Here is a 57671-nt window from a genome sequence, read left to right on the forward strand (position 1 = left end):
GTTCACCAACAACACCTTCTTGAACAACTTTAGTTTGCCCTTTAGCTAAGGTTGCATCTTCTTGTTCTATCGTTTGGAAAACAACCTCCTCTGTAGTGATTAGCAATTCTGGTTTCTCTACTGTGGCATTTAACACACCTTCCTCAGGACTTGTTTTATAATCACTATTATCTTCTGCTTTCGGTTGTTCTACTTTGGGATTTCCTGCAACTTCTTCCTTAGGCCCTATAGGCACAATTTCATCAGGAGCTTCAACAATTTTCTCAACTGCGTAGGATGGTTGAGGAGATTGCACAAGGTCTTCAGTCGAGCTAAAATGAGATGCAGTCTGTGGTACAATCTTCTTAGATTGAGGTTCTGAACTTTCCTCCTTTTGAGATAATGCTGGCGACTCTACCTTATCAACAGAAAGTTCCTTACTAGCACTATCTCTTACCAAATAATATCCCGTAAATTCGTATCCTTGGACTCTTTCAGGACTTGGTAGAAACTGACCTTCTACTCTCTTAACAAGGGCTGGTTGCAATTCTACCAAATTTTCTAAAGCAGAGATGGATGCTACCCAGCCACCAACAGCAAAGACGGTCACAAGGAAGTAAGACGCTCCCTTTTTTCTCTTGATTAAAGTGAAGGAAAGCAATAATAATCCTGCTCCCAAGATAAACATCCCATCATTAGAAAAAAGACCTGTTTCTGGTAATCTTGTAGCCAATTTTCGATAGACAAAATAGTATTCTTTTCCCTCTTTTACCTCAATTTTATTTTCTTCAAACCATTGCAACTCAGATTTCAGCTTTTCAGGTAAATCCTGCTCATCCAAATAATGACTTGAAATTAGTTTTGAAGTCGTTTCGGTAGCCTGTACAGGTTGAGCACCCATACCAGCAAAAAATAAACTCGTTCCTAGCAAGACCGAGCAAGCTCCTATTGCATATTTCCTCAAAGAAAAACGCTGCTTTCTCTCAAATTGAAATTCTTCCATCCCATCTCCCATCATTCATTATTACTGTATATTTAGTATATCAGAAATAGTCTATATTCACAAATCTTTCTAGTTATTCCCTTATCATTCCAAGTTAAGGGCAACAACATACAATAATTTTTATTTAATACTCTTCGAAAATCTCTTCAAACCACGTCAGCGTCGCCTTGCCGTAGGTATGGTTACTGACTTCGTCAGTTCTATCCACAACCTCAAAACTGTGTTTTGAGCTGACTTCGTCAGTTCTATCTGCAACCTCAAAGCAGTGCTTTGAGCAACCTGCGGCTAGCTTCCTAGTTTGCTCTTTGATTTTCATTGAGTATAAATGTATATCAATATTTTTTGTTTTTCTTAATAAACGCAATGCAAAAAGAGCCTGTTGCCAAGCTCTTTAGTCTATTATTTCTTCTCAGCGCGAAGAGCTGACAAGATTTGTGTACGGATATCATCCACACCATTTGGAGTATTTGGTAAAAAGATGGTTTGATTTCCTTTAGAGGCAAAGGTGTTCAAGGTATCCAAATACTGGTTGGTCAAAAGGATGGACATGATTTGTTCTTCTGTCATGCCAACATTGGCTTCCTTGAGTTCGGTGATAGATTCTGCCAATCCATCCACAATCGCCTTACGTTGTTGGGCAATCCCCACACCATGAAGGCGGTCTTTTTCTGCTTCGGCTTCAGCTGCAGTGACAATTTTAATCTTATCGGCTTCTGCCAATTCTTGCGCTGCGACCCGTTTGCGTTGCGCCGCATTGATTTCATTCATGGATTGCTTAACTTCTGCATCTGGCTCCACCTTAGTAATCAAGGTTTTCACGATAATGTAGCCGTAAGTGGTCATTTCTTCTGCTACTTGGTGTTGAACTTCAAGGGCAATCTCATCTTTTTTCTCAAACAATTCGTCCAAGGTTAATTTGGGAACAGAAGAGCGAAGAGCATCTTCGATATAAGATTTAATCTGAGATTCTGGACGCATGAGTTTATAGTAGGCATCTGTCACGCTCTGCTCATTGACACGGTACTGAGTCGCTACATTCATCATCACGAACACATTGTCCTTGGTCTTGGTCTCAACCACAATATCACTTTGCAGCAAGCGCAACTGAATGCGTGCTGCAATCGAGTCAATCCCAAAAGGCAAGCGAATATGAATACCGCTGTTGGAAACCTTTTGGTATTTCCCAAAGCGTTCAATAATCGCCACCGACTGCTGACGAACCACATAAACTGTACTCAGTGTGACTATCACCAATAGGAGCACACAAACAATCAGAAAAATCATGAAAAATATTGCCATAATGGAACCTCCACAAGTATTTTTCTAGTATTATATCACATTTAAAGAAGGCTGTGCCGTTTTTACTGCGATTTTTCCTGAAATGTCAATAATTAGAGGTGAAACTGCATTTCAAGTTAGTAATCTCTTTTTTTCACTGCATTAACTTCTATAGAATCTTCATCCATAGTCAGAGAATGACTTGCCTTAACTTTTCTCTCGTGCTATACTATTTATGAAATTAATGAATAGGAGATATTTCATGAAATCAGCAAAAACTACTGTTACAATCCTTTCTGCACTTGCATCTGTCGTCTTATTATCTAGTTGTGCAACAAAGTCTACAGAAACACAGACAAGCAATAAGAGCTCATCTGATAATCAGATTACAATGACATATGACCAACTACGGTCAAGAGAAAATACTATGTCAACCCTTTGGTATCAAAAATCAGCTGAAACCAAAGCCTTGTATCTACAAGGTTATAATGTTGCCACAGATCGTCTAAAGGAATTACTGAAAACAGAATCAGACAAGCCTTATTCAATCATTTTGGACTTAGATGAAACAGTCTTAGATAATAGTCCTTATCAAGTTCAAAATATCAAAGACGGAACAGCATTCACACCTGAAAATTGGGATATTTGGGTTCAAAAAGCTGCAGCAAAAGCCGTCCCAGGAGCCAAGACGTTTCTTCAATTTGCCAATCAAAACGGCATCCAAATTTACTATATTTCTGACCGCTCAGTTAATCAAATAGATGCTACGATTAAAAATCTAGAAAACGAAGGAATCCCTGTACAAGGGCGTGATCACCTCATGCTCTTAGAAAGTGGTGTAAAATCCAAAGAAGGGCGTCGCCAAGCAGTTCAAGAGAAAACTAATCTAGTATTACTATTTGGTGATAACCTCGTAGACTTTGCAGATTTTTCGAAGATTTCTGAATCTGACCGTGATAAACAACTTGAAGAATTGCAAAAAGAATTCGGTGAAAAATTCATCATCTTCCCAAATCCAATGTACGGATCATGGGAAACAGCTGTCTACGCTGGCAATAAATTGGATGCTAAAGGTCAAGTGGAAGAACGCCAAAAGGCTTTGCAAGGTTTTAATAAATAAAACAAATAAGCTGATTCTATATAAACTAAGGTTAACTTACAATCTTCAAAAAGTGGATAGGAAGGAATTCTGATAATCAGAAAACTTTCCTATCCACTTTTTTAATTGATATAACATCAAGCTTTTATACATCTGATACTATACGTTTTTCTGATTTTAAAGACTTTGTCGCCTAGACCCTATATTTCAAGCATTAAGTGACCTTGATGATATAAATTTATTGTGGTATACTATTTTTGTCATCGGTTACCGATTACGTTCCTATGGGTTCGTGAGAGGAGGTGAAACTAATGAGCCTTATCATAGAGCTCGCTCTTACTATTATAGCGGATGTTATAGCTGGAATTATCTTGTATTTCGTCTGCAGATGGCTAGATAGTAAGGAGTAGACCGAGTGACTAGCCTATAAACACCCGTTAAATCGCTAAGATACGTCAAAAAAGCCCTTAACTACGGCAATAGTTAGGGGCTTTGGTGTTCTAATGAACCTTATCAATTAACTATATTCTAGCATATAATCTACAATAGTTCAAGCATTAAGTGACCTTGATGATCTAAATTTAGTGTGGTATAATACTTTTGTCATCGGTTACCGATTACGTTCCTATGGGTTCGTGAGAGGAGGTGAAACTAATGAGCCTTATCCCAGAGCTCGCTCTTACTATTATAGCAGACGTCATAGCTGGAATCATCTTGTATTTCGTTTGCAAATGGCTAGATGGTAAGAAGTAGACCGACTGACTAGCCTATCAACACCCGTTAAATCGCTAAGATACGTCAAAAAAGCCCTTAACTATGGCACTAGTTAGGGGATTTGGTGTTCTAATGAACCTTATCCATTAACTACATTCTAGCATATAAGCCCAGATATTTCAAGAGTTTTATTTATTATTTAAAGTTCCTTAGTTCTGAAAGGTATTTGATTTTTCATCAATTCATTTAAAAATACTATACAAATTTCTTTACATTTTCCATAAGTGTGATATAATGAACTCAATAAGATAACTTGTGAAGGATAAACGCTGGGTCCCAGAATGGGGTAGACTGAAAGGTTGAGCATTCCTATGTGCCTGGGGTTATCTTTTTATTTTGATTTTTTAAGGCTCTCTACAAAGTTTAGAGGGTCTTTTTCTATTTCTGTAATGATAAAGTCAACAAATTGCTGTGAATAGGTATAGTGCTCAGACTTACCTATTTTATGGCAATATGCAAATTTCTCGTCAGTTTTTATTGAATAGAAATCAATGATTAAGGTTAGAACATATTGATTGAAACCAGATTTATAATTTAATTTGATATTCTTCTTGTTTAATCGATCATTTACAACTGAGATGATATTCCCGTATGAATATTTGTGAGTCTCTGATGGATCTTTTAAATCTTTTACTATTGCTACTTGAGAGGGAGATTGATTTGCAATTGAGACAACGAAGTCAGCTTCAGACTTTTTCTTTGTGATGTATAGGTTTTGTTTTACACCGATTGCAAATTTATCTGAATTATACTCAGAAACAAGAACATCTATAGCATTTGCTTGCTGAATAAACTTTTCTGCAATTTCCGCTGGGTATTTTAGTCTGATTTGTTCATTTGTCAGAGGCTCATAACTTGCTGATATAGTTAGGAAATTTTGTGCAATGGTCTCAGTGATGTCTCTACCATGAAATCTCTGAAGTTCATTGACATAGTTAAGTACACACGCTTGAAATAGTGGAGCGTACTTTAGTTCGTAATCCTCTGTAATATAATGTGTGCTGATATTTCTAAGCTCAATAATACGCTCCAGATTTAGTCGAATTCGTGTACTATCATCGGAATAAATTTTCTTGATAACATTTTCAAGGCTGAGAGTTCTATCTGGATTATCCTTAAAATAGATTGATAGATTTCTATTTAGCATTTCAGACTTCAACATCAACTCCCAAGCATTACATATGAAAAAACTGAATCCTTCAATACGATATTTGATTGTAGGCTTGTTGTAAATTTCCAGCCCCATAATAAAGGCCTCAACACTTTTATCAACAAGTCGTTGACTTAAATTTTTCATATTTTTCTTCCCTCCAATCTAACTATTAAGCAATCTTTTTAATAAAAACAGTTGCTTTTTATTTTTTTCTTATTCATTTGTCAAATTTGCCGTTTTTTACAGTTTAGTTTATAAAGTCGGATTTCCCTTCCTCCATAATTTTCTTTTATAAAACATCAAGCCCTTAACTGACATCTGATTACTAAACAGGTAACTTACGAAAAATACGCAGACATATCAGAATTACAAGAGAATTTCTAATATCACTATATCGCTTCTTTTATTAAAGACTAACTTTTTTGTTAAAATGTTTATACTCAACAAAAATCAAAGAGCAAATTAGAAAACTAGGATTATATATTCCTGTAGAATATACCAAAACACCCCTTAACTATCGCACTAGTTAAGGGATTTGGTGTTCTAATGAACCTTGCCTATCGATTTTATTCTAACATACAGGTCCAGATATTTCAAGAGTTTTATTTATTATTTAAAGTTCCTTAGTTCTGAAAGGTATTTGATTTTTCATCAATTCATTTAAAAATACTATACAAATTTCTTACATTTTCCATAAGTGTGATATAATGGACTCAATAAGATAACTTGTGAAGGATAAACGCTGGGTCCCAGAATGGGGTAGACTGAAAGGTTGAGCATTCCTATGTGCTGGGGGGTATCTTTTTATTTTGATTTTTTAAGGCTCTCTACAAAGTTTAGAGGGTCTTTTTCTATTCCTGTAGAATATACCAAAACACCCCTTAACTATGGCAGTAGTTAGGGGCTTTGGTGTTCTAATGAACCTTATCCGATAAAATTATTCTAACATACAGATCCAGATATTTCAAGAGTTTTATTTATTTTTTAAAGTTCTGGAAAGGTCTATAATGAAGTTAGCCATCTAGTATCAAAAAACCAACTAGCTCCTATGAACTAGTCGGTTTCTAATCAATGTGCCAACATTTCTTGGGCGATTTCTTGTCCAGATAGGTTATCTGGGTAGTAGGTTGGCCAGTTATCCATTTCTTCAAAGAGGGCTTCTTGGCTGGTGCCTCCAAAGAAGATATGGAAATGTTCTGCCTTAACTGGGGCGATATTGTGGTCACTAAACTGAACATACTTGAACTGTCCAGCGTCCGCATCTGTCGCTTCAAAGAGGAAGCGCACACCACGATTACCTTTCTTGTAAGTTAAGATTTTCTTTCCAACATACTTATAAGTATATTTCTTACTTTGTCCACCTTGAACAAATTCCATAGTGTTATCAGTAATATTAATCTTAGTCACATCTGTCTGATAGCCTTTTGTATAGTAGGCCTTGTACTCAGCCTGAGTCATCTTACCAGTCAACTTAGCCTTGTAGTCAAAGACTTGATCAAAAGTTCCATCTTCAAGGAAAGGATAAACTGATTGCCAGTTACCTGCATAGTCACTCAAGGTGCGGTCCTTGACGTCTGCATCCTCAAAGTAACCATTTTGAACTGTCTTGGTATCCTCTGCCTTTTCAGGCTCGATTGCTGGACCTTCTTGGTCCGTTGTTTGTTTCAAAGCCTTGAGGTTTTTCTCCATGATAGAGATGTAATTTTCTCCCGCCTTGGTGTCCTCTTCTGTCAGACTTTCTAAAGGATTAAGGACATCTGTTTTGACACCTGCCTCTTTTGAAAGTGTGTTAGCAAGGGCTTGTGAGGCATTTTCTTCAAAGTAGATATAGGCGATTTTATTTTTCTTGACGTACTCTGTCAATTCTGCCAGACGTGCAGCTGATGGCTCTGCATCTGGTGAGAGACCTGAGATTGATACTTGCTTGAGACCGTAGTCCAAGGCAAGGTAGTTAAAAGCTGCGTGCTGAGTCACAAAGCTCTTTTGTTTGGCTTGAGACAAGCCTTCTGCATAAGCCTTATCCAATGTTTGCAATTTTTCGATATAGGCAGATGCGTTCTTTTCAAAGGTCTCTTTTTTATCAGGATAATCTGCCGATAAGCTGTCACGGATGTGCTCTACTAGTTTAATGGCACGAACTGGTGATAACCAAACATGGGGGTCAAACTCATGGTGATGGCCTTCTTCTCCATGGTCATGGTCTCCCTCTTCTTCCTCACCACCTGGCAAGAGCAACATATCGCCTGTCGCCTTGATGGTTTTCACTTTTTTCTTATCCAAAGTATCTAGCAATTTAGGAACCCAAGTTTCCATGTTTTCATTTTCATAAACGAAGGTATCTGCATCTTGGATTTTGGCAACTGCCTTGGCAGACGGTTCGTATTCATGGGGTTCTGTACCAGCACCGATGAGGAGTTCTACATTAGCAGTATCTCCTGCGACTTGCTTGGTAAATTCATAGACAGGGTAAAAGGTTGTCACGATATTGAGTTTGCCATCTGCCTGTTTTTGATTGGAACAAGCCACTAAAAACAAGGCACATAAACTGGCTAGCAATAAGCTAATTTTTTTCATCTTAGTCTCCTATTTGATAAAACGTCTTACTAAACTAATTAGTAAGAAAACAGTTACAAAAATAATGGTAATACTTGCACTTGCAGGTGTTTCTGCATAGTAGGAAATGTAAAGTCCTGCTACCATTCCCAAAAATCCAATAGCACTGGCTAACAGCATAACCGATTTAAAGTTTTTCCCCAGACGCAGGGCAATACTAGCTGGCAAGACCATAATGGTCGATACCAGAAGAGCTCCTGCTGCAGGAATCATAAGAGCAATGGCCACCCCTGTCACCATGTTAAAAAGAATAGACATGGTACGAACTGGCAAGCCATCCACAAAGGCCGTATCCTCATCAAAGGTCAGGATATACATAGGACGAAGGAAGAGGAAGGTCAAAATCAAAACAACCGCCGCAATGACAAAGAGGGAAACGACCTGCTCTTCGCTGATAGTCACAATCGAACCAAAAAGATACTGGTCCAAACTCATAGAACTCGAGCTTTTCCCCTTGCTCATGACAATCAGAGAAACAGCCAGACCCGTTGACATGAGGATTGCTGTCCCGATTTCCATAAAACTCTTGTAAACCGTACGGAGATACTCCAGAAAGACCGCCGCAATCAAGACAATAGCAATAGTTGAAATAGTCGGAGAAATCCCTAGGACCAGACCAAAAGCTACACCCGAAAGCGAGACGTGGCTGAGGGTATCACTCATCAAACTCTGACGGCGCAAGATAAGAAAGGTTCCTAATACTGGCGAGAAGAGACTCATGGCAATAACCGCCAGAAAGGCACGCTGCATAAAGTCATAAGATAATAAACTAAGCATGACCCACCTCCTGATCATTCTCATGAACGTTGAAACAACGCCATGGCGAGTCTTGGTTACGGACTAGATGAATATTGCGGTCCGCATAGTCCTTAACTTCTTCAGGATCATGGGTAATCATCAAAACAGCCTTGCCATGATGATGGGCGCTGTGGTGCATGAGTTCGTAAAATTCATTTTTACTTCCTGCATCCATCCCCGTTGTCGGCTCATCTAGGATAAACACATCTGGGTCAGAAGCAAACATACGCGCAATCACCGCTCGCTGCTTTTGTCCTCCAGATAGAGACCCCAAGCGTTTGTCTCGGTGTTCCCACATACCAACTGAGTCCAAACTAGCCTTGATATGCTCCTCATCATGAGCATTCAAACGACGGAACCAACCCTTTCGTGGATAGCGACCCGACTTGACAAACTCATAAACTGTACTTGGAAAACCAGCATTAAAACTGGCAATCTGTTGAGGAAGGTAAGCTATTCTCAATTTCTTACCCTGCGTATTTGTCTTTGAAATAGTTACCTTACCAATGCGTGGTTGGAGAATTCCAAGACTGGCCTTGATGAGTGTCGTCTTAGCCGCTCCATTCTCCCCCGTCAAGGTAACAAATTCCCCACTATCAACACTATAATTGATATGTTCAAGAACAGGCTCCTTATCATAATAGAAGGATAAATCCTCTACCGTAATATATCTCATTATTTGATTTCTCCTACTAAAGCAGTCAAAAACCGCTGGATCACTTTTTGTTCATTTGGAGTAAACTGAGTCGCCACTTGTTCATAGGTTAAAAGTGTATGCTCATGGTGATGGTGGTGCTCCTCAGCAATTGGACGAGCCAAATCAGTCAACTGATAAAAAATCACACGCGCATCCTTAGGATCTTTAGATGTTTCCAACATCCCTTCCTTGACCAAAGACTTAATGGCCTTGGTAACTGCCGCCTGACTGACATTGAGGCGACGGGCCAATTCTGAATTTGTTAAAGATTCCTCTGACAAAAGCATGAGAATATGCTCCTGGGTATTGGTCAGGGCCACCTCGCTAGTACAATGACCTATTAGGATTTCATGCTGATTTTCAGACTTCAAGATAACCTCATTTAAAAAAGTGTCGATATCCTTCGCTAGCTGTCTCATATTTGACTCCTTTCCTTTTAGACTTCTCTTTTTTAAGAGAAAAATACTATTCTTTGACATTTTATTTACCAGTTAATTATATCACAAGCAAAAAAAGAGTCAAGAAAAAACGTGAAAATAGGCTTCATTCTTGAACTCTTCTATATTATGAACTATTGAAATTCTTTGACATCTCCATCATAAGTCGCCCAATCTTTGCTGAAAAAGCGCTCATTCAGATGGTAAGTCGGAGCTGGTGTGGGATTGGATAGGAAAGGATCAACTGCCTTGTCAAAAGCCAACCAACCCAACCAACCCAGATGAATGGTGTCCTTCATAAAGAAAGGCTCCCCGCCATCCTTAGAAAAATCTGCTATATTGGTAAAACCTTGACTCTCTAACTGGTAGCGAATCTTCTGCACCGTTTGTTGGTACATATCCTCTCGTAGACCAGCGTAGTCCATCCATTTTTTATTAACAGGTGGAATGATAAAAATCGGGTTTACCTTGGATTTAGAAAACTGGGTTAAAACTAACTGCAGGTCATTATACTCTGGCGACTTGAGATAGGTGAAGTTTTTCTGAGAATCCTTTAATTTCTTCAAATCCTTCTTAATCTGCTTATTATAGAAATCATTCTCCATTCCCAGATCATTATTGGAAGTATTCTTTTCTGCATCTGATTTGACAACATCTTCTATTGCTTGATAAGAAAACTGGTCTGGCAAGGTCTTTAAATACTTAACTACATGCTTACCATAATTAACATAGCCTCTAACTGAAAACTGTCCAAAAAAGGAAGCCTGGCGTTCATTAAACCGAGCCAATAATTCGATCATTTCATTGTCTGCCGTCGACAATTCTTCTTTACTTGCCAACTTCTGAACCAAATCCTTCATAGCTACGTTAGGAAACTGCTGTAGTAAGCGCGTCGCCGCATATTGGCTAGCCTGATCTCCAGATTGATGTTCCAGAAAACTGGTCAACTGGTCTCCATTAAAATACTGCTGGAAGGCTGCTGGCTCATAGCCATTTTTACTGAACCACTGAGGTGAGATAACATACACAACTTGTTTATTCTCCAGTTGTGGCAGCATCTGTTGCATTCCAAAATACTGGTTAAGCGATGCAGCTCCCCTCTGTCCTAAAAGATAAGGACGGTAGGAGCGATTGTATTTCTCAGCTAATACCGCAGGATGAGCACCGTCAAAACGAAGCCATTCACTAGAGCCAAAGAAGGGAACAAAACGTGTATTTGGATCAGATAGTGCTCTGACTTTTTGACTTCGCTCCTTAAAACTATCGATAGTAGTAGCCACTGCTGAACGCTTTTCAGCTCCTAGATTATGACGCATCTCAGTAGGATAAAAGAAAATGAGCAGAAAAACCAACAAACCAGCTATCAAGACCGGTCCGAAGATCATCCATAAGCGTTTAAGCATTTTGTAGCTCCACAATGCCAGCTATAATTTTATTAGCTGTATTCCAGTCATCACGACCAAACTCTGTTACAGGAACACGAATGTCAAAACGGTTTTCAATCTCCACAATCAACTCAACCGTTCCCATACTATCCAAGACACCTGCGTCAAAAAGATCTTCATCCATCATGTCAGAAACATCTTCCATAAACAACTCATCAATAATTTCGATAACTTCTGATTTGATATCCATATTTTATTTCCTTTTATTTTTTAAACCATAAATCATTCAAAAATCCAGAAAAGATTAAGAATGACAGCATGACGACATGGAAGGTGATAACCATGCCAAGCAACTGAATCCAGCGATTCTCAGGTAGAGCAGGCTTCCCTGCTTTTTTCCGCTCCTTATTGAGTGTTTTTTTCTTACGAACCCAAGCGTCATTGATGACCAAGCCTAATCCATGAAAGAGTCCATAGGCGATATAGTACCAAGTCACTCCATGCCAAAATCCCATAATCAGCATATTGACAATGTAGGCCACGCTTGAGGTTACATTGCGATTTTTAAAGACCTTCTTTCTGGTCAATACCATGACCATTCGCATAAAGACAAAGTCACGGAACCAGAAAGAGAGACTCATATGCCAGCGATTCCAAAATTCCTTTAAATCCCTTGATAAAAAAGGTTTGTTAAAGTTGATAGGGCTACGAATTCCCATCAAATTTGAAATGGCTAAGGCAAACATAGAATAACCTGCAAAGTCAAAGAAAAGTTCCAGACCAAAGGTATACATAACTGCCACGGCATAGAGGTTAAAGAAGCCACCTGACTGCAAGGCTAAATTCTTCAGAGGAGGGAGTAAGGTCTCTCCTAAAACATGAGCCAGGATAAACTTATACAAAAAGCCCCACATGATATAGCGAACAGATTCATCCAGCATATCCATCAACTCATCCCGCTCAGGAATGGCCTGATAATTTTCATTAAATCGCTTAAAGCGATCGATTGGGCCACTTGAAAAAGTCGGCATGAAGAGAAGGAAACGGAGGAATTCCCAGAGGGTAAAATCCTTAATCACTCCATCTCTCAGCTCGATGATAATCCCAACCGAACGAAAGGTCAGGTAAGAAATTCCCAAAAATCCAAGCAAAGACTGCGTTCCATTGATAGCTGGTTGCACCTTGACAAAGATAATCGGAAGGAGGGACAGAAAACTAACTAGGTAGAAGACCCACTTGCCATCCTTGCTTTTTCGATAGTGCTTGTAGAAGAGCAGGAGCAATATCTCCCAGCAAAGGTAAATACCTAAGGCAACCAATTGATTGGTCTTCCCACCTACCAACATGGTGACGATAAAGAAGAGACTAACCAGTACTTCATACCAGGCAAAGCGTTTCTTGAAAAAAAGACCGATAAAGATGGGCAAGGTTGCAGCAATCACATAAACAAAATACTGAGGATTGCCATATGGCTCTAAATGAGGAAGCTGTTGAAAAAACTCCATCATCTCTTATTCACCTCGTTAATCAATCCTTTGATGTCAATCTTTCCATTTGGAGTCAGTGGCAAACTGTCTCGATAAAGGAATTTAGACGGCATCATGTAGGACATCATGATGTCTGTCAAATCTTCCTTGATGGCCTTAGTAATATCGATATCACGCTCAAACTGCTCACGAACACCGTCTTTTAAGATGACATAGGCCAGTAGATTTTGTACCTTGTGGTCCTTGTTATAACGCGGTACTGCGACAGCAGACTCGATATAGCGAGACTTATTAAGATTTTGAGAGACATCTTCTAACTCAATGCGGTAACCGTTGAACTTAATCTGGAAGTCCATGCGTCCACCGTAAAGAAGTAAGCCCTCATCTGTCATGGTTCCCACATCGCCTGTGTGGTAGGCTGGCAGACCTTCAAACTCAAAGAAGGCTTCCGCTGTTTTTTCAGGATTGTTCATATAGCCTTTTGAAACAGCTGGCCCAGAAACAATGATTTCTCCCTGTTCACCATTTGGCAGTTTATTTCCTTCCTCGTCAATGATAAAGGTTGGAGAATCAGCCTTGGTATAGCCGATTGGTAGACGTTTGAGAGTCGCTAACATCTCGTCTGTCACGGCAACAGCTGACAAGGCTACTGTCGCTTCTGTTGGACCGTAGGCATTGATAATACGGGCATTTGGGAAACGCTCACGCAGTTTTTGAGCTGTTTTAACCGTCAATTCTTCGCCATCAAAGTAGAAATGCGTGATTCCAGGCATTTTCTCACTGTTGAAGTCTTCTGACAACATGGCCATATCTGCAAAAGAAGGGGTTGATGTCCAGATAGCGATTGGCAACGAAAAGATGGTCGCAAAGAGTTGCTTAAAGTCCTGAGTAATAGCTGAAGGAAGAGCGAAGAGCGTACCACCTAGTGCCAAGGTCGGAGCCCAGTACATGACAGACAGATCAAAAGAATAAGGTGGCTGAGCCAGCATTTGCGGACGACTTGGCGTCGCAAATTCCTTGTCCGTAATCATCCAATTGGTAAAGCTGAGGAGGTTATCATGGGAAATCTGCACTCCTTTAGGCTTACCAGTCGTACCAGAAGTAAAGATAATGTAGTAGTTATCATCGCCCTTGACTGGATGCGTGATCTCATAGCTAGTCCCTTGAGCAAAGGCTTCTTGAACCTGAGCTAGATTCATCATCGGTGTAGAAACCTGCTCCAATGGAAAGTCTGAAATGGCAATAATCAAGCTTGGCTCTGCCACTTCTAAAATAGCCGAAACTCGCTCCAAGGCTGAATGGCTATCAATTGGAATGTAGGCATGTCCTGACTTAGTCAGCGCTACAAAAGTTGCCAACATTTCATACTCTTGACCACCAAAAACGACCACAGGAGACTTCTCAGACAAGCCTAGTTGGTCAATGGCTGTAGCCAAACTATCCGAATCAGCCTTTAAATCGCCATAAGTATGTTCCTGCCCCAAAACATTGTAAACAGGATAGTTAGGCTGTGTCTGAGCAAAATGCTCAATGGTTTCAATCATATCTGCTATTGGTTTATTTGACACAATAGGGATTCTCCTTCAAGTTAAAATTCATTATAGATAAAGCTTCCTTGACCCTGACCAAGATAGCTAAAGAAGTAAAGCAGCCCTAGAAAGATAAGAAAATACAAGGCTGTCCGACCAAGAAAGAGGTACAATTCTTTTCTCTGTTTCATCAAGAAAAACCATTCATTTCTGCAATTTTTGCTAAATAAGATAGACTCTTACTATAGTATTTTTCTACTATTGTACCACTTTATAGACTAGTTTTTCAATTGTTTACCGTATGTTTTCAATAGATTTCAGCTTATTTTAAGAATTATGCGGTTTTTCTATGTATATTTTAAAAGAAAAAAGCCTGAGATTTCCATCTCAGGCTCTATCAAAATAATTGTTTTCTAATACTCAATGAAAATCAAAGAGCAAACTAGGAAGCTAGCCGCAAGCTGTACTTGAGTACGGTAAGGCGACGCTGACGTGGTTTGAAGAGATTTTCGAAGAGTATAAACTAGAAAAGGGAAAATACAAGAACAGCCAAGGCTGCTCCGATAACAGGGCCTACAACAGGAATCCAAGCGTAAGACCAATCTCCGTCTCCCTTGTTTGAAATTGGCAAGATGCTATGCATGATACGAGGTCCAAGGTCACGTGCAGGGTTCAAGGCATAACCTGTTGTCCCACCTAGTGATAGACCGATACCAACAATCAAAGTTCCCACTGCGAAGGTTCCGATTCCTGCTTGAAGGTCATAAAGACCCAAAGCAAAGATTGTCAAGACCAAAACAAAGGTTCCTAGGATTTCACTGATCAAGTTAGAAACTGTATCCTTGATGGCTGGCCCAGTACTGAAGGTTGCCAGGATATTTCCTGCATTTTCTTCTGCCTCATAATGCGGTTTGAATTGCAACCAAACCAAAATCTGACCGAGCATGGCCCCTGCGAACTGAGCTAGGATGTATGGGAAAACGGAAGCCCAAGGCAGGCCACCTTTCAAGGCCACACCTATAGTCACAGCTGGGTTTAAATGAGCTGGACTAAGTTTTCCAGATACAAATACTGCAACCGCAACTGCAATCCCCCAACCCATAGTAATCACAATCCAACCTGAGCTGTTGCTCTTGGTTTTCGGAAGAACCACACCTGCAACAACACCATTTCCTAGAAGAATCAGGATTAAAGTTCCCAAAAATTCTCCAAATAATTCATTCATCATCTTTCTGTCTCCATCAAAAAGAAGGGGCGGGCGACAAGGATTGCTACCCTCCACCTCTTTTATTTTTTCTTAATTTTTTAATTCTGCTAAATCATTATTAGCAAGAGCTGCTTTTACATCAGCACGGTAAGTTGCTTTTTCTTCTTCTGTCCAGTCATAGAATCGTCCCATTTCATCCAAAACTGGCTCAACGATGCTGTCCAAACTATCACGCATAAAGAGCATATGGTTGGTACGACGAAGAAGGAAGTCAACCGGGCTAAGAGTCAACTCGTTGCGCATTGCATAGTGAAGGGACAAGGTGTCTGCCAGGCTAAGACCTGGCGCTTGTTCCAAGCTGTGAGCAAGGGCAAAGACTTTCGGTGCATTTGAACCGTAAAGATTTGCTAGATAGTGAGCTTCCTTGCTATCCAAGCCACGTGAAACTCCAAGTTGCGCAAAGGCTTCGATTTCTGAGTCCACATTTGCTGGATTCAATTCTCCACCTGAAACAGGGTAAGTCTTCGAGTTGATGAGTTTAAAGCTACGGTCAAATTCTGCTTTGAGGATATCAACCACGCGCTCCATAGCTCCTTCAGCCATCTTACGGTAGTCTGTGATTTTACCACCAGCAAGAGTCAAGAGACCATTATCATCACGGTCCAAGCTAGACCCACGAGAAACTGCAGATGGATCCAAATGTTTCTCAGATGTGCTACTTTCAAGCTTGCTGACAGCAGACTCAACATCTTCACGTGTTTTTTCTTTGGAGAGATAAGATTCAACAGTCGCAATCAAGTTGTCAAAGCTTTCATCACTGATGGTACCGTTATTTCCACCATTATAGTCAGAGGCACTGTTCCCTGCAATCAATGGACGAAGACCTGCCCAGCTACTTTCAATGTCAGCAACTGTAATATTCGCTTCTGGGAAGCGGTTGTTGACAATACCAAGTAGGTAATCTACATCTTCTTGAGTTACTTTTGGATGCTCCAAATCACCTGTATAGTCTGTATCAGTTGTACCAAAGTAGGTCTTGTTTTCACGTGGGAGAACAAAGACCATACGACCGTCACCCAAACCTGTGTCAAAGTAAACTGGCTGTGAAACCTTGATTTTGCTTGAATCCACTACCAAGTGAACTCCCTTAGTTGGGCGCATTTGTGAGAATTGCGTTCCCTTATTAGACAAATTACGTACTTTATCACTCCAAGGACCTGTTGTATTAATAACCAGACGGGCCTTGATTTCAAATACTTGGTCTGTCAAGAGATCACGAGCTACAACACCTGTAATCTTGCCACTTTCGTCAAAGAGGAAGCCTTCTGCCTTCACGTGGTTGGCAATGAGGGCACCGTCTTGGTTGGCACGTTTGATGTTTTCAATCACGAGACGCGCATCGTTGTTACGGAAGTCAAGATACACTCCACCTCCTACCAAGCCTTCTTTCTTCAAGTTTGGCTGGCGTTCCAAGACTTGATTCTTACTCAAAACCTTGTTAGCAGCTGGTGTATTGTTGACACCTGCCAAGAGATCGTACAAGTCCATGGCTACTTTAAGACGGAAGAGGCTAAAGGTCGCTCCATCTTCATCGTAAACTGGTAAGAGCATTGGGTCTGGTTTTGGAATGTGTGGAGCAATTTGTTGTACTACTGCACGTTCTGAAACCGTATCTGATACTACTTCTACGTCGAATTGTTTGAGGTAGCGAAGACCGCCGTGAACCAATTTTGTTGAACGGCTGGATGTTCCTTCTGCGAAGTCCTGCATTTCAATCAAACCGGTCTCAAGACCGCTAGCTGCCGCCTGCAAGGCTACACCAGCCCCTGTGATTCCTCCACCGATAATCAAGAGATCCAGGGTGCGTTCCTGCATTTTTTTAATTGACCATTCACGTGTTTTCTTTGAAAATTCCATATTTACACACCTTCTAAATAAATCGCTTTATTCTGCCAGTATTAGTCGTCTACTTCCGCAAAGACTTGCGTTGCTTTCACAGCCTTCTTCCAGCCCTTGTAGAGTTGTTCCTTGCGCGATTCGTTCATCGATGGTTCAAAGAGTTCTCCTGTCTCGTTCAAAAGTTTCAACTCATCCAAGTTTTTCCAGTAACCTACTGACAAACCTGCTAGGAAGGCTGCTCCTAGAGCTGTTGTTTCCAAGTTTTTAGCGCGTGCAATGTCAATGCCTAAAATATCAGCTTGGAACTGCATGAGGAAGTTATTCATGGCTGCACCTCCATCCACTTTCAATACTTGAATAGCTGTTTGAGCATCCACCTGCATTGTGTCAATAATATCACGTACTTGATAAGCAATTGATTGAAGAGTTGCCTTGATAAAGTCTTCTTTGCTTGTTCCACGAGTCAAACCAAAGACAGAACCGCGAGCATTTTGGTTCCAGTATGGTGCTCCTAGTCCTGTAAAGGCTGGAACGACATAAACTTCATCATCATTGTGAGAATCACGAGCATATTTTTCAGATTCTGGTGAATTTTCAACCATGCGAAGACCATCACGAAGCCACTGAATAGCACTTCCTGCGATGAAGATAGAACCTTCCAAGGCATAATAAACCTTACCGTTGATTCCGTAACCAATGGTTGTCAAGAGGTTGTTTTCAGACAACTGCATTTCTTCACCAGTATTCATGATGATGAAAGATCCTGTTCCATAAGTATTCTTGACCATACCAGGTTCAAAGGCCAACTGTCCAAAGAGGGCTGCTTGTTGGTCCCCAGCCATACCAGAAATTGGCACTTGTCCACCGTAGAAATGGAATGGCGCTGTCTTACCGTAGATTTCAGAGTTAGAACGAACTTCTGGCAGCATAGCCTTCGGAATGTTGAGAATTTCCAAAATCTCATCATCCCATTTGAGTTCCTTAATGTTATAAAGCATGGTACGAGCTGCATTTGAGTAGTCAGTCACGTGAGTCGCACCGTCAGTCAATTTCCAAACCAACCAAGTATCGATAGTACCAAAGAGCAATTCCCCTTTTTCTGCTCGCTCTTGAGCGCCCTCTACATGATCCAAAATCCAACGAACCTTAGTAGCAGAGAAGTAAGCATCGATGATCAAACCAGTCTTTTCATGGAATTTTTCCACATAACCTTGGCTTTTCAGCTGTTCAGCCAGAGGAGCTGTCTGACGTGATTGCCAAACGATAGCATTGTAGATAGGAAGTCCTGTTTTCTTATCCCAAACGACCGTTGTTTCACGTTGGTTGGTAATCCCGATTGCCTCAATCTGACTTGGTTTCACACCACTTTCGATGAAAGCTCCAGCAATAACAGACTGGACGGAATTCCAAATTTCATTGGCATTGTGCTCTACCCAACCTGCCTGAGGGAAAATCTGCGTAAATTCCTTTTGACTCGAGCTAACCTTTTCCCCTTTTTTGTTGAAAATGATGGCACGAGAACTTGTAGTTCCCTGGTCAATGGCCATGATGTATTTTTCTTGTGACATGTGCTGTCCTCCTGATAAAGATCTTGAGGTGTTTCCTCTTTACACTTACTAGTATACAAAATAAAGCGCTTTCTTGTTCATCAACTTTTTTTAATTTTTTAAAAAATGTGAGTAGATTGTGTGAATTTCACAAAAAAGACCTGGAACAACCAAGCCTTTTAAGTGAATAATAACTGGCGAATCGCTACCAAATCTTCCATATCCAAGTCGTTTTTTAAATAATAGACTGGCGTCTGTTCCTTCTTATGAATCGGGTTATTGGTAACCAGCAAATCATAATGCCGAGTACAATCATAGGCTTCAATGGTAATAAAACGATTGTATTCCAAATACCGTTTCAAAATGGCTGCCATCCTTGAAAAGACAAGAAAACCAGATGTCAAATCCAGACCAATCCGCATATGCTGGCCACCGTTTTCAGCCATATATTCGATTAACTGCAGCCATTCCCAGAGAATCTTCTTATCTAAATCTGTCCCCTGATGAAAGGCAGGTAGAGCATGAAAAATCTCCTCTGCTGTCTCTTTAAAATCATGTTCCATCAGTAAATAGGGATGACGATTCTCTAACTGGTACTTGTAGCGATCCTGTAAAATATAGCCCTTATAGAGGTAGACTTGAGCACAAAGCTGACTGAGTTCATAGGTGACATGGTCCTCTGTATAATCCCCCAGTAACTCCTCTTTCTTCATTTCTTGAATCAATTGCGTCAGTAAACCTGCCAACTGTCCTCCAAAACCAAGGATATACTCCATAGTATGAAGAGGAAGAATGCGATGAGATAGGAGGAAAGAGAAGAATATCATCATCTCCCCATCCTCAGTTCCGAGAGGGAGGTGTTGCCCAGCAAAAAAGGACGGAGCCTTTCGATGCAAACGAAGGTAGAAAATATTGTCAAAATACCCTCGCATTTTTTCTTCTATGACTTGAAACTGACAAGCATTGACCCGAAGACGTTGTTGACTGATATGAGCCCAGAGAACCAAGTCCAATTTCTGACCCGAAGACAAACTTGCACCGCAGATTTCTTCTAGTGTAGCAATTTCCTGCTTTCTCGCTGGTTTCTGCATGTGACCTTCCCACTCCTGACTAGACCAGACCTTGCGGAAAAGACAGAAATAGAAATAGCGAATCTGATGCTCTGGACCTCGCCAACGTCCATTTTGGATGGATAAATCAAATTCTGACAAAATCTGATTTAAACCAGCCAAGTGACGCCCAAGCGTAGCCTCGCTAATCATCAATTCTTGAGCCAGCTGATGGGCTAAAAATTGTTGGTGGTAGAGAAGATAGACCACAATCTGGTATTTAACAGCATTCTCCAAAAACAAGCTCCGAATATCTCTCCCCTTGGTAGCTGCACCGATCGACAGGCGCAGATTTTCATTTTCTAAGTGAATAGTCAGCTCTAAACCACTATCCAAAGCCTTGTCATTGAGCAGGGTGACATATTTGGTTAGGGTTGCTTTTGAAAATCCTGTTTCTTCCATTACAGCCTTGACGGTCGTCTGAGACTCTTGTAATAGAAAGGAAAGGATTGAAAATTGACCACACTCGGCCTTCTCCATCAAATCTCCTAAATACATTTGTTACCCCTTTCATTTTCTACCTTAAGCATAGCATAAATCTTACAAATGCTGAAATAATCTGTTTCTCTTTTTATTTACCTGCTGATTTCCTAGTCCATTATCCTGAAAATCAGCAAACACACGGCTCCCCCTTTGGGCATTTTTATGCTAAAATAGTAGCTATGGATAAAATTATTAAAACTATATCAGAAAGCGGAGCCTTTCGTGCTTTTGTCCTTGATAGCACAGAAACCGTCCGCACTGCTCAAGAAAAACACCAAACCCAAGCTAGCTCAACTGTAGCGCTTGGTCGAACTCTTATCGCTAGCCAGATTCTCGCAGCCAATGAAAAAGGAAATACCAAACTAACAGTGAAGGTACTGGGCTCTAGCTCTCTAGGTGCTATCATCACCGTCGCTGATACCAAGGGGAATGTCAAAGGTTACGTTCAAAATCCTGGTGTTGACATCAAAAAGACTGCAACTGGTGAAGTTCTAGTCGGACCTTTTGTTGGAAATGGTCAATTTCTCGTTATCACAGACTACGGCATTGGAACTCCTTATACTTCCTTGACCCCACTTATCTCTGGAGAGATTGGGGAAGACCTTGCTTTCTACCTAACAGAAAGCCAACAAACCCCTTCTGCAGTCGGTCTCAATGTCCTTTTGGACGAGGAAGACAAGGTCAAGGTTGCTGGTGGTTTCCTAGTTCAAGTCTTACCAGGAGCCAAGGAAGAAGAGATTGCTCGCTTTGAAAAACGCATCCAAGAAATGCCAGCTATCTCGACCCTTCTGGAAAGTGAAGACCATATCGAAGCCCTCCTCAAAGCAATCTACGGTGACGAGGCCTACAAGCGTCTTTCTGAAGAAGAAATCCGTTTCCAATGTGACTGTAGCCATGAGCGCTTTATGAACGCTCTTGCTAGCCTTCCAAGCTCAGACTTACAAGAAATGAAAGAGGAAGACCACGGGGCAGAAATCACTTGTCAATTCTGCCAAACGACTTACAACTTTGATGAAAAGGACCTGGAGGAACTCATTCGTGACAAATCTTAATACACCTTTTATGATTGGCAATGTTGAGATTCCCAATCGTACCGTTTTAGCACCTATGGCTGGTGTCACCAACTCAGCCTTTCGTACCATCGCAAAAGAGCTCGGAGCTGGACTCGTTGTCATGGAGATGGTCTCTGACAAGGGAATCCAATACAACAACGAAAAAACCCTGCACATGCTTCATATCGATGAAGGCGAAAATCCTGTTTCTATCCAACTTTTTGGTAGTGATGAAGACAGCCTAGCACGCGCAGCAGAATTCATCCAAGAAAACACCAAAACCAATATCGTCGATATCAACATGGGCTGCCCTGTCAACAAAATCGTGAAGAACGAAGCTGGTGCTATGTGGCTCAAGGATCCTGACAAGATCTACTCTATCATCAACAAGGTCCAATCTGTCCTTGATATTCCACTTACTGTCAAAATGCGTACCGGCTGGGCTGACCCATCTTTGGCAGTAGAAAATGCCCTGGCTGCTGAAGCTGCAGGTGTTTCTGCCCTCGCCATGCATGGCCGTACCCGTGAACAAATGTATACAGGTCACGCAGACCTTGAGACCCTTCACAAGGTTGCCCAAGCTCTGACCAAGATTCCCTTCATCGCCAACGGTGACATCCGTACGGTCCAAGAAGCCAAACAACGCATCGAAGAAGTCGGTGCTGACGCAGTTATGATTGGCCGCGCTGCCATGGGAAATCCCTACCTCTTCAACCAAATCAGCCATTACTTTGAAACAGGAGAAATCCTACCTGATTTGACCTTTGAAGATAAGATGAAAATCGCCTACGAACACTTGAAACGATTGATTAACCTCAAAGGAGAAAACGTCGCAGTTCGTGAATTCCGTGGCCTCGCTCCTCACTATCTCCGTGGAACATCTGGCGCTGCCAAACTCCGTGGAGCCATTTCGCAAGCTAGCACCCTAGCAGAGATTGAAGCCCTCTTGCAATTGGATAAGGCTTAATAGACCAAAACCCGTAACTCTCTTAAAGGTTACGGGTTTTTGACTGTAAAAATTCAAATACTAAGGGTTATTATTGACTCAAAGCAACACTGGAAACCTTGCCATCCGCTCCTGTTATAATTTGGATGATTTTTCCTCCACCAATTTTGGCATTATACTTGCCATCATCAAGAGTATAAGAGTAGCCTCTGATAGAGTAGTTTTCTTTCTTTCCATCAGCAGATTCTACTGTGAATTGACCTCCTGATGAAACTGTGATGGTTTCGCCATTTGCTCCCTTCCAATTGCCCGCTGCAGCTGAGAAATCACCATCTACCATGGTTAAAACACCCTTGTAGCGTTTATTTTGCTCTGCTTGTTTGTCTTGAAGTTTGCGGTCAGTTGTAGGATCATAGCTTGATTGGTTAGACTGGGATTGAGGAGCCTGTTGAGTTGAAGGAGCCTGAGCAGGAGTTTGTTGACTAGCTGCCTGTTGATTAGACACTTCTTGACCTTGTCTTTGCTCTGGTGCAGGTGCCACTTGTGATGGCCTTGCAGTTGCTGAAGATTGATCAGTAGATGCCTTAGCCTTTTCAGATGAAGCTGAAGTTGAGGACTTCTGAGTCTTGCTTTCTTTGCTAGAAGAGGCTGCTTTAGAGCTTGATGACTGGCTTATCTTAGCAGAACTGCTTGCTTGAGTTGTTTCCTTTTTATTTCCACAAGCTCCCAGTAGCAAGATAGAAGCCAATACAGTTGCTACCATCAATTTGATATAGGTTTTCTTTTTCATTTTTCTACTCCTTTGTAATATTTTAGAAATATAAAGAAATCTTTTTGCAATGGAATTGTAACATTTAGATTTAAATATGTCAATAATTTATTTAAACTATTTTAAAAATCTCACATAATTTAAACACCTTTACTCCTCCTACTCTTCTATTCGTAATCTAATAGAAAAAACAGAGAAAAATTCCTATTTTGTTTAAAATTTTTTAAATCGCTCTTATTTAATCGCTTACATATTTAGCTGCAAAGGAATATAATAACAGTGAAATAGAATATAGGAAGTGCACTCTTATACTAAATAAGTATTTCAAGTATCTTCCTTGGTTGATTTTGGGAGCAATTGGTTCCTATAAATCCGCAACTCACTATGGCAAAACTTCGTTTGATATCTTCTATCTGACCACAGTCTTTATGATTTTCTATATAGCTTTGTTATTCCTACACGAAAAATATCTCAAGTATCGATACAAAGACTTTTTACTCACATGTTGAGCAATTCTAAGAAAGATAACTATCCCTAAAAACAGTCGCAACAGCAAAGCAAACTAATAAAGGCAAACAAAGAGGTCAGGAACTTTATCCCGACCTCGTTTTTTATTTCAATCGATAGGTTTTTCTTGGTTTCTTTTTAGACACTCGTTTGAGTCCAACTTCTTCTACATATTCTCCGTATTTTACGAGAAAGTTATTGCTGACGATTGGACGACCGGGGTTGATGAGATTGACCAGTTCAGTCCCTTCGTAGACAGTGAACTCCTCCTCCAGCAGATAAAGGAAGGTCGGATTCCAGTCGAGACGGCCTTGGATTCGTTTGATAGACTCTTGAATAATGGCATAATGGTCAAAAGCGAAGGCTTGTTCCTCCAACTCCACTCCCTCTAGGTAGCATTTGCCTGTCTGAAAATCGACATCTACAAAAAACACATCCTTGGCATCGTCTCCTGCTTGAACAAGTTCTAATGCACGACTAGGCAAATAAACCAAGTGGGCAATGGTCACTGTCCAGCCCCGTGGATCACGGCCGGGAGTCGATACGGTCATCAATTGCTCAATTTTTTCCAAAGGAAGATCGAGATTGACTTCTTCTCTCACCTCACGCTGACAGGCATGCGCAGCATCTTCGCCCTTGTTCATAAATCCTCCAACCAGAGCCAAACAATTTTGATATGGATGAGCCTTGCGACGAATTAATAAGAGCTTGATTTTTCCTTCGACAAAGCAGTAGGCTACCATATCCACCGTTACACTTGGTTTTTCGTATTGAGGGAGTTCCTGCTTGTGGTACCAGTCTAAAAATTCTTCCTGACTAGCATGAATTTCAAAATATTCTTTTTCCATCCCTGCTGGAATCATCGTGTCCGTCATTTTATGCCTCCTTACGAACTGCCTTGGTCCATTGGTACCAACCTACTAGACTATTGAGAGTGTAAACCCAGTACATCCCTTGGATGTGGATATTTTCACCCCACCAGAGATAAATACTAAAGAGATTGGTTGCAATCCAGAAAATCCATTGCTCACGATAGAGACGGGTCATCAAGAGCTGACCGACACCATTGGTCGCATCGGTAACACTATCACGGAAAGGGCGAGCACTATGGATACTTTGATAAGCCAAGCCCATACCAATCCAAATGATAGCAGTCAAGGCCAAGTACTTGAGCCAATCAAAAATAGATAATTTCTTAGCTTCAAAATGAGATTCTTCTGCTTTTCCTTGGTCATTAATACGGTTGGACAGCCAAGCATAGAGGCCAATCGGCTGCATGACAAAGAAGTAAACGGTCGTCAAGACTTCGCCATAAAAAGTCGCATCCATGGCCAAAATCAAATAGATAGCAGAGTTAATAGCCCCAAAGAGATAATTGCTTGCACGACCTTCTGCTACCAAGATAACACAGACAATCCCAGTCCAAGATGCAAACAAGCTTAACCAATCATGACTATCTATATTTTGAGTGAATTCCAAGATAAAGGGAACACTTGACAAGGCGATGAGATACAACCACTGGAAGAGGCTACGACCGACAAAGAGATCTTTCCAGAGCAAGTGCATGATTCCTGCAAAACCGATTTTGCGAGCTTCTGCATGAACATTTTTAAAGTTTTCGATAAATTGTGTGATTTTTTCAGTTAGTTTTTTCATATGTTTCTCCTAATCTGCTTGGTAAATGGCATCAATAGTCACTTTTGCTGCTTCATAATTTCCTAGATAATCCTCAGCTAGATAAACTAGTGGAATGTTTGCTAAATATCGCTCTCTCGTCTGGTCCAAATGCTGGGAAAAACTATGACGAATATGGTCTTCTGCCATAGTCATATCTCTAAATCCGTCATTGACATAGGAGCCAATAGGTTGCACAAAGAAAATCAAGTCCCATTTTTCCTTAGCCAAGATCGAGGCAAAGAGATTATCAAAAGTCTCTCCCGATAAGTCCCCTTGATCCTCTGACTCCATGTAATAATCATAGTAGCCCTTGGTTACTAAGGAGTTGGTGTCTGCTATCACCAGTCCCCTATTGGCATTACTGTCAATTAACTTAGAGGTCTGGTCATACTGCCACAACAGGAGATAATAGTAATCCTTTGGAGTCAATTCATCGTCGCGGACATTGTTTTTGATCTGGTACTCACGTGCATATTCCAAGCTGACTGGTGCATCGTAATACCTAGCCAAATCCTTTGCCAGAGTGGTCTTCCCATTGCTAGCACTTCCCATAATCAACACTTTCTTTGTAAACTGACGTCGGAAGGGTTGAGCAATATATTTCCAATATTTGCTTGGGTTTTCTCGAATCATAGTCTCTGAGATACCAAACTTTCCTTCTTGCAAGACAGTCTCAAAGCCACGATTTGATAATTCTTGCTGATAGTCTGCTTCTCCCACAAAGAAGATCAGTTCTTGTTGGGTTTCATCATAAGAAATCTCCGCTAACATTTTGTCCAACCACTCCTGCCAACCCATAGGGTAACGGGGAAGATTGGTCTCATCTAACTTACAAACCGAGGTCAACTCGTCATCACCAAAGGACTCTCGGATATATCGAAATCTTTTTTGAAGCGTTAAACCTACCTGCTCCCCTCTATCTCCCCCATAGCCTGAAACGACAACCCAGACCTGGTCACACTGCCGCTTGGCTCGCTGGATCAGATCGATATGACCCTGATGAAGCGGAGCAAATGTCCCAAATATCACTGCTGTTTTCTTTTTCATAAACGCATTGTCTTTTTATAGTTTTTGATATTTTCATTATCTATGTTTTTATTATAAACTATATTTTTGTTTTGTCAATAGTTTTTATCATTTTTATAAAAACATTGCGAAAAAGAGAACCAAGTGAAAGTTCTATAATGAAGTTAGCCATCCAACCCTCCTAAAAATTAGATGGTTCAACTAGCTGATAGCTAGTACATGACTAACTTGAACTTGAAATTTGGCAAAAGAGAATCAAGATTACTCCTGATTCTCCATTTTTATGCAATATCAAATTTTAACTGGCCTGCTTTGACACCAATCTTAAGTGTGCTGCCTGCCACCAAATCTCCCTTAAGAAGAAGTTCTGCCAACTTGTCTTCCACTTCTGTTTGCAGGGTTCTGCGAAGTGGACGAGCTCCCATCTCTGGGTCATATCCTTGATTTGCCAACAATTTCAGTGCGGAAGCTTGTAATTTCAAGTCAATGCCTTTTTCAGCCAAACTTGCCACTAAAGGTTTGACCATAATCTTCACCACTTCCTGCATATGGTCACTAGACAGGCTATGGAAGACCACCTTTTCATCAATACGGTTGATAAACTCAGGTCTATAAGCCTTTTTCAGCTCTTCAAACATGCGTTTTTCCATATTTTCCTGGTCAAAACGAATATCCTTAGCTCCAAAACCGACGGTCTTGTCATCCCGAAGGGCTGTCGCACCAAGGTTTGACGTCATGATGATAATGGTATTTGAAAAGTCAACCTTGCGGCCCTTGCTATCGGTCAAGACACCATCATCCAAGACCTGCAAGAGCACATTAAAGATATCTGGGTGGGCCTTCTCTACCTCGTCAAAAAGGAGAACGGAATAGGGTTTGTTGCGAACCTTCTCGGTCAACTCCCCACCTTCTTCATAACCCACATAACCCGGAGGAGCTCCATTGAGACGGCTGGCTGCAAATTTCTCCATATACTCACTCATATCAAAGCGGATAAGGGCTGATTCGTCATCAAAGAGAACTTCTGCCAAAGCCTTGGCCAATTCGGTCTTCCCGACACCTGTGGGTCCTAGGAACATAAAAGAACCAATCGGACGCTTGTGACTGCGAATCCCTGACTGATTGCGGCGAATAGCACGGCTAACGCTTGAAACTGCTTGATCTTGACCGATGACACGCTTGTGTAGTTCAGCTTCCAAGTTCAGGTATTTCTTAGCGTCAGTCTGAGTCAGTTTTTGGACTGGGATACCTGACAATCGACTCAAGGTAGTCAAAATATCAGACTCTGTTACCAAGTCTTTATAGACAGGCACTTGCTCTTCTTTTGCGATTAGCTGAGCTGCCTGTTTCCACTTGCCATCCATCAAGGCCTTGTCAGCTGGACTCAAGCCTGAATCGTCTACTTTTACATGCTTAGCCTTATTTTGCACTGTTGCTGCTGCTTCATCTAAGAGGTCTATAGCAGAGTCTGGCAAATGGCGACTAGTCAAGTAACGATGGGCCATCTTAACGGCTGTTTCGACCGCTTCATCTGTGATTTGCACACGGTGATGTTTCTCATAAGTCGCCTTCAAGCCTTGCAAAATGGCCATGCTGTCTGCCACACTTGGCTCTTCAATCGTCACTTTAGCGAATCGACGAGAAAGGGCCGCATCTTTTTCGATGTGTTTTTGGTATTCTTCCTGAGTGGTGGCACCAACCGTTCTCAAAGTTCCACGCGCCAAGGCTGGCTTCAAAATATTGGCCGCATCCAGAGTCGAGTCAATCCCGCTACCAGAACCCATGATAGTGTGGAGTTCATCGATAAAGAGAATTACTTGGCCATCTTCCTCAATATCCTTGATGATATTATTCATACGCTCTTCAAAGTCACCACGGAAACGTGTACCTGCAACGACATTCATCAAATCAAGCTCCAACACGCGCATCTTAGCCATTTCCGCAGGTACATCACCACTAGCAATACGCTGGGCAAGACCAAGCGCCAGAGCTGTTTTCCCGACACCAGCATCCCCGACCAAGACAGGGTTGTTCTTAGTCTTACGGCTCAAGATTTGAATCATACGCGAGATTTCCTTATCCCGACCGATGACTGGTTCTAACTTGCCAGAACGCGCTTGCTCTGTCAAATCATGCGTATAGTCCTCGAGACCACCACTCGGAGTCTGCGGCATGCCCATCATATTGGCCATAGAATTTTGTTTGTCAGCCACAGTACGATGGCGTTGACGTAAAGCCTTGAGGTCTTCACGAGTCCAACCTGCCCGTTCTTCTAAATTTCGACGAAGAGCAGCAATCTTGACCTGATCTTTCTTGTCTTCATAAGAAAAACCAGCCCTCTCCAAAATACGAGTCGCCAAGGCATTGCCATCATGCAAAATCGCATAGAGGACGTGCTCTGTCCCTAGCACCTTAGCATGGACCACTGAAGCTACATACTCTGCTTCGTCAAAAAGAATCTGCAAACGACGGGAGAACGGCAATTCCGTAAAAGTTTCATCCTGGCTATAGTCCGTTTCAGTCAGTTCCAAAGCCACCTCTTCTAAACGGTCCATCTCATACGGATAATCATTTAAAGTTGCCCCTGCTACACTATAACTGTGATTAGACATGGCAATCAACAAGTGCCAAGACTCTAGATAACGAGCTCCAAAATGTCCAGCAACCATGTAGGCACTTTCGATACATTCATTCAATGCTTTTGAATAGTTCATCTTACTTCCCTTTTCTATCTACCTCTTGTATGATCTGACGTAGCATGTTTGCTCGAACAACTGGAGCTTCTTCTCCTAAAACGCGATCCAAAGCTACTGATTCTAGCAAATTCATCTCCTGCTTGGTCATCAATTCCTGCTCAACCAAAAGCTGGAGAATATCCTCATAAATTTCTTGACTGACTCGCTCACCAATCGAGTAAAGCAGCTCCCGGAGCATTTCATGATGACTAGAAAACTCAATCCGTCCTATACGAATGTAGCCTCCACCACCACGCTTACTTTCAACCAAGTAGCCTCTACTTTCCGTAAAGCGTGTCTTGATCACGTAGTTAATCTGACTAGGAACAACCTGAAAGGTATCTGCCAACTGACTCCGTTGCAACTCCACAATACCAGATTGATCTAAAATCGCCTTGATGTAGGCCTCAATATGATCCGATGTATTTTTAAATCTCATTACAAACCCACCTCTCTCTTTAAACCTTGACCTTGTTTGACTATTATACCGAAATTTTCTCATTTTTAAAAGAAAAAGGGCGCTGGTAAAGGATAATCTTCACCAACTCCCTATTTTTCTACTTATCTAAGCCTAATTCTGCCAAGATTTGACGTTTGTAGGCAATCTTTTGGACTTCCTTGTCCTCATCTTCAGACCAATCTAGTTTAATTTCTGAAACAATCTGCCCAGGGCGATTTTTCAAGATATAGATGCGGTCGCTGAGATTGAGGGCCTCCTCAATACTATGCGTGATGATCAGGGTTGTTAGCTGCAACTGTTTGTGAATCTCAAGGTACCAAGCGTGTAGTTCCATCTTGGTCATCTCATCCAAGGCGCTAAAGGCCTCATCTAAGAGAAAGAGCTTGTGCCCAAAAAGGTAGGTCCGGAGTAAGGCTACACGCTGGCGCATCCCACCGCTAAGTTCATGAGGGTATTTATCTCTTACAGCTGTCAGCTGGAAGGTTGCAAGAATTTTATCCGCTCGGGAAATAGCTTCTGCCTTATCCACCTTTTGAATCAAGAGGGGCAGAATGATATTTCCAAGCACCGTCTTGTGCTCCAAGAGCAGATCCTTTTGCAACATATAACTCACGCGCCCCTGGGGATTTTCTTCACCATCAAGGACAATTCTCCCTGACTGAACTTCTAAAATCCCAGCGATTAGATTAAAGAGAGTGGTCTTTCCAACACCACTTGGGCCTAGGATGGAAACCACTTCGCCTGAAGTCACCTGTAGGTTGATATCCTCTAAAATCCTCTCCTGACCATAGGCATAACTGACGTGCTCTAGTCTAATTTCTGTCATTATTTCACAAATTCGTTGGTGAAGCCTTTGTCTGTCAAGTCTTCTTTAAGGATACCATTTTCTTTATCCCATTTGTAGAAAGCATTCCAGCGAGCTGCGTCAAATTGACCCCATTTTTCCTTGTCGCTTGCGTATTCTTTTGACAAGTATTTTTGAGATTCGATGACAAAGTCACGTTTTTCCTTGAGTTCAGGTGCATTCTTGATGAGAATATCTGCAGCTTCTTCTGGATGTTCCATGGCATATTGGTAACCTTTTTTGATGGCTTGGATGACTTTACGAGCTTCTTCTTTGTTATCTTTCAGATAGTCGTTGTTTGCGATGATAACTGGTGAATAGTAGTCAAACTCCTTGACATAGTCTTTCAAATACATGAAGTTAGCATCTACACCTTGAGATTTAGCAAGTATACCATCCCAACCGTAGTAAATCCAAGCAGTGTCAAAGACACCATTGGCAATAGGTGTGATAGAGTTTGAGTCGTTATTTGGTACTTTTTCTACCTTCTCAAAGTCCCCACCTTGTGATTCTACCAATGTTTTCAACATAGTAAGTTCAGTTGGGTCATTCCAAGTCCCGTATTTCTTACCAACTAAGTCTTTTGGACTGCTTACATTGTCAGATTTACGTGAGATGATTCCTGATGTATTGTGTTCAACAATAGCTGCAACGGCAGTGATTCCTGCTCCTTTTTCCAATTTTTTAGCCATGTAGTCTTGGAAATACACTGCAAATGGTGCCTTACCATTGATAACCAAGTCAGATGAGCTTTCTTCTGGTGGCAATTTCAAATCAACATCCACTCCAGCTTCTTTGAAATAACCTTTTTCCTTGGCAACATATAGCCCTGTGTGGTTAGTATTTGGTGTCCAGTCTAGGATAAAGTCGATCTTCTTGAGTTCTGCCTCTTTGTTATCCTTAGAAGCAGTTCCTTGACCACAAGCTACAAGCACGACAGCTACAAGAGCTGTTAAAACAGTTAAAAACACTTTCCATGTTTTCTTCATTTTGATTTCCTCTTTTCTTTTTTGAAACATTCTTATTCTACGAACGTTTCCATTTAATAACATATTTTTCACTGACATCAACCAGCTTCATACCGAGAAGACTGATAATCGATACCAGAATAATAATAGCAAACATGGTATCATACTGAAACAGTTTCTTGGACTGAATCATGTAGACACCTAGTCCTTCAAAGCCTCCCAACCACTCAGATACCACTGTTGTGATAAAGGCGTAGGAGACACTGACCCTCAGACCTGCATAAAAGTAAGGCAGGCTGACTGGAATTTTAAAATGCCACAGGATTTGCCAAGGCTTGGCCCGCATCAGACTAAACAAGGTCAGCATATCCTTATCGCAATGCCTAAAACCGTCCAAAATGCTGACGATGATGGGAAAGGTTGTCGTTAAGATAATCAAGACAATCTTGGGCAGAATCCCATAACCTAGCCACAAGACCAGAATAGGGGCTATGGCAATGGTCGGGATAGTCTGAACAACCACCATCATAGGGTAAATCAGGTCATTGAGCCAAGTCAAACTATCCATGAGCACAGCCATGAGACAGGCAATCAAGACTCCCAAAATCAGCCCCAGTAAAGCCACTCTCAAAGTCGCCCAGCTATGGTGCCAGAGAAATTCTCTATCACGCACAAAAGACTGGAGGATTTCAAGAGGTGTCGGCAGGATAAACTTGGGGAGAAGTTTAAGAAAACCTGCTAACTGCCAGATTGACAAGACTCCCAGAAAACCCAATAGACTAATGTGTCGTCTCAGCATACTTTTCAAGCTTCTCATCAATACTTAAAATCTCTCCTACATTTATTTTGACATTGGCAAAGACATTATCTGCCTCCTGCCCTGCCACTTCCAGCGCTTCTTTTAGAATGCGCATAAGCTCATCAAACTCCCCTTCCAAGACCGTTTCAAATGGTGTCACCACCATGGTCACTTCTTGAGCTTGCAGATAAGCAATGACCTGATCAATAACAGCTATCCGATCAATCCCCTGTGCTAGGGGTAAAACTTGCAAGGCGATGCTTGCTTTCATAAAAACCTCCTCTTCTCGTTTTCCTTTGACAAAAAGAAAAACCTTTACCATATATGGAAAAGGTGCAAAATCAGACTAAGTATCGTTCCCTCCGCTGGCATTACCCAGATCAGGTGCGGTCGAAGTTTAACACTTCCTCTCAGACTGTACACAGACTCCCATATATTATATGTATATATGATAGCGCAAAATAAGAAAAATGTCAAGGAAATTGCTTTATCTTATATTGGTGAACCTTCATCTAGTCAATACGTGACAGAGTCCAGTTCTATCAGACCGTTCGTTTTACAGACACAAGTAAAGTAGGATTACTTCGATCTGTCGTTTTCTCTTTCTAGCGACAGAGCTCACGGGATAAGTCCTACATCTTTCCTCGTTTAGACTAGACATGAGGACGTTAAAAGGTTAGAGTGAAAATAGGAAATCTGACGCAGAGTCTTTAGACTCTAGAAAGATTTATCTTTTTCACACAAACCTTAGTCCGAATTCAATTACTCTCGTGATTTACGCATATGGGTTACGACTACCTTTTTGGACTTTAGAGTTTCTGGCCCCCTTATCCGCTATATACGCCTTACTATCACCTTCCTGTTCGTAGAGCCACGATTTCGCTATCCCTTCCTCTGACGATTCTTATTTCCAGTGTCAGACTTAAAACGGTCTATCCCCAGACCGTTTTAATCCGCTACCTCACGATAGTCAGGCTTGGGAATCGCTATTGGGTTCACCGGTAGCAGGTGCCCACCGAGGACTTACACCTCAGATGCACGACATGCCCGTCGTACCAGAAAAGAGCAGGAAAAATTTCCTACTCCAATTTTCTACACTCGTTCTCCATCACTGTTTACTCTGTAGCCATCCACCGTCGTATTAACAGCTAGGGCACCTGAAGAGTAAGAATAATACCACTTACCAGAAACTTGATACCAGCCTGTTTTCATTGCCCCTGAACTATCCAGATAATACCACGAGCCATTTTCCTTTAACCATCCTGTCTGCATTTCACCAGATAATTTCAAATAATACCAGCTAGAACCGTCTTTCAGCCAGCCTGTTGATTTAGAACCATTTGATTTGAAATGATACCAACTACCATTTATTTTCTTCCAACCGACAGTTGGACTACTATTGGATCTATAGCTAGAGCTATTTCCTGATTGATTCTGATAATTTTGTGAAGAAGTCACTCCCTCTAGCTGTATATAGCGACGACTTCCGTTATAAGCCGTATAACTCAACCACTTGTAGCCATCTTTTTCGAGAATTTGATCATAATGAACCTTCTCCCCAGGATAATAGTAATCAATCACAGTTGCGCTAGCTAGAGGTTGATTTTTGATAGCTGACTTAGTCTTAAAATAATGTGTGCCCCCTGTTGAAGCTAAGGATTGACTAGTCCCAACACTGCCACCAGCCAAATCTTTAAAATGAATAAATCCTGTCATCGTATTTGCTTTTATACTTCGTTTATTATAGGCTTCTGTATAACCATAGTTATATTCCTCGATCTCAATCTGATCTCCCATTACATTTGACACCCAGGCAACATGCCCATAAGTTCCTGCAGTAGACCAAGCAATGGAGCCAATCGTCGGTGTATTATCTACACGATAGCCTTCACGACGAGCACGATGCCCCCATTCATTCGCATTTCCATAAGCCCTTGGAATCTCAAAACCATTGACATTACTCAAACGAAAGGCTGCGAAAGAAGTACACTGACGAGAATACATGCGCCACTGATCAATCTCCTGGCTCCCATTTTTATAATAAGCAGGATAATCATCTCCACGCGCAATCGATCCATTCCCTCCAGAGTAGGCATAGACACTATCACCCGCTGCTAGCATCAATCCTACTACTAAAAAAGAAACAAGCTTTTTAACTGACATCTTCAAGTAATAACTTGTCCCTCTTGCTATAAACGGTAAAATTTTCATTCTTCCTCCTTGAAAAATAATATAAATCGAAGATTGCCTTCACTTAAACTATTCGGAGAAAAAAGAAAAAGTGAGAAAATTTCTCACTTTAGTCCAGATAATGAATCAAATTCTTTTCTGTAAGGATATCTGAGTAGGTAAAGGATTCAACGTAAACATTAGCTTGTTTATCTCCTTCAACGTTCCCAAATTCCACAATAAATAGGGATGGATAAACTTCAATTAACTTACCCAATCTATTTTTTTGGCGCTTGCGCCCATTTTCCAAAGTCATTTCAATTACATGACCCTCATGCGCCTTGATTTCCTCTTTGATTTTTTTCATCTTGGCTACATCTGTAAATGCATCTGACATCTTATGCCTCCCTCTTTGAGATACTTGAAAATTTATTGTATTCTTTTTGGAAAATCAATTCCACAGTTCCACGAGCTCCACTACGGTTTTTCTCGATAATAACTTCCACCTTATTATTTGGTATGCCTTCCTCTTCTTCACCACCACGCTCATAGTAATCGTCGCGATAAAGAAAGGCTACGATATCAGCGTCCTGCTCGATAGACCCAGATTCACGAATATCAGACAAGACTGGTCTTTTATCCTGACGTTGTTCTACACCACGAGACAACTGACTCAGAGCGATTACTGGAACCTTCAGTTCCTTGGCTAGGATTTTCAACTGACGTGAAATTTCTGAAACTTCTTGTTGGCGGTTTTCTCGCCCAGTTCCCGTGATAAGCTGCAAGTAATCTATCAAAATCAAACCTAGATTGCCCGTTTCTTGAGCCAGTTTACGAGAACGAGAACGAATCTCTGTAATTCGAATCCCTGGCGTATCATCGATATAGATACTTGCGTTTGCTAGGTTCCCTTGAGCAATGGTATATTTTTGCCACTCCTCATCGGTCAATTGACCTGTACGGATAGAATGCGACTCAACCAACCCTTCTGCCGCTAACATACGATCGACTAGACTTTCCGCACCCATTTCCAGCGAAAAGATAGCAACCGTTTTGTCCAACTTAGTCCCAATATTCTGAGCGATATTCAAGGCAAAAGCTGTCTTACCAACCGCCGGACGAGCTGCTAAGATAATCAACTCCTCTTCATGCAGACCAGTCGTCATATGATCTAAATCACGATAGCCTGTCGCAATACCTGTAATATCGGTCGTTTGTTGCGAGCGAGCTTCCAGATTTCCAAAGTTGACATTCAACACATCTCGAATGTTCTTAAACCCGCTTCGATTAGCATTTTCACTGACATCAATCAGGCCTTTTTCTGCCTGAGCAATGATTTCATCAGCTGGTTGCGACGCTTCGTAAGCTTGATTGACAGACTCTGTCAACTTGGCGATTAATCGCCGTAACATAGCCTTTTCTGCAACGATTTTAGCATAATACTCCGCATTAGCAGAAGTTGGCACAGAATTGACAATCTCAACCAAGTAAGACAAGCCACCAATATTCTGCAAATCGCCTTGATTATCAAGAATGGTACGAACCGTTGTTGCATCTATGGCATCGCCACGATCGGATAAATCGACCATAGCTTGGAAAATCAAACGATGGGCATACTTAAAAAAGTCCCGAGACTCAATATATTCTCGCACAAAAACAAGCTTACTCTCATCAATAAAGATAGCCCCCAAAACGGATTGTTCAGCTAAGATATCTTGAGGTTGTACTCGTAACTCTTCTACTTCTGCCATCAGATTTCCCTTCCTTTTACAATCTTGTCAAGAAGGTGTAAACTTATCCTTCTTTCACACGAAGATTGATTACACTTGTGATATCTTGATAGATTTTCACTGGCACATCAATCAAACCAACTGCTCGAATCGGAGCTTGTACTTGAATATGACGTTTATCAATCTTAATTCCAAATTGCTTTTGCAATTCTTCTGCAATCTTCTTATTGGTAATAGAACCAAAGGTACGACCATCTGGACCAACTTTTTCAACAAATTCTACAACCGTTTCTTCTGCTTCAAGTTGGGCTTTAATTGCTTTTGCTTCTGCAATCATCTCAGCGTGAGCTTTCTCTTCAGATTTTTGTTTACCACGAAGTTCACCTACAGCTTGAGCAGTCGCTTCTTTTGCTAGGTTCTTTTTGATAAGAAAGTTTTGCGCATACCCTGTTGGTACTTCCTTAATTTCGCCTTTTTTACCTTTTCCTTTAACATCTGCTAAAAAAATTACTTTCATTCTTCTTTCTCCTTTTCCTTTATTTCATTTAATACAATTTCTGTCAGTTTTTCACCTGCTTCTGACAAGGTTAAATCTTTAATTTGAGCTGCTGCCAAATTAAAGTGACCTCCACCGCCTAACTCTTCCATAATCCGTTGCACATTCAGTTTACTACGACTCCGAGCTGAGATGGATATAAAGCCTTGTGTATTTTTCGCAAGAACAAAACTCGCTTCAATACCTGACATAGCTAACATGGCATCTGCTGCCTTACTAATAACAACTGTATCATAGCATTTCGTGTCCTTAGCCTCTGCTATTAGTACATCTGAACCTAATTTACGCCCCTGTAAAATCAGTTCATTGACCTCACGATATTCTTCAAAATCTGTCGCAGCGATTTCTTGGATAGCAATACTATCACTTCCGCGCGTTCTGAGATAGCTAGCAACATCAAATGTCCGACTAGTCACTCGTGAGGTGAAATTTTTAGTATCCAGCATCATACCAGCCATCAAGACACTTGCTTGCATACGACTCAAACGATTTTTCTTAGAATTTTGGAACTGAATCAACTCCGTTACCAACTCACTGGCACTGCTTGCACCACTTTCGATATAAGTGATAACTGCATTGTCTGGGAAATCCTGATCCCTTCTATGGTGGTCAATAACAATGGTTTGGGTAAATAAATCATAAAAATCTTTTGATAATGTTAAGGCTGTCTTTGAATGGTCTACAAGAATCAACAAAGAACGATTGGTCACCATCCCCATTGCATCCTTAACAGACAACAACTTCGTAACTCCTTCTTTTTCTAAGAATGAAACAGCTCGTTCAATATCTGGAGACATTTGTTCTTCGTCATAAAGAGCATAGCTATTTTCAATCACATTGCTGGCGAACAACTGCATACCTACAGCAGAGCCCAAAGCATCCATATCTAAATTTCTATGCCCAACTACAAACACTTGATCCACACTACGAATCTTATCAGATATGGCTGTCATCATTGATCGAGTACGGGTACGAGTGCGCTTGATGGACGCAGCCGACCCACCGCCAAAGTAGACTGGATTTTTCGTTTCATCATTCTCCTTGACAACCACCTGGTCGCCACCACGTACTTCAGCCAAGTTCAAGTTGAGCAAAGCAACTTTCCCTATTTCATCATGATTTCCATCGCCATAAGAAAATCCCATACTTAAGGTCAAGGGCAACTGCCTCTGTTTCGACTCTTCTCTGAAAGCATCAATAACAGAAAATTTATCATTCATCAAGCCCTCAAGCACCGTATAGTCAGTAAATAGATAAAATCGATCCATACTTACCCGACGAGAAAACATCATGTATTTTTCTGAAAACTCTGATATAAAATTAGCTACAAAACTATTGATTTGACTAATATCTGACTCAGAAGTTGCATCCTCCAAATCATCATAATTATCCACAGACACAACTCCAATCACTGGTCGACTCGTTACTAATTCATCTGTTATGGCTTGCTCCCTGGATACATCTACAAAATACAAAACACCGGAAGAAGAATCCATATGAACAGCATAACGCTTCTCACCCAGCTTAGCATAAGTAGACGGATTTCCTACTGAAGCCTTGATAATCGTTTGAACAGCTTCTAAATCAAAATCGCCATCTTCCTTGGTCAAAATCAATTCAGCATAGGGATTAAACCACTCAACCTCTCCAGAAGATAAATTCAATTTCATAACACCTACAGGCATCTGTTCCAATAGAGCTGTCAAACTTTCTTCCGCTTGGTGGTTTACATACTGTATCTGTTCTACATCACTCCTTGTATAATGCACTCTCAGTTTCTTAAATAAAAAAACATAGCCTCCTACAAAAAGAAACAAAATTAAAACCGTCAACAGATTATTATTAACAAAAATAATGAAAGTGGATAAGACTCCAAACGCAATCAATCCTACTAGAATAGGAAAAATTGGACTTACATAAAATTTTTTCATTCAAAACCTCTTGGCACCCATTATACCATAATACCCTTCAAAAAGCGACTTTTTAAAAGTGTAATCAGTAATTCTATCAATTATAAGAAAAAGGTAGTTTACAATTCAGTAAACCTACCTTTACACATATTGAAATTAAGATTCTTTAACCTCTAACAAACCAATTTCACCATCCTCACGACGATAAATCACATTGGTTGTCTGATCTTCAACATCCACATAGATAAAGAAATCATGCCCCAATAAATCCATTTGTAGAATTGCTTCTTCCAAATCCATTGGTTTTAAATCAATTTGTTTTGAACGAACAACTTTAGACTGGACAACATTTGAATCTTCCACCAAAGCATCTGTAAATAATTGACCAGTTGCTACCTTATTTTTATTTTTACGCTCGATTTTTGTTTTATTTTTACGAATCTGACGTTCAATTTTATCAGTTACAAGGTCAATTGAACCATACATATCTTGAGATACATCTTCTGCACGAAGAGTAATAGAGCCAAGCGGAATCGTTACCTCCACTTTAGCAGTTTTTTCACGATACACCTTCAAGTTAACTCGAGCATCCAACTCTTGTTCAGCTTGAAAATACTTTTCGATCTTTTCGAGTTTAGAAACTACATAATCACGAATTGCTTCTGTTACTTCTAGGTTTTCACCACGTATACTATATTTAATCATATGAGTACCTTCTTTCTAAACATTTTTGTTTTTATGATTTTATTATAACGCTTTCATTCTATTTTTGCAAATTTTTTCCTCATCTTACAAGGGAAAATGTTTTTACATCCTTAGCACCAGCTTCTTCCAACAGTTTCTTGACACGATTTATAGTTGCTCCTGTAGTATAGATATCATCTATAAGTAGGATTTTTTTAGGAATAGTGACTCCACTTTTTATAAAGAAAGGAAGTTCTGTCCCCAAGCGTTCTGAACGATTTTTAGAAGAACTGGCTCTCTCTTCTCTTTTCCCTAGTAAATCCAGATACGAAAAACCTGCTGCCTCTACCAAGCCCTCAACCTGATTAAATCCTCTGTTAACATATCTATCAGGACTTAGGGGAATGACTACAAATTGATACTCTTTGTACTTTTTTAACTCCTCACTTAAAACTGAAGCAAACACTTTTCTTAAAAGGAAGTCTCCATCAAACTTATACCGACTGAAAAAATCCTTCATAGCTTGATTGTAAGTAAAAATCGCTCTATGACTGACTTCAACTCCTTCTTTACACCAAAATTGACAATCTTGACACTTTGTTGACAATCCTATTTTCATACAGTTTGGACAGTGCTCTTCTCCAATCCTCTCAAAAGTAGAATCACAATCTAAACAAAGACAGGAGGCATCATTCTTCAGAAGTAAGAGACTACTAAAAGTTAAAACAGTCTTCATAGTCTGCTCACATAACAAGCACTTCATAGACCAGCCTCCTTATTCATCATCTGAATTTCCTTAATCGCCTTCTTAATTGAAGTATTTAACCCATCATGGAAGAAAAGCAAATCTCCTGTCGGTCTATCCATACTTCGTCCAACTCGTCCACCAATTTGAATCAAACTAGACTTGGTAAACAAACGATGATTGGCCTCTACTACGAAAACATCCACACAAGGGAATGTAACTCCACGCTCCAAGATTGTCGTACTGATAAGTATTGTCAGCTCCCCATCTCGAAAAGCTTGTACTTGCTCTAATCGATCCTCTGTTACAGAAGATACAAAGCCAATTTTCTCATTTGGAAATTGCTCCTGTAAGATTTCTTTTAACTGCTCCCCTTTCTTAATTTCTGAAGCAAAAATAAGTAACGGATAACCTGTCTTTCTCTGCTTATCAATATAGGACTTTAACTTTGGCGACAAACACTTCTTATCTAAGTAGCGATTAAAATCCGATAACCAAATTGGTTTTGGAATAATCAACGGATTTCCATGAAACCGTCTCGGTAAACTCAGTCTTTTTAGTTCTCCTAAACGGACCTTTTTATCTAACTCATTGGTCGAAGTCGCTGTTAAAAAGATTCTCAATCCATTCTCCTTTACACTATTCTTGACAGCGTGGTAAAGCGTGGGATTATCAACATAAGGAAAAGCATCTACTTCATCCACTATCAGCAAATCAAAAGCTTGATAAAACTTCAATAACTGATGGGTCGTCGCAACAACTAGTGGTGTTCGAAAATAAGGTTCCGATTCTCCATGTAGCAAAGCTATTCCGCAAGAAAAATCCTGTTGCAGGCGCTTATACAGCTCCAAACAAACATCTATGCGAGGACTAGCCAAACACACTGCACCACCTCCATTAATCACTTTAGCCACTACTTGATAAATCATTTCTGTCTTTCCAGCTCCTGTTACCGCATGAACTAAGGTTGGCTTTTGCTTGTCTACTGCTTGAAGTAGTCCCTCTGACACCTTCTCTTGAAAAGGAGTTAATTGGCCGCGCCATTTGAGAACATCTTGCTTCGGAAAATCCTCCTGCGGGAAATAGTATAAAGCTTGATCACTCCTGACTCGCTTCATAATTAAGCACTCCCGACAATAGTAAGCACCAATGGGCAAATACCATTCCTCCAGAATAGCACTATTACAACGTTGACAGACAAGTTTCCCCTTATCCTTTCTCATTGCTGGAAGTTTCTCCGCCAACTGACGCTCCTCTTCTGTTAATTCATTCTCAGTAAATAAACGACCGAGATAATCTAAATTTACTTTCATACTTCTTTATTCGTAAAAACTAGCACTTTAGATGATTTTTTAGTACAATTAAATCATGGAATTTAGAACAATTAAAGAGGACGGTCAAGTCCAAGAAGAAATCAAAAAATCCCGCTTTATCTGTCATGCCAAGCGTGTTTATAGCGAAGAAGAGGCTCGTGACTTCATTACTGCTATCAAAAAAGAACACTACAAAGCTACGCATAACTGCTCTGCCTTTATTATTGGAGAACGTAGTGAAATTAAACGTACAAGTGATGATGGTGAGCCTAGTGGTACTGCTGGTGTTCCCATGCTTGGGGTACTAGAAAATCACAATCTCACTAATGTCTGTGTGGTTGTGACACGCTACTTTGGTGGTATTAAACTAGGCGCTGGAGGACTAATTCGTGCTTACGCCGGCAGTGTCGCCTTAGCTGTCAAAGAAATTGGCATCATTGAAATAAAGGAACAGGCGGGCATTGCTATTCAAATGTCTTATGCTCAGTACCAAGAGTACAGTAACTTTCTTAAAGAACATAATCTCATGGAGCTGGATACAAACTTTACAGATCAAGTCGATACGATGATTTATGTTGATAAAGAAGAAAAAGAAACTATTAAAGCTGCACTGGTAGAATTTTTTAATGGAAAAGTCACTTTAACTGATCAAGGTTTACGCGAAGTTGAGGTTCCTGTAAACCTAGTGTAAACAATAGATAATACAGTGTTTCACTGATATTTCCACCGCTACTTTAATTAGCAAAATAAAAAGATGCGTACCAAAATATACTAGAAAATGAAGCAATTCAAACGAAACCTGATATCGTTTTCCTTTACACCTATTTACTAGAATTAGCTGAACACAATCGCTTAAAAATTAATGGCTTAGACCTGTGATATAAAAAAATCCTATCACTTCGATAGGATTTCTATATTTTACAAATGGTATAGATAGCGTTATACTAGAAATATCTTATACAAAGAGGTATTCATATGTCTATTTATAACAACATTACTGAACTAGTCGGTCAAACACCGATTGTTAGACTCAACAACATTGTGCCAGAAGGTGCTGCAGATGTCTATGTAAAACTTGAAGCATTTAATCCTGGTTCATCTGTAAAAGACCGTATTGCCCTTAGCATGATTGAAAAAGCTGAACAAGATGGTATTCTGAAACCTGGTTCTACTATTGTTGAAGCAACAAGTGGAAACACTGGTATTGGACTTTCATGGGTAGGGGCTGCTAAAGGGTATAAAGTTGTCATCGTTATGCCTGAAACTATGAGTGTAGAACGCCGTAAGATTATCCAAGCCTATGGTGCTGAACTCGTCCTTACGCCTGGTAGCGAAGGAATGAAGGGTGCTATTGCTAAGGCTCAAGAAATCGCTGCTGAACGTGATGGCTTCCTTCCTCTTCAATTTGACAATCCAGCTAATCCAGAAGTACACGAAAGAACAACAGGAGCTGAAATACTAGCTGCTTTCGGTAAAGATGGACTAGATGCCTTTGTTGCTGGAGTGGGTACCGGTGGAACGATTTCTGGTGTTTCTCATGCACTCAAATCAGCAAATTCAAACATTCAAGTTTATGCAGTGGAAGCTGATGAATCTGCTATTCTATCTGGTGAAAAACCTGGTCCTCACAAAATTCAAGGTATCTCAGCTGGATTTATTCCTGATACACTTGATACAAACGCCTATGATGGTATTGTTCGTGTAACATCAGATGATGCTCTTGCACTCGGACGTGAAATTGGTGGAAAAGAAGGCTTCCTTGTAGGGATTTCTTCAGCTGCAGCTATCTACGGAGCCATCGAGGTTGCCAAAAAATTAGGTACAGGTAAAAAGGTCCTTGCTCTAGCACCAGATAACGGTGAACGTTATCTCTCTACAGCACTCTATGAATTTGAAGTTTAGTCTCCTAAATACAATTGGCCCTTATTATAGGGCTTTTTATTTTTACCTTAAAAATAGGAAGCTCTCCCTATAGGGATCGACTGCATAGAAAAAAGGAAGCAAATTTACTTCCTTTCTATAATCAGTTATTCAAGGCTGCTGCCATTGTAGCTGCAACTTCAGCTTCGAAGTCGTTTGCAGCTTTTTCGATACCTTCACCAACTTCAAAGCGAGCGAACTCAACTACTGAAGCGTTAACTGATTCAAGGTATGCTTCAACTGTCTTGCTATCATCCATGATGTAAACTTGTGCAAGAAGTGTGTAAGCTTGGTCAACTTTAGTGTTGTCAAGCATGAAGCGATCCATTTTACCTGGGATAATTTTATCCCAGATTTTTTCTGGTTTGCCTTCTGCAGCCAACTCAGCTTTGATGTCAGCTTCAGCTTGAGCAATAACATCATCAGTCAATTGAGCTTTTGATCCATATTTCAAGTGTGGAAGAGCTGGTTTGTTAACCATTGCACGGCTTTCGTTATCTTGGTCGATAACGTGGTTCAATTGTGCCAACTCATCTTTAACAAATTGCTCATCCAATTCTTTGTATGAAAGAACTGTTGGTTTCATCGCTGCGATGTGCATTGAAATTTGTTTAGCAAGTGCTTCGTCTCCACCTTCGATTACAGAGATAACACCGATACGTCCACCGTTGTGTTGGTATGCTCCGAAGTGTTGTGCATCTGTTTTTTCAATCAAAGCAAAGCGACGGAATGAGATTTTTTCTCCGATAGTCGCTGTTGCAGATACGTATGCAGCTTCAAGAGTTTCACCTGAAGGCATTGTCAAAGCAAGAGCTTCTTCGTTGTTAGCTGGTTTTCCTTCAACGATTGCTTTAGCTGTTGCGTTTACCAACTCAACAAATTGAGCGTTTTTCGCAACGAAGTCAGTTTCAGCATTTACTTCAACAACTGCTGCAATGTTACCGTCAACATAAACACCAGTCAAACCTTCTGCAGCAACACGGTCAGCTTTCTTAGCTGCTTTTGCCATACCTTTTTCGCGAAGCAATTCAATCGCTTTTTCGATATCGCCTTCCACTTCAACCAATGCTTTTTTAGCGTCCATAACACCAGCACCAGATTTTTCACGCAACTCTTTAACAAGTTTAGCTGTAATTTCTGCCATTTTGATTCTCCTATATTTTTTAAAAATAGGAGAGCCGGGCTAAGCCCCGCCCTCCTAGGTAATTACTATTTATTATGAATTAAGCGTTGTCGCCTTCTACAACTTCAACGATTTCTTCAATTGAATCTGCTTGAGTTTCTGAAGCTGCAAATTCTGCTTCAACTGCTGCTGCATCTTCACCTTGACGTCCTTCGATGATAGCGTCAGCCAATTTAGCTGTGATCAATTTAACAGCGCGGATAGCATCATCGTTAGCTGGGATGATTACATCGATATCATCTGGATCAGTGTTTGTGTCAACCATCGCTACAACTGGGATTCCCAATTTCTTAGCTTCTTTAACAGCGATTTGCTCTTTATGTGGGTCAACTACGTACATCACATCTGGGATACGAGGCATATCTTCGATACCACCCAAGAATTTTTCAAGACGTGCACGTTGTTTGTTAAGAAGTGCAACTTCTTTCTTAGGAAGAACTTCGAAAGTTCCATCTTCTTCCATACGTTTGATTTCTTTCAAACGAGCGATACGTTTTTGGATTGTTCCCCAGTTTGTAAGAGTTCCACCCAACCAACGGTGGTTGATGAAGTATTGACCTGAACGTACTGCTTCTTCAGCAACTGCATCAGCTGCTTGTTTCTTAGTACCAACGAACAATACAACTGCATCGTTAGCTGCTGCATCACGCATGAAGTCGTATGCTTGGTCAGCATATTTTACAGTTTGTTGCAAGTCGATAACGTGGATTCCGTTACGTTCAGTAAAGATGTACTTAGCCATCTTAGGGTTCCAGCGACGAGTTTGGTGACCAAAGTGTACACCAGCCTCAAGAAGTTGTTTCATTGAAATTACTGCCATGAGTATTTCTCCTTTTTGTTTTTTCCTCTTCTTGACTTCAACTCGCAAAACGACCCAAGGGCAACTGCTTCACAATTCATCAAGAATGAGTATTATCGTTCATACGACAATTTTTATTCTACCATACTTTTTCGATATTTTCAAGCTATTTTGATGGGATTTTTAATAGTTATTGTCTCTGGTAAAATCTGAAAAGAGGGCTCTATTCGAGTCCCTCTATAATTAGTCTGCATAAATATATGTTACAAAACCTTCAGAAGTCGTTGTTGGATTGAACCATCCACGGTGATTTCCAATTGTACGATTCCCAGCATAATTTGATTCTGATACTTGGATACGTGTTGTTGATTCAACAGCTGTAACAACCGCTACGTGACCATATCCACCATCGTTCCAACATGCAATTGCTCCAACTTGAGGTGTTGAACCTGTACGGAAACCTGCTGCTGCTGCACTTGTGGCCCACTGTGCTCCATTACCCCAATAGTCTCCAGCCCAAGGTGCTAATGTTTTAACTCCCCATGTACATTCACCAATTGGATAAGTTGAGGCATTTGTGTTATATGTTGGACGTACTTTAGCCTGAACAGGTGCTACTGCAGATTCAGATACTGCTTGTACCTGTGCTGTTAGGTTTGTATTACCTGAAGCAAGTACTGACTGTTGTTGGCTAGCTTGTTTTTCTTTATAAGCTGCTTCTGCTGCCGCAGCTGCACGAGCCTCTGCCTCAGCTGCTGCTTTTTGCTCTAATAGACTTGCTTTTTCCCCTTCAGCTGTCGCTTTCTCAGCAGCAAGACTCAATTCAGCAGCCTTTAGTTCTGCCTGTTTCGTAGTCAATGCTTGAGCATCATCAGCTAATTTTTGTTGATTAGCAATTACAGTATTGATAGCATCATTATTTGCTACTTGTTTTTCAGAAATAGCTTTTTTATCTGCCTTTTGTTGTTCTAACATTTTGTTGTTCGCAGATACGATTTCACTCATTGCAGTAACACGTGAAATAGCTTCTGTAATTGATTTTGAGTTTACAATGGTATTGATATAGCTAGTTGCAGCTCCATTTGTTTGAGCACTACGAGCTTGTTTTTCCAAAGATTGGTTACGAGAAACAATGTTTTTGGAAAGTTCTGTAATCTCACCCTCGAGTTTCTTAGATTCTGCTTGTAATCTATCATTTTCAGATTGCAAGTTAGATTGCTCTGCTTGAATCGCAGATACTTGCTCCTGAATTTGATCAACTTGTTTTTGTGCTTCTTCTTGTTGTGCTGTTAAATTACTAATTTTATTATCTTGAGCAGCAATTTTGTCATCAGTCGTTTCTGCATGGGCAGTCGTCAATACTGCTGCCTGGGAAACCATTACTGTACTTAATAAAAGCGAGGCTAAGATTTTTTTCTTCATGGCTAATAAATACTCCTTCTGTTTAAGACAATACTAGTATACCAAAAAAAATTCCAATAAACATTACGCCTTTGTTACATTTATATGTCGTTCTTATAGATAATATTTTTCAAAAATAAATTGAAAAACAGTAATCCATAAAAAATTTAAAATCATCGTCGGTACCAAGCTATAGACTATAAAAATCGACATGCTATCTACTGTCAACCCTACCATAAAAGCCAAAAGATAACTACCCATTTCAAACAGGAATGTCAGCACAATCATAGCTAGCATTCTTGTCCAACGATTCAACAAAATAACACTATTCAATTTATGAAGGAAGGCTCCCAATAAGATAAATAAGAGAGTTGCAATCCCTATTAGATGGAAAAAGTAAACATCATAAACCAAGCCTATAACAAAACAATAGACTAGATAGAGATACTCTGATACTTCTATCGTCTCAAATAATAGAAATAGAAAAAGAAAATGACTAGCTAAATGTACATGGGGGAAAAATGAGCCCAGAAGCTGGCTAATATGGGCGTCAATTAGAACAAAGAAAGGGAGCAATAAAAACACTCCAACCCGCTTCAACTGTCTCATTATGAATTCCCCACTAATTCTATCACATCCACATTATGAGTATCTGCACTCAATTTAACAGTTACTTCTCGTGTCAAATAGTCTGTACTATGCGTTGTGGCAACCACTTCACCAACAGGAATATCCGTAACGTTAAAGTTTCCTAATCCACCCGTTGTCACCTTATCGCCTGTACTAATATCGCTATTACTATTTAATTGACTAATTTTAAGAACTTCATTTTCCTTGTCGTAGCCAACAATAATTCCATAAATTGTGGTAGTGCCGTGTTGAATTTTAACAGAAATCTTATCAGCATTTTCCGTATTTGTCAGAAGGTTGACCATAGTAGAGTTGTCCTCCACTTTTGAAACACTCCCAATCAAACCACCGTTTGCAATTACTAACATATTCTCAGAAGCACCTTTTGATCTACCTGCATCCAAGGTCAACTCCTGCTTCCAAGATACCGGAGAACGCATAATAACATCTGCTGCCAAAGTCTTTGTGGCTTGCAATTTAGACTTCATATCAAGCAATTGACGCAGTTGTTCATTTTCCGTCTTTAAACTTTCCGCCTCATTTGATTTGACTTCTAACTGGTAAAGCTGTTTCTTCAAACTTTCATTTTCATTATATGCTCGTGTCAAATGAGCCAAATCTGATTTGACAGAATCAAACCACCGAAAAGGTTTTTGCACAACCCTATCAACCAATGAGATTCCATCTCCTAATTTTGTCACAATTGTACTTGAATAAGTCGTCGCTAAGAGAGCTGAGACAAGCAGAACAGTGACAAAAACAATAATGACATATTTTGATTTTTTAAAACGGTTCATATCCCTACCTTTATATCAAGAACTGTTACAGTAACTTTTTTATCAATTCCTGAAAGCTACTAAGATTTTAAGAAAAATAAGCAACAACCAAGTACGATAATAACAAGAATGGTCAGCGTATCCTTTAGAGTCCATTTCAATTGTCGGTATTGACTTCTGCCTTTTCCACCCTGATAACCACGCACTTCCATAGCGATAGCCAAGGAATCCGCACGTTTTAAACTTGTTGCAAAAAGAGGAATCAAAATGGGAATCATCGCCTTTACTTTTTGAACAATGCTTCCTTCACCAAAATCCACTCCACGCGCTTTCTGTGCATTCATAATCCGCGTCGTATCATCCATCAAGGTTGGGACAAAACGTAGACTCATGGACAGCATCAATCCAATTTCATGAACTGGAACTTTCACACGCTTTAAAGGTGCTAATAAAGCTTCGACAGCTGAGGCCAAACTTAAGGGCATGGTCGTTAAGGTTAACAAAGTTGAAAAGAAAATAATCAATACAAAGCGACAAAAAATAATTCCAGCTTGTTGCAAAGCATAATCCGTGATTCTCACAAACGAAAACTCAAATAAAACATTCCCATTAGAAATGAAAAATAGTTGAAAAATAGTTGTGAAGGCAATCAAGAAAAACATAGACTTCAAGCCCTGAATAAAAAATGAAAGAGATACTCCTGACAAGGCAATAAATATCCCTGTCGCTATAAAAAGAATTAAATTCGTCAAGGGAGTATTAGCCCAGAAAACGATTAAAATCAGTAACATCATAGCAAGCAATTTGCTACGTGGATCCAATCGGTGAACAATCGAATCCCCTGGGATATAACGCCCCAAAATCATACTATCCATTTAGCGACTCCTTGAACTCCTCTATCTTAATCGGTAATCGTTTAAATGACACGCCTCTATCAGCCAATCGTTTACAAAAGGCCGTAATTTTAGGTACTCCCAACTGCACTTCTTCCATAAAGACAACATCTTGAAAGACATCACTTGGCTTACCACCCTTAACTAGACGTCCCTTTTCCATCACATAGACTTGATTCGCATATTCAGCAACATCATCCATCAAATGCGTTACCAAGACAATGGTCATCCCTGACTGGTGGAGTTTTTTGAACAAATTCATCAACTCTTTTCTACCCAGAGGATCCAGGCCTGCTGTGGGTTCATCTAAGACTAATACAGCTGGCTCCATGGCAAGTATGCCTGCAATGGCCACACGTCTCATTTGTCCCCCTGACAGCTCAAACGGGCTACGATTTAAAAGTGATTCATCAATTCCAACCAGAGCCAGTTTCTCACGCGCAATCTGCTCCGCATCTTCCTCAGAAACTCCAAAATTTTGCGGTCCAAAAGCAACGTCTTTCAAAACCGTTTCTTCAAAAATCTGATTTTCAGCAAACTGAAATACCAAGCCAACCTGTTTTCTAATTTGACGAATATCTTTATTTTTAGAAGTCGAGGTGATTAAGGTATCAAAAACCCTCACACTCCCTTGACTTGGCACCAATAAACCATTTAAGAGTTGTAAAATAGTTGATTTACCACTACCTGTGTGCCCAATTAAAGCCGTATAAGAACCATCTTCAATCGTCAAAGAAACATCCGACAAAGCTGTTGAAGATAAGGGAGTCCCTTCTTGATATGTAAAACTCACATTTTCTAGAGCAATTCCCATAATTTATCCTCTAGCTCACTTTCTGTCAAATAATTTTCAGGTAAATCATAGCCATTCTGGCTCAAAGAATATTTTACTTGATTGGCAAAAGGATCGTCTAATCCAATTTGATCTAAATCATTTCGAGAGAAAAGTTCTCTTGGGCTACTAGTTGATTCAATTTCCCCTTTTTTCATGACCAATACGCGGTCACTCATGGCAACTTCTTCCAAATCATGGGTAATAGAAATGACCGTCATATCATAGTCTTTCCGAATTCCCTGTACTGTCTCAATCAGTTCTCTACGCCCCTCAGGGTCCAACATACTCGTTGCTTCATCTAAGATTAAAATAGCTGGTCTTAGGGCTACAACACCTGCAATGGCCACACGTTGTTTTTGGCCACCTGATAGACGCGCCGCCTCTCTCTTTTTAAAGTCCAACATGCCAACCAAATCTAGAGCTTCCTCCACTCTCTTTTTCATTTCTTGACGAGAAAGACCCTGATTTTCCAAACCAAAGGCTACATCATCTTCAACAGTCGCTCCAACAAATTGATTGTCTGGATTTTGAAAAACCATACCGATTTGACGACGTATTTTCCAAACATTTTCCTCAGTCAACCGTTGACCATCTATTACAATCTCTCCAGATTCTGCTTCCAGTAAGCCATCAATTAATCGAACCGTCGTTGATTTACCACTACCATTATGCCCTACAATCGAAAGCCATTCTCCACGTTTCACGTGAAACGTAATATCCTTCACATCATAGTATTCTTGACTTTCCTTATAACGAAAAGAAAGATTTTTTACATCAATTATTGATTTCATTTCGAACCAAATGTCCCTTTAAATACATAGGCACTACCCTTGAAATAATCATAGCCAGAGTAGATAGTGAAAAACAAGGCCACATAAAGTAGAACTTGACCAAGCAAAGTCCAATGTAATAGCAAGAAAATAATGGCAAACATCTGACTAAAAGTTTTAATTTTTCCAGGCATTGCTGCTGCTAAAACTGTTCCACCAGTTTCAACCAATAAAAGCCTTAAACCTGTCACAGCCAACTCACGACAGATGATCACTGCAACAATCCAAGCTGGAGCCATACCTAACTCAATCAGCATAATAAAAGCCGACATAACTAGTAACTTATCCGCCATAGGATCTGCAAATTTACCAAAATTACTGACCACATTCCATTTACGAGCTAAATATCCATCTAAATAATCTGTAATACTAGCAATAGCAAAGATAATAGCTGCCACTATATGACTCTCTATCGAATTTCCTATCGTTAAAATAAAGATAAAAATAGGTATAAAGAGAATTCGACCTATTGTTAAAAGATTGGGAATTTGTTCTTTTTTCATTCGTTTTTCCTTAATTTTTAGTAAAGGTTACAGTGATTTGTCCAGTCTGAGCTGTTAATTTCGATAAATCAACAGTCTGATTATCTACTGTCAAAGCAACACCTTTTACAACACCTAAGGTAATTGTTACAGGACTTTTAGTTGCAACTGTTGCTTCTGCACTTTTCTTCTCTGGCGATAAGGTTACACCGCCCTCAAGTTCGCTTTCTGAAACGCTGACCCAACTTGTAACATCTGAAACTGCCAATTGCAATTTAACTGTTTCCTTACTTGTCTTATAAGCGATTTCTACATGATTTCCTTCACCTGATACACTTATAGCTGATTCTATACTAGAAGAACTGCTAGATGAACTACTACTTGAGGAGTGGGGAACAGAGCTAGTTGAACTTATTGAACTTGTTGATTGAACCACACTGTAATTAGAAAGAGAAGGCCCCTCTGGTTGAGTTTGAATATAGTTCCAAACATAATAGGCCACAAAAATTAAAATAGATAAGGCAAAAAGGATAAAATAAAATAAAGGTAAAAAGGATGGTTTTTTCTTATTTTTCTTACTTGAACGTCTGCGCCCTGTCAACTCGTCTTCATCAACATCTACTTCCTCATAAGTAATCATACTCCCAGAATCATAAGCATCCAAGACAATTTGGTCATCTAACTCAACAGCCCATGCATATTTTCTCAAGAAAGAACGCGTGTAAAAAGGACTTGGAAGTTGATCGAAATCGTCTGCTTCCATTGCTTCCAACATATCTAACTGGATTTCTGTCTTTTTCTGCAATTCATCTAAACTCAATCCCTGATTGATTCTAGCTAATCGTAAAACCTCACCAATTGTTTTTTTTCTCATACTTGTCATCCCTTCTTTCTAGTGTCTATTATGATAGGTTACTACGATGGGAATATTGTGAAATCAACTATATCCCCTTCATCTATTAAGTGATGCCCTGCTTCAAGGACATCCTCTAAAGTAATTTCCTGTAAAATTTTCGGCAAATCAAAAATTGTCTCACCATGTTCAAAAGCATCATATTGCGTTGCAAGCAATTCAAGAGAGTTCATGCTACTGAAAAATTCTCCAAACATCTCTCTTTTGATAATATCTAAATGATCCTCTGTAATATCTAAATCCTTTGTAAAATTACGAATGGCCTTCCTAAATTGATGGGATAAAGCAACTGGCTCTTTCGTATCCATTGTCAACATAACAAAATGAAAACGACTTGTTACTTCAATTTCAAGAGATAAGGAAGCATCTATTTTACCTGATTCATAACATTTTTGAAAACGATCCGAAGTCCAACCAAACATCATTGCAAACAATAATTTTAATAAAATATGATGTCGATAGCAATCCGCCTCAGCAACTTCTCGCTTACCTCTAACTCCAATCGCTAGTTTGGGAGAAGATACTTCCATTCTCATACTGTCTGTTTGCTTTACAGCCTGTAAAAGAAACTTTTCTCTTGCTAGTTCCTGAACATCTAAATCTTTCAGTTTTTTTCTTTCAAAATAGTCCTGTACTTTCTCTACATCAAAATCACCAACTAAAAACAGAGACATGTTTACAGGTTTGTAAAATCTTGCAAAATTTTCTTGCAAATTAGTTAGATTTATTTGGGAAATGGACTCCTCACTTCCAACTATATCCGTCGCTAAAGGTGTACCTGGATACAAATTCGCTAAGGTTGAAAAGAATAAACACGAATCTGGATCATCTTGATACATTTCTCGTTCTTGCTGAATAATATCCTGCTCTCTTAAAATGGAATCTTCAGTAAAATGTGCTGATGTTACCAATTCATCAAGTAAATCTAAATTTTCTAAAAAATGATCCGTTGCTGAAAAAAGATAGCTTGTTTTTGTAAAACTTGTAAAGGCATTACTATCTGCACCTAGACTCGTAAAAGCAGACATCAAATCGCTAGAATCTTCTCTCTCAAATAATTTATGTTCAAGAAAATGAGCAATTCCCGCAGGATATTCTTTTACATCTCCGTCAACTTCTGTGACAAGCGTATCTACCGAACCAAACTGTACAGTGACACTCCCGTAAACCTCTTTAAATTCCTTTTTAGGCAAAAGAACAACTGTTAATCCATTTGACAAACGAGTTCGATAAATCATTTCTTTTACAGCTGGATAGTATTTTTCTTCAAAAACAACCTTTGTCATTCTATTCCTTCCATAAAGTAAATCGCCTGTAGTTTCACATTATTAGCTGCTCTACAAATAGCATCTTTGTCAACTTGCTCGAGTTTTGCAATCCAACCTTTAAAGTCTGCTGAAGATTTTCCAAGTAAGGCATTTTGATAAGCACGTTCAATCAATGAACCTTGATTATCTTGAGAAAGCAACAAAGACCGACGAATCATTTCCTTGGTCTGCTCTAGCTCAAGCTCTGTAAAATAACCTTTTTTTAAATCAAGTAATTGATTATTCATCATTTTTCGAGCCTGATTCCTATTTTCTCGATTGATACCAGCATACATTCTCAAGAATCCACTAAATAAATCAAGCTGACTTGAAATGGTATAAGCTAATCCAGCATTTTCACGGACATTTGTAAAGAGCTTAGAATGAGCAAATCCACCAAGTAAACCATTCATTACAATCATGGGTAAATGTTGCTCATCGCCATATTCAGCAGAGCAATAATATCCCAACTCTAAAATAGACTGTCCCACATTTTTCCGAACCATACCTTCCTGAAGGATATTGGAATAAGGTTGACAATACTGAACCTTCATATCTCCTTTTCGAGCTTTAAAGCCAAATGATTCTAATACATTTTGAATTTCAACCTCATTAAAATCACCTAGGAAAAAGAAATCTATTCGATCATTGGCCAAAAATTCTTGGAAACAAGAATAAGAACTTTGTGGAGTTTCAGCTAAAATACGATTTCGTAAATCACTATATTCCAATTGAAGACGTTCATCATGAAAAAACAATTTATCCAATTCTTTATGTGCAAAATAAAAAGAATCATCCATATCAGCTGCTAAACTTGCTAGCAATTGTTTTTTCTCAATTTCAAATAAGGCCGGATCAAACCCATTATCAACTACTACGGGTGAAAAAAGAGTTTCTTTTACAAGTTCCAAAATCTGAGAAGTTAGCACGTTTTTCCTACTTAAAAACTCATCACGAACATAGGTAAATGTCAATTCTATAATGTGGCTTTGCCCTCTTCTGAAACAATTGGTTGACATATCTGTACCGTATAGACTGGCCAAGTGTCTCCTCAAATCTTGAGAAGTGGGGTACATCTGATTAGCAGTCTCTAGCATACTTGCACTCAACATGTGACCTGCAATCGTATCAAGGGATAATGGAGCGGTAAAACGCACGGTAATTTTGTTTGTTTTAAACTTTTTTGATTGGATAAAATGTGTTGAAATTCCATGCACTAACTCCATGATTTACCTCCTTATATACAGACTTCTATTATATCACGAAAACCTGAAATTTTCTTGTTCCCTGTAACACTTTTGAAATAAAAATCGCTTACATTTCTAGCTGTCTCTCTCACTATTTTTAGGAAAATATGGTATAATACCAAAGATTGAGGTGAATTATGGAATACAAATTATTTGAAGAATTTATTACCCTCCAAGCACTACTCAAAGAACTTGGAATTACACATAGCGGAGGAGCTATTAAATCATTTCTCTCTGAACATTCTGTTTACTTTAATAGGGAATTAGAGAGTCGTCGTGGAAAAAAACTTCGTATTGGCGATAAAGTTGACATCCCTGACATGAACATTGACATCTTGTTGACACAACCTACTTCTGAAGAACAAGATGAATACCAAGCTGATAAAGTTGAAAAAGAACGGATCGCTAAACTTGTCAAAAAGATGAATAAGGGAGTTAAAAAAGACAAATCGAAACCTGCTTCATCACCAAAAAGCAAACAAGCTCCACGATTCCCTGGTAGATAATCATGTGGCTACAACACCTATCTCTCAAAACTTTTCGTAACTACAAAGAGACGAAAATAGACTTTAATCCTAAATTAAATGTCTTTTTAGGACGTAATGCACAAGGTAAAACAAATATGTTAGAGGCTATCTATTTTTTAGCCTTAACACGTAGCCATCGAACTCGAACAGATAAAAATCTCATTCATTTTGATGAGGAACAACTTCATCTTTCAGGTCTCGTTCAGAAAAAAACGGGATCTATTCCTCTCGAAATTGAACTAACACAAAAAGGACGTGTTACAAAAGTTAATCACTTAAAACAGGCACGACTTTCAGACTATGTCGGACACATGAATGTTGTCTTATTTGCTCCTGAAGATCTACAACTAATTAAAGGAGCACCTTCGGTTCGACGAAAATTCATTGATATGGAGCTTGGGCAAATTAAGCCAATCTATTTATCAGATTTAACCAATTATAATCACATCCTAAAACAAAGAAATACTTATCTAAAATCAGTTCAAAAAATAGATGAAACCTTCCTTTCTGTGTTGGATGATCAGCTAATTGATTATGGATGTCGTGTAATGAATCACCGCTTAGATTTCATAAAAAAACTAGAATCATTTGGGCGTAAGAAACATTTTGAACTCTCTAATCAGATTGAAGAGTTGTCAATATCCTATCAATCTTCTGTCAAGATAACTGACAAACAAAACTTATCCGAATCTTTCAAAATTGCTTTAGAAAAAAGTAGATCTAGAGATTTATTTAAAAAGAATACTGGTGTCGGTCCTCATCGAGATGACATTTCTTTCTATATAAATGGAATGGATGCTAGTTTCGGAAGCCAAGGTCAACATCGTAGTCTCGTCCTATCGATAAAATTAGCAGAAATCGAATTAATGGAAAGTATTACTACAGAATCTCCAATATTACTGCTTGACGATGTTATGAGCGAACTTGACAACACTAGACAACTAAAATTATTAGAAACGATTTCACATTCAATTCAAACCTTTATCACAACAACAAGCTTAGATCATCTTCAAAATCTGCCAGAAAATCTAAGTATCTTTACTATTCAGGATGGTAAAGTTGCTGTAACTGAAAATTGACAACATTGTAAAAGAACTCCTGTTTTCACGGGAGTTCTTTTCATTGTTTTTTACATAGAATAATTTGGTGCCTCATTCGTAATTTGTACATCGTGAGGGTGGCTTTCTTTCAAACCAGCACCAGACATTTCAATAAATTGAGCATTATCGTGTAGTTCTTTAAGGTTAGCTGCACCACAGTAACCCATACCAGAGCGAATACCTCCAATCATTTGGAAGACAATATCAGCTGCCGCTCCTTTATAAGCAACACGACCCTCAATTCCTTCTGGAACAAGTTTGTTTGCTTCATTGACAGAGCCTTGGAAGTAACGGTCGCTTGAACCTTTCTTCATTGCAGCGATTGAACCCATACCACGGTATGTCTTAAATTTACGTCCTTGGAAGATTTCAGTTTCTCCTGGAGCTTCATCAGTTCCAGCAAACATAGATCCAAGCATAACAGCATTTCCACCTGCAGCAAGGGCTTTTACAATATCTCCAGAATACTTGATTCCACCGTCAGCAATGATCGTTTTACCATATTCACGCGCAACAGCTGCAGCATCGTAGATAGCTGTTACTTGCGGAACACCAACACCAGCAATCACACGAGTAGTACAGATAGAACCTGGGCCAATACCAACCTTGACAACATCTACACCTGCATCATAAAGGGCACGGGCTCCTTCAGCAGTAGCAATATTTCCAGCAATCAATGTACGGTCTGGGAAATGAGCACGAATCTCAGCAATTTTACGCAGGACACCCGCAGAATGACCATGTGCAGTATCAATAACAATCGCATCCGCTCCTGCCTCAAAAAGAGCCTCTGCACGTTCAAATGTATCTGAAGTGACACCTACTGCACCTGCAACTAGTAGACGACCAAACTCATCTTTAGCAGCATTTGGAAACTCAATAACTTTTTCAATATCTTTGATAGTAATCAAACCAGAAAGACGACCTTCTTCATCTACTAAAGGAAGCTTTTCAATACGGTGTTCTTGAAGAATACTCTCAGCTGTTGCAAGATCTGTACCCACAGGAGCAGTAACAAGATTTTCACTGGTCATATGATTTGAGATTGGTTGGTTATAGTCTGAAATAAAACGAAGATCTCGGTTTGTCAAAATACCAACCAATTTACGATTTTCAAGTGTTTCAACAACTGGAACACCACTGATGCGGTAACGACCCATAAGCTCATCTGCTTCAGCAATTGTATGTTCAGGCGTCAAGAAGAACGGATCAATAATAACTCCATTTTCAGAACGTTTTACCTTACGAACCTCGTCTGCTTGTTGAGCAATAGACATGTTTTTATGGATAACTCCGAGACCGCCTGCACGAGCAATAGCAATGGCCATTTGACTCTCTGTAACTGTGTCCATGGCAGCGGTAATAATTGGGATATTTAAAGTCAGATTATCTGCCAATTTAGTTGTTAAATCTGCATCGTTAGGCAACACATGACTTTCAGCTGGAATAAGCAATACATCA

Annotated in this window: 55 protein-coding genes and 2 pseudogenes (2 of these 57 only partly in view); 9 read left to right on the forward strand and 48 right to left on the reverse strand. The window is 39.9% G+C overall.

From position 1 onward, the window contains the following. From SPPN_RS10975 to SPPN_RS10985, 3 genes are all read right to left on the reverse strand, one after another. Positions 1-982, reverse strand: the beginning of a protein-coding gene (locus SPPN_RS10975) for a ZmpA/ZmpB/ZmpC family metallo-endopeptidase (RefSeq protein WP_014017374.1). It extends 4754 nt beyond the left edge of the window; the window shows 982 of its 5736 coding nt (coding positions 1-982); it begins with the start codon at positions 980-982; its stop codon lies off the left edge, out of view. A 124-nt stretch (positions 983-1106) separates the two neighbouring features. Further along, positions 1107-1298 carry a hypothetical protein gene (locus SPPN_RS14100; RefSeq protein WP_000692969.1) on the reverse strand — a complete coding sequence of 64 codons (192 nt, stop codon included), beginning with the start codon at positions 1296-1298 and terminating at the stop codon, positions 1107-1109. Between the two features lie 83 nt (positions 1299-1381). Beyond that, the gene (locus tag SPPN_RS10985; RefSeq protein ID WP_025170612.1) at positions 1382-2266 is read right to left on the reverse strand and encodes an SPFH domain-containing protein; all 885 of its coding nucleotides are present in this window, start codon (positions 2264-2266) and stop codon (positions 1382-1384) included. A gap of 256 nt (positions 2267-2522) precedes the next feature. On the opposite strand from SPPN_RS10985, the gene SPPN_RS10990 reads away from it, so the two are divergent. Continuing rightward, positions 2523-3380 carry a 5'-nucleotidase, lipoprotein e(P4) family gene (locus SPPN_RS10990; RefSeq protein ID WP_000833516.1) on the forward strand — a complete coding sequence of 286 codons (858 nt, stop codon included), beginning with the start codon at positions 2523-2525 and terminating at the stop codon, positions 3378-3380. Positions 3381-4464: 1084 nt separating this feature from the next. Here the strand turns inward: SPPN_RS10990 and SPPN_RS10995 are convergent. From SPPN_RS10995 to SPPN_RS11060, 14 genes are all read right to left on the reverse strand, one after another. Next, complete coding sequence (locus SPPN_RS10995) at positions 4465-5430, reverse strand: DUF3644 domain-containing protein (protein ID WP_000793783.1); 966 nt, start codon at positions 5428-5430, stop codon at positions 4465-4467. 924 nt (positions 5431-6354) lie between these two features. Then, on the reverse strand, positions 6355-7860 hold the full coding sequence (gene adcA / locus SPPN_RS11000) for a zinc ABC transporter substrate-binding lipoprotein AdcA (RefSeq protein WP_000724077.1): 1506 nt from the start codon (positions 7858-7860) through the stop codon (positions 6355-6357). 9 nt (positions 7861-7869) lie between these two features. Further along, positions 7870-8676, reverse strand: coding sequence for a metal ABC transporter permease (locus SPPN_RS11005; RefSeq protein WP_000950032.1), 807 nt, complete (start codon positions 8674-8676; stop codon positions 7870-7872). Beyond that, positions 8669-9373: a metal ABC transporter ATP-binding protein gene (locus SPPN_RS11010; RefSeq protein WP_001269496.1), complete on the reverse strand. Its 705-nt coding sequence runs from the start codon at positions 9371-9373 to the stop codon at positions 8669-8671. Before SPPN_RS11010 ends, SPPN_RS11005 begins: the two co-directional genes overlap by 8 nt. Further along, on the reverse strand, positions 9373-9813 hold the full coding sequence (adcR, locus tag SPPN_RS11015; RefSeq protein WP_001249317.1) for a zinc-dependent transcriptional regulator AdcR: 441 nt from the start codon (positions 9811-9813) through the stop codon (positions 9373-9375). The genes SPPN_RS11010 and adcR overlap by 1 nt, the downstream gene beginning before the upstream one ends. A gap of 152 nt (positions 9814-9965) precedes the next feature. Then, complete coding sequence (dltD, locus tag SPPN_RS11020) at positions 9966-11234, reverse strand: D-alanyl-lipoteichoic acid biosynthesis protein DltD (protein ID WP_000919880.1); 1269 nt, start codon at positions 11232-11234, stop codon at positions 9966-9968. Further along, positions 11227-11466 carry a D-alanine--poly(phosphoribitol) ligase subunit DltC gene (gene dltC, locus SPPN_RS11025; RefSeq protein WP_000351967.1) on the reverse strand — a complete coding sequence of 80 codons (240 nt, stop codon included), beginning with the start codon at positions 11464-11466 and terminating at the stop codon, positions 11227-11229. Before dltC ends, dltD begins: the two co-directional genes overlap by 8 nt. A 13-nt stretch (positions 11467-11479) precedes the next feature. Next, complete coding sequence (dltB, locus tag SPPN_RS11030; RefSeq protein ID WP_000969758.1) at positions 11480-12724, reverse strand: D-alanyl-lipoteichoic acid biosynthesis protein DltB; 1245 nt, start codon at positions 12722-12724, stop codon at positions 11480-11482. Further along, positions 12721-14271 (reverse strand): D-alanine--poly(phosphoribitol) ligase subunit DltA, encoded by a 1551-nt coding sequence (gene dltA / locus SPPN_RS11035; RefSeq protein ID WP_000066718.1) that lies wholly within the window; start codon positions 14269-14271, stop codon positions 12721-12723. Before dltA ends, dltB begins: the two co-directional genes overlap by 4 nt. A gap of 20 nt (positions 14272-14291) precedes the next feature. Continuing rightward, positions 14292-14423 (reverse strand): teichoic acid D-Ala incorporation-associated protein DltX, encoded by a 132-nt coding sequence (locus SPPN_RS11040; protein ID WP_000813667.1) that lies wholly within the window; start codon positions 14421-14423, stop codon positions 14292-14294. 332 nt (positions 14424-14755) lie between these two features. Then, positions 14756-15460 (reverse strand): MIP/aquaporin family protein, encoded by a 705-nt coding sequence (locus tag SPPN_RS11045; protein WP_000980824.1) that lies wholly within the window; start codon positions 15458-15460, stop codon positions 14756-14758. Between the two features lie 69 nt (positions 15461-15529). After that, complete coding sequence (gene glpO / locus SPPN_RS11050) at positions 15530-17356, reverse strand: type 1 glycerol-3-phosphate oxidase (RefSeq protein WP_000395969.1); 1827 nt, start codon at positions 17354-17356, stop codon at positions 15530-15532. A 41-nt stretch (positions 17357-17397) separates the two neighbouring features. Then, on the reverse strand, positions 17398-18906 hold the full coding sequence (glpK, locus tag SPPN_RS11055) for a glycerol kinase GlpK (RefSeq protein WP_000076800.1): 1509 nt from the start codon (positions 18904-18906) through the stop codon (positions 17398-17400). 158 nt (positions 18907-19064) lie between these two features. After that, entirely contained in the window at positions 19065-20492 is a 1428-nt protein-coding gene (locus SPPN_RS11060; protein WP_000280543.1) for an AcpB/EbpR/MafR family transcriptional regulator, read from the reverse strand. Positions 20493-20656: 164 nt separating this feature from the next. Between SPPN_RS11060 and hslO the strand changes: the two genes are divergently transcribed. Together hslO and dusB are read left to right on the forward strand one after the other, a co-directional pair. Continuing rightward, complete coding sequence (gene hslO, locus SPPN_RS11065; RefSeq protein WP_000357842.1) at positions 20657-21529, forward strand: Hsp33 family molecular chaperone HslO; 873 nt, start codon at positions 20657-20659, stop codon at positions 21527-21529. Next, the gene (gene dusB / locus SPPN_RS11070) at positions 21516-22496 is read left to right on the forward strand and encodes a tRNA dihydrouridine synthase DusB (RefSeq protein ID WP_000183321.1); all 981 of its coding nucleotides are present in this window, start codon (positions 21516-21518) and stop codon (positions 22494-22496) included. The genes hslO and dusB overlap by 14 nt, the downstream gene beginning before the upstream one ends. Before the next feature lie 70 nt (positions 22497-22566). On the opposite strand, the gene SPPN_RS11075 is transcribed toward dusB, so the two are convergent. After that, the gene (locus tag SPPN_RS11075) at positions 22567-23265 is read right to left on the reverse strand and encodes a hypothetical protein (RefSeq protein WP_000730915.1); all 699 of its coding nucleotides are present in this window, start codon (positions 23263-23265) and stop codon (positions 22567-22569) included. A gap of 287 nt (positions 23266-23552) precedes the next feature. On the opposite strand from SPPN_RS11075, the pseudogene SPPN_RS14105 reads away from it, so the two are divergent. Then, positions 23553-23782 (forward strand): annotated as a pseudogene (locus tag SPPN_RS14105) (hypothetical protein). A 73-nt stretch (positions 23783-23855) separates the two neighbouring features. On the opposite strand, the gene SPPN_RS11080 reads toward SPPN_RS14105, so the two are convergent. The 17 genes from SPPN_RS11080 to SPPN_RS11160 all read right to left on the reverse strand — a co-directional run bounded on the left by SPPN_RS11080 (position 23856) and on the right by SPPN_RS11160 (position 41367). Further along, positions 23856-24626 (reverse strand): NUDIX domain-containing protein, encoded by a 771-nt coding sequence (locus SPPN_RS11080; protein WP_000132691.1) that lies wholly within the window; start codon positions 24624-24626, stop codon positions 23856-23858. A gap of 1 nt (position 24627) precedes the next feature. Continuing rightward, on the reverse strand, positions 24628-25407 hold the full coding sequence (gene pnuC, locus SPPN_RS11085) for a nicotinamide riboside transporter PnuC (RefSeq protein ID WP_000736870.1): 780 nt from the start codon (positions 25405-25407) through the stop codon (positions 24628-24630). 9 nt (positions 25408-25416) lie between these two features. Then, entirely contained in the window at positions 25417-26475 is a 1059-nt protein-coding gene (locus tag SPPN_RS11090) for an AAA family ATPase (RefSeq protein ID WP_000730557.1), read from the reverse strand. A gap of 260 nt (positions 26476-26735) precedes the next feature. Continuing rightward, on the reverse strand, positions 26736-29168 hold the full coding sequence (locus SPPN_RS11095; RefSeq protein WP_001109674.1) for an ATP-dependent Clp protease ATP-binding subunit: 2433 nt from the start codon (positions 29166-29168) through the stop codon (positions 26736-26738). 1 nt (position 29169) lies between these two features. Next, a complete protein-coding gene (locus SPPN_RS11100; protein ID WP_001211273.1) occupies positions 29170-29628 on the reverse strand; it encodes a CtsR family transcriptional regulator in 459 nt (152 codons plus the stop codon). Positions 29629-29746: 118 nt separating this feature from the next. Next, positions 29747-30475, reverse strand: a complete 729-nt coding sequence (locus tag SPPN_RS11105) for an ABC transporter ATP-binding protein (RefSeq protein ID WP_000136232.1) — start codon at positions 30473-30475, stop codon at positions 29747-29749. Then, complete coding sequence (locus SPPN_RS11110) at positions 30475-31482, reverse strand: ABC transporter substrate-binding protein (protein ID WP_014017376.1); 1008 nt, start codon at positions 31480-31482, stop codon at positions 30475-30477. Before SPPN_RS11110 ends, SPPN_RS11105 begins: the two co-directional genes overlap by 1 nt. Positions 31483-31519: 37 nt before the next feature. Beyond that, on the reverse strand, positions 31520-32278 hold the full coding sequence (locus SPPN_RS11115; RefSeq protein WP_162199268.1) for an ABC transporter permease: 759 nt from the start codon (positions 32276-32278) through the stop codon (positions 31520-31522). Beyond that, on the reverse strand, positions 32241-32531 hold the full coding sequence (locus SPPN_RS11120; protein WP_000647658.1) for a thiamine-binding protein: 291 nt from the start codon (positions 32529-32531) through the stop codon (positions 32241-32243). Before SPPN_RS11120 ends, SPPN_RS11115 begins: the two co-directional genes overlap by 38 nt. A gap of 821 nt (positions 32532-33352) precedes the next feature. Then, a complete protein-coding gene (cbpD, locus tag SPPN_RS11125) occupies positions 33353-34471 on the reverse strand; it encodes a choline binding-anchored murein hydrolase CbpD (protein WP_000698583.1) in 1119 nt (372 codons plus the stop codon). Positions 34472-34559: 88 nt separating this feature from the next. Further along, positions 34560-34826 carry a Veg family protein gene (locus tag SPPN_RS11130; protein WP_001278160.1) on the reverse strand — a complete coding sequence of 89 codons (267 nt, stop codon included), beginning with the start codon at positions 34824-34826 and terminating at the stop codon, positions 34560-34562. A gap of 1 nt (position 34827) precedes the next feature. Next, on the reverse strand, positions 34828-36180 hold the full coding sequence (gene dnaB / locus SPPN_RS11135; protein WP_000852490.1) for a replicative DNA helicase: 1353 nt from the start codon (positions 36178-36180) through the stop codon (positions 34828-34830). A gap of 43 nt (positions 36181-36223) precedes the next feature. Continuing rightward, complete coding sequence (gene rplI, locus SPPN_RS11140) at positions 36224-36676, reverse strand: 50S ribosomal protein L9 (protein WP_000864214.1); 453 nt, start codon at positions 36674-36676, stop codon at positions 36224-36226. Beyond that, positions 36673-38646 (reverse strand): DHH family phosphoesterase, encoded by a 1974-nt coding sequence (locus SPPN_RS11145; protein WP_000715117.1) that lies wholly within the window; start codon positions 38644-38646, stop codon positions 36673-36675. Before SPPN_RS11145 ends, rplI begins: the two co-directional genes overlap by 4 nt. A 135-nt stretch (positions 38647-38781) precedes the next feature. Next, positions 38782-39330, reverse strand: a complete 549-nt coding sequence (gene hpf / locus SPPN_RS11150; RefSeq protein WP_000599099.1) for a ribosome hibernation-promoting factor, HPF/YfiA family — start codon at positions 39328-39330, stop codon at positions 38782-38784. Positions 39331-39409: 79 nt separating this feature from the next. Further along, a complete protein-coding gene (locus SPPN_RS11155) occupies positions 39410-40072 on the reverse strand; it encodes a ComF family protein (RefSeq protein ID WP_000649947.1) in 663 nt (220 codons plus the stop codon). Next, a complete protein-coding gene (locus tag SPPN_RS11160; protein ID WP_000867589.1) occupies positions 40069-41367 on the reverse strand; it encodes an ATP-dependent helicase ComFA in 1299 nt (432 codons plus the stop codon). Before SPPN_RS11160 ends, SPPN_RS11155 begins: the two co-directional genes overlap by 4 nt. 55 nt (positions 41368-41422) lie before the next feature. On the opposite strand from SPPN_RS11160, the gene SPPN_RS11165 reads away from it, so the two are divergent. The 3 genes and pseudogenes from SPPN_RS11165 (at position 41423) to cysK (ending at position 43269) form a co-directional block, all read left to right on the forward strand. Continuing rightward, on the forward strand, positions 41423-42058 hold the full coding sequence (locus SPPN_RS11165) for a YigZ family protein (RefSeq protein ID WP_000395743.1): 636 nt from the start codon (positions 41423-41425) through the stop codon (positions 42056-42058). Positions 42059-42162: 104 nt separating this feature from the next. Continuing rightward, positions 42163-42246, forward strand: a pseudogene (locus tag SPPN_RS14110) (PH domain-containing protein); the annotation flags it as partial. Positions 42247-42342: 96 nt separating this feature from the next. Next, positions 42343-43269, forward strand: coding sequence for a cysteine synthase A (gene cysK / locus SPPN_RS11170; protein WP_000029891.1), 927 nt, complete (start codon positions 42343-42345; stop codon positions 43267-43269). A gap of 121 nt (positions 43270-43390) precedes the next feature. Here the strand turns inward: cysK and tsf are convergent, their stop codons facing one another. From tsf to yfmF, 12 genes are all read right to left on the reverse strand, one after another. After that, positions 43391-44431: a translation elongation factor Ts gene (gene tsf, locus SPPN_RS11175; protein ID WP_000808091.1), complete on the reverse strand. Its 1041-nt coding sequence runs from the start codon at positions 44429-44431 to the stop codon at positions 43391-43393. Positions 44432-44510: 79 nt separating this feature from the next. Beyond that, positions 44511-45290 carry a 30S ribosomal protein S2 gene (gene rpsB / locus SPPN_RS11180; RefSeq protein WP_014017378.1) on the reverse strand — a complete coding sequence of 260 codons (780 nt, stop codon included), beginning with the start codon at positions 45288-45290 and terminating at the stop codon, positions 44511-44513. Positions 45291-45512: 222 nt separating this feature from the next. Beyond that, on the reverse strand, positions 45513-46691 hold the full coding sequence (gene pcsB / locus SPPN_RS11185) for a peptidoglycan hydrolase PcsB (RefSeq protein ID WP_000727004.1): 1179 nt from the start codon (positions 46689-46691) through the stop codon (positions 45513-45515). A 93-nt stretch (positions 46692-46784) separates the two neighbouring features. Beyond that, the gene (gene mreD, locus SPPN_RS11190) at positions 46785-47279 is read right to left on the reverse strand and encodes a rod shape-determining protein MreD (RefSeq protein WP_001249453.1); all 495 of its coding nucleotides are present in this window, start codon (positions 47277-47279) and stop codon (positions 46785-46787) included. Continuing rightward, positions 47279-48097, reverse strand: coding sequence for a rod shape-determining protein MreC (gene mreC, locus SPPN_RS11195; protein ID WP_001078989.1), 819 nt, complete (start codon positions 48095-48097; stop codon positions 47279-47281). Before mreC ends, mreD begins: the two co-directional genes overlap by 1 nt. A gap of 59 nt (positions 48098-48156) precedes the next feature. Further along, positions 48157-48951 carry an energy-coupling factor transporter transmembrane component T family protein gene (locus tag SPPN_RS11200; RefSeq protein ID WP_000377905.1) on the reverse strand — a complete coding sequence of 265 codons (795 nt, stop codon included), beginning with the start codon at positions 48949-48951 and terminating at the stop codon, positions 48157-48159. Further along, positions 48944-49783: an energy-coupling factor transporter ATPase gene (locus SPPN_RS11205; protein WP_000510426.1), complete on the reverse strand. Its 840-nt coding sequence runs from the start codon at positions 49781-49783 to the stop codon at positions 48944-48946. Before SPPN_RS11205 ends, SPPN_RS11200 begins: the two co-directional genes overlap by 8 nt. Further along, positions 49768-50595, reverse strand: a complete 828-nt coding sequence (locus tag SPPN_RS11210; protein ID WP_000835725.1) for an energy-coupling factor ABC transporter ATP-binding protein — start codon at positions 50593-50595, stop codon at positions 49768-49770. The genes SPPN_RS11205 and SPPN_RS11210 overlap by 16 nt, the downstream gene beginning before the upstream one ends. Next, positions 50592-51137 carry a CDP-diacylglycerol--glycerol-3-phosphate 3-phosphatidyltransferase gene (gene pgsA, locus SPPN_RS11215; protein ID WP_000712127.1) on the reverse strand — a complete coding sequence of 182 codons (546 nt, stop codon included), beginning with the start codon at positions 51135-51137 and terminating at the stop codon, positions 50592-50594. The genes SPPN_RS11210 and pgsA overlap by 4 nt, the downstream gene beginning before the upstream one ends. Positions 51138-51147: 10 nt before the next feature. Next, positions 51148-51990, reverse strand: a complete 843-nt coding sequence (gene rodZ / locus SPPN_RS11220) for a cytoskeleton protein RodZ (RefSeq protein WP_001227966.1) — start codon at positions 51988-51990, stop codon at positions 51148-51150. Between the two features lie 41 nt (positions 51991-52031). Beyond that, positions 52032-53315, reverse strand: coding sequence for an EF-P 5-aminopentanol modification-associated protein YfmH (gene yfmH / locus SPPN_RS11225; RefSeq protein WP_000170199.1), 1284 nt, complete (start codon positions 53313-53315; stop codon positions 52032-52034). Further along, positions 53312-54562, reverse strand: a complete 1251-nt coding sequence (yfmF, locus tag SPPN_RS11230) for an EF-P 5-aminopentanol modification-associated protein YfmF (RefSeq protein ID WP_000424266.1) — start codon at positions 54560-54562, stop codon at positions 53312-53314. Before yfmF ends, yfmH begins: the two co-directional genes overlap by 4 nt. 158 nt (positions 54563-54720) lie before the next feature. Here yfmF and yaaA point away from each other — a divergent pair, with 158 nt between their 5' ends. Continuing rightward, positions 54721-55089, forward strand: coding sequence for a S4 domain-containing protein YaaA (gene yaaA / locus SPPN_RS11235; protein WP_000455902.1), 369 nt, complete (start codon positions 54721-54723; stop codon positions 55087-55089). A 2-nt stretch (positions 55090-55091) separates the two neighbouring features. After that, positions 55092-56189: a DNA replication/repair protein RecF gene (gene recF / locus SPPN_RS11240; RefSeq protein WP_000266675.1), complete on the forward strand. Its 1098-nt coding sequence runs from the start codon at positions 55092-55094 to the stop codon at positions 56187-56189. Between the two features lie 50 nt (positions 56190-56239). On the opposite strand, the gene guaB is transcribed toward recF, so the two are convergent. Then, positions 56240-57671 carry the 3' portion of an IMP dehydrogenase gene (gene guaB / locus SPPN_RS11245; protein WP_000073416.1) on the reverse strand. The gene runs 47 nt beyond the window's last position, so the window shows 1432 of its 1479 coding nt (coding positions 48-1479); its start codon lies off the right edge, out of view — the gene reads right to left on this strand; its stop codon occupies positions 56240-56242.

The sequence above is a fragment of the Streptococcus pseudopneumoniae IS7493 genome, from assembly GCF_000221985.1.
Lineage (GTDB): Bacteria > Bacillota > Bacilli > Lactobacillales > Streptococcaceae > Streptococcus > Streptococcus pseudopneumoniae.

What these genes read in the sequence shown, in the direction of transcription:
- hpf (WP_000599099.1), bottom strand. Translation starts at nt 39,330, where the DNA reads ATGATTAAATATAGTATACGTGGTGAAAACCTAGAAGTAACAGAAGCA.
- SPPN_RS11010 (WP_001269496.1), bottom strand. Translation starts at nt 9,373, where the DNA reads ATGAGATATATTACGGTAGAGGATTTATCCTTCTATTATGATAAGGAG.
- tsf (WP_000808091.1), bottom strand. Translation starts at nt 44,431, where the DNA reads ATGGCAGAAATTACAGCTAAACTTGTTAAAGAGTTGCGTGAAAAATCT.
- SPPN_RS11120 (WP_000647658.1), bottom strand. Translation starts at nt 32,531, where the DNA reads ATGAAAGCAAGCATCGCCTTGCAAGTTTTACCCCTAGCACAGGGGATT.
- SPPN_RS11130 (WP_001278160.1), bottom strand. Translation starts at nt 34,826, where the DNA reads ATGTCAGATGCATTTACAGATGTAGCCAAGATGAAAAAAATCAAAGAG.
- hslO (WP_000357842.1), top strand. Translation starts at nt 20,657, where the DNA reads ATGGATAAAATTATTAAAACTATATCAGAAAGCGGAGCCTTTCGTGCT.
- SPPN_RS11165 (WP_000395743.1), top strand. Translation starts at nt 41,423, where the DNA reads ATGGAATTTAGAACAATTAAAGAGGACGGTCAAGTCCAAGAAGAAATC.
- SPPN_RS11090 (WP_000730557.1), bottom strand. Translation starts at nt 26,475, where the DNA reads ATGAAAAAGAAAACAGCAGTGATATTTGGGACATTTGCTCCGCTTCAT.
- recF (WP_000266675.1), top strand. Translation starts at nt 55,092, where the DNA reads ATGTGGCTACAACACCTATCTCTCAAAACTTTTCGTAACTACAAAGAG.
- cbpD (WP_000698583.1), bottom strand. Translation starts at nt 34,471, where the DNA reads ATGAAAATTTTACCGTTTATAGCAAGAGGGACAAGTTATTACTTGAAG.
- SPPN_RS11045 (WP_000980824.1), bottom strand. Translation starts at nt 15,460, where the DNA reads ATGATGAATGAATTATTTGGAGAATTTTTGGGAACTTTAATCCTGATT.
- yaaA (WP_000455902.1), top strand. Translation starts at nt 54,721, where the DNA reads ATGGAATACAAATTATTTGAAGAATTTATTACCCTCCAAGCACTACTC.
- SPPN_RS11205 (WP_000510426.1), bottom strand. Translation starts at nt 49,783, where the DNA reads ATGGGAATTGCTCTAGAAAATGTGAGTTTTACATATCAAGAAGGGACT.
- SPPN_RS11040 (WP_000813667.1), bottom strand. Translation starts at nt 14,423, where the DNA reads ATGAAACAGAGAAAAGAATTGTACCTCTTTCTTGGTCGGACAGCCTTG.
- SPPN_RS11095 (WP_001109674.1), bottom strand. Translation starts at nt 29,168, where the DNA reads ATGAACTATTCAAAAGCATTGAATGAATGTATCGAAAGTGCCTACATG.
- SPPN_RS10985 (WP_025170612.1), bottom strand. Translation starts at nt 2,266, where the DNA reads ATGATTTTTCTGATTGTTTGTGTGCTCCTATTGGTGATAGTCACACTG.
- dltB (WP_000969758.1), bottom strand. Translation starts at nt 12,724, where the DNA reads ATGATGGAGTTTTTTCAACAGCTTCCTCATTTAGAGCCATATGGCAAT.
- dltD (WP_000919880.1), bottom strand. Translation starts at nt 11,234, where the DNA reads ATGCTTAAACGCTTATGGATGATCTTCGGACCGGTCTTGATAGCTGGT.
- dltC (WP_000351967.1), bottom strand. Translation starts at nt 11,466, where the DNA reads ATGGATATCAAATCAGAAGTTATCGAAATTATTGATGAGTTGTTTATG.
- SPPN_RS11115 (WP_162199268.1), bottom strand. Translation starts at nt 32,278, where the DNA reads ATGAGAAGCTTGAAAAGTATGCTGAGACGACACATTAGTCTATTGGGT.
- SPPN_RS11005 (WP_000950032.1), bottom strand. Translation starts at nt 8,676, where the DNA reads ATGCTTAGTTTATTATCTTATGACTTTATGCAGCGTGCCTTTCTGGCG.
- dnaB (WP_000852490.1), bottom strand. Translation starts at nt 36,180, where the DNA reads ATGGCAGAAGTAGAAGAGTTACGAGTACAACCTCAAGATATCTTAGCT.
- adcA (WP_000724077.1), bottom strand. Translation starts at nt 7,860, where the DNA reads ATGAAAAAAATTAGCTTATTGCTAGCCAGTTTATGTGCCTTGTTTTTA.
- SPPN_RS11100 (WP_001211273.1), bottom strand. Translation starts at nt 29,628, where the DNA reads ATGAGATTTAAAAATACATCGGATCATATTGAGGCCTACATCAAGGCG.
- yfmH (WP_000170199.1), bottom strand. Translation starts at nt 53,315, where the DNA reads ATGACAAAGGTTGTTTTTGAAGAAAAATACTATCCAGCTGTAAAAGAA.
- SPPN_RS14100 (WP_000692969.1), bottom strand. Translation starts at nt 1,298, where the DNA reads ATGAAAATCAAAGAGCAAACTAGGAAGCTAGCCGCAGGTTGCTCAAAG.
- cysK (WP_000029891.1), top strand. Translation starts at nt 42,343, where the DNA reads ATGTCTATTTATAACAACATTACTGAACTAGTCGGTCAAACACCGATT.
- SPPN_RS10990 (WP_000833516.1), top strand. Translation starts at nt 2,523, where the DNA reads ATGAAATCAGCAAAAACTACTGTTACAATCCTTTCTGCACTTGCATCT.
- pcsB (WP_000727004.1), bottom strand. Translation starts at nt 46,691, where the DNA reads ATGAAGAAAAAAATCTTAGCCTCGCTTTTATTAAGTACAGTAATGGTT.
- SPPN_RS11210 (WP_000835725.1), bottom strand. Translation starts at nt 50,595, where the DNA reads ATGAAATCAATAATTGATGTAAAAAATCTTTCTTTTCGTTATAAGGAA.
- yfmF (WP_000424266.1), bottom strand. Translation starts at nt 54,562, where the DNA reads ATGGAGTTAGTGCATGGAATTTCAACACATTTTATCCAATCAAAAAAG.
- SPPN_RS11110 (WP_014017376.1), bottom strand. Translation starts at nt 31,482, where the DNA reads ATGAAGAAAACATGGAAAGTGTTTTTAACTGTTTTAACAGCTCTTGTA.
- SPPN_RS11075 (WP_000730915.1), bottom strand. Translation starts at nt 23,265, where the DNA reads ATGAAAAAGAAAACCTATATCAAATTGATGGTAGCAACTGTATTGGCT.
- SPPN_RS11060 (WP_000280543.1), bottom strand. Translation starts at nt 20,492, where the DNA reads ATGTATTTAGGAGATTTGATGGAGAAGGCCGAGTGTGGTCAATTTTCA.
- rplI (WP_000864214.1), bottom strand. Translation starts at nt 36,676, where the DNA reads ATGAAAGTAATTTTTTTAGCAGATGTTAAAGGAAAAGGTAAAAAAGGC.
- SPPN_RS11155 (WP_000649947.1), bottom strand. Translation starts at nt 40,072, where the DNA reads ATGAAGTGCTTGTTATGTGAGCAGACTATGAAGACTGTTTTAACTTTT.
- pnuC (WP_000736870.1), bottom strand. Translation starts at nt 25,407, where the DNA reads ATGAAAAAACTAACTGAAAAAATCACACAATTTATCGAAAACTTTAAA.
- SPPN_RS11200 (WP_000377905.1), bottom strand. Translation starts at nt 48,951, where the DNA reads ATGGATAGTATGATTTTGGGGCGTTATATCCCAGGGGATTCGATTGTT.
- mreC (WP_001078989.1), bottom strand. Translation starts at nt 48,097, where the DNA reads ATGAACCGTTTTAAAAAATCAAAATATGTCATTATTGTTTTTGTCACT.
- SPPN_RS11105 (WP_000136232.1), bottom strand. Translation starts at nt 30,475, where the DNA reads ATGACAGAAATTAGACTAGAGCACGTCAGTTATGCCTATGGTCAGGAG.
- SPPN_RS11080 (WP_000132691.1), bottom strand. Translation starts at nt 24,626, where the DNA reads ATGACGGACACGATGATTCCAGCAGGGATGGAAAAAGAATATTTTGAA.
- SPPN_RS10995 (WP_000793783.1), bottom strand. Translation starts at nt 5,430, where the DNA reads ATGAAAAATTTAAGTCAACGACTTGTTGATAAAAGTGTTGAGGCCTTT.
- rodZ (WP_001227966.1), bottom strand. Translation starts at nt 51,990, where the DNA reads ATGAGAAAAAAAACAATTGGTGAGGTTTTACGATTAGCTAGAATCAAT.
- glpK (WP_000076800.1), bottom strand. Translation starts at nt 18,906, where the DNA reads ATGTCACAAGAAAAATACATCATGGCCATTGACCAGGGAACTACAAGT.
- pgsA (WP_000712127.1), bottom strand. Translation starts at nt 51,137, where the DNA reads ATGAAAAAAGAACAAATTCCCAATCTTTTAACAATAGGTCGAATTCTC.
- SPPN_RS11145 (WP_000715117.1), bottom strand. Translation starts at nt 38,646, where the DNA reads ATGAAAAAATTTTATGTAAGTCCAATTTTTCCTATTCTAGTAGGATTG.
- glpO (WP_000395969.1), bottom strand. Translation starts at nt 17,356, where the DNA reads ATGGAATTTTCAAAGAAAACACGTGAATGGTCAATTAAAAAAATGCAG.
- adcR (WP_001249317.1), bottom strand. Translation starts at nt 9,813, where the DNA reads ATGAGACAGCTAGCGAAGGATATCGACACTTTTTTAAATGAGGTTATC.
- rpsB (WP_014017378.1), bottom strand. Translation starts at nt 45,290, where the DNA reads ATGGCAGTAATTTCAATGAAACAACTTCTTGAGGCTGGTGTACACTTT.
- mreD (WP_001249453.1), bottom strand. Translation starts at nt 47,279, where the DNA reads ATGAGACAGTTGAAGCGGGTTGGAGTGTTTTTATTGCTCCCTTTCTTT.
- SPPN_RS11160 (WP_000867589.1), bottom strand. Translation starts at nt 41,367, where the DNA reads ATGAAAGTAAATTTAGATTATCTCGGTCGTTTATTTACTGAGAATGAA.